The organism is Streptomyces sp. NPDC002490, assembly GCF_040296045.1.
GTDB lineage: Bacteria > Actinomycetota > Actinomycetes > Streptomycetales > Streptomycetaceae > Streptomyces.
The window spans coordinates 1-57671 of sequence record NZ_JBEOWM010000008.1; the positions used below are offsets into that span (position 1 = coordinate 1).

Below are 57671 nucleotides of genomic sequence, written 5' to 3' on the forward strand. Positions count from 1 at the left end.
CGCTCGTTCACGCCGACCTGCCTGGCCGCCACGGACTGAGGGACACCTCCGGCTCGAAGCCGCTCGTACTCGTCCCGCTGCGGATGCCGCTGGGGTCGACGTACCGAGCTCCGTCCGGCCTTCCTGGCCCATCCGAACGCGGTGTTCCGGTTCACCCCCAGCTCACGCGCCACCACAGTCACGCTCCCCACGGCATCCAGCCGCGCAAGAAAACGCTCCCGCAACCCCGCAAGATCATCGCGTCCAACAGCCACGGTCCTCGCAACTCCCACACATCGCGGGTGTTGCGAGGACCGTTAGAACCCAAGGCAGCCGTACGGGCCCTTCGTGCGGGTGCGGGATCAGCCGGCCAGAACGGCCTCGGAGTCCAGCGTGACGCCGACCGCCTGGATCACCGCGGCGATCTTGAACGCCTCCTGGATCACGTCGCGCTCGACGCCGGCCTTGCGCAGCACCTGCTCGTGCGAGTCGAGGCACTGGCCGCAGCCGTTGATCGCGGAGACCGCGAGGGACCACAGCTCGAAGTCGGTCTTCTCGACGCCGGGGTTGCCGATCACGTTCATCCGCAGCCCGGCGCGCAGCGTGCCGTACTCCGGGTCCGACAGCAGGTGCCGGGTGCGGTAGAAGACGTTGTTCATCGCCATCACCGCGGCGGCCGACTTGGCCGCCGTGTACGCCTCGGGGGACAGGTTGGCCTTCGCCTCGGGCTCCAGCTCGCGCAGCACGATCGGCGAGCGGGACGCGATCGCGCAGGCCAGCACCGTGCCCCACAGCTGCTGCTGCGGCAGGTCGCTGTTGCCGATCACCGAACCGAGGTTCAGCTTCAGGTCCTTGGCGTAGTCCGGTATCGCGGACTTCAGCTCATCGAGGGCCACGGTCACTCACCGGCCAGGAGCTGGACCGGGTCGAGGGTGTTCTCGCCCTTGTTCCAGTTGCACGGGCAGAGCTCGTCCGTCTGGAGGGCGTCGAGGACCCGCAGGACCTCCTTGGGGTTCCGGCCCACGGAACCCGCGGTCACCATGGTGAACTGGATCTCGTTGTTCGGGTCGACGATGAACACCGCGCGCTGGGCGAAGCCGTCCTCGCCCTGGACGCCGCAGTCCTTCATCAGCTCGTGCTTGGAGTCGGCCAGCATCGGGAAGGGCAGGTCACGCAGGTCGGCGTGGTCCTTGCGCCAGGCGTGGTGCACGAACTCGGAGTCGCCGGAGACGCCGAGGACCTGCGCGTCGCGGTCGGCGAACTCGTCGTTCAGCTTGCCGAACGCGGCGATCTCGGTCGGGCAGACGAAGGTGAAGTCCTTCGGCCAGAAGAACACCACGCGCCACTTGCCCTCGTAGGACTTGTGGTCGACCTGGGCGAACTCCTTGCCGCTCTCCAGCGAGACGCAGGCGGTCAGGTCGTAGGTGGGGAACTGGTCACCGACAGTGATCACGGTGCTACTCCATGGTGCCGAGAGGGTTGGACGAGTGCACCCTGTCACACGGCGCGACCCCCGGTGAAATCGATCAGTGCGGTCAATGTGATCCGGTTGCCCGATCAATGCGCTCGGGTGGTGCATCTGGGGGAACGGCCTGTTCAGGGGCGGTCCAGAAGCGTTCGAACACTGGCTGGATCGGTCAGGATCGGTCGGTGAACGAGCTGCGTGTGGCGGAAGGGGTACGGCGCGCGGCCGATAGGGCGGGCGGCGCCGGACCCGGTTGCCCGACGGCCGGTAGGGCGGGCGCCCCGGCCTCTCCGACTCCGTTCCGGGCCCCTCCGCCGCCCCCCGGGCCGGGGCTACTCCGTCTTGACGGCCGTGAGCACGTCGAGCCCGGCGGCGCTGCGGGCGGGCCACAGGGCGGCGAGGACGCCCACTGCTCCGGCCAGCAGCAGGAAGAGTCCGATCCGGTCCCAGGGGAGGGTCAACGCGTAGTCGGGGATGTTGTTCCTGAACGTCTCGCCGATGGCCCAGCCGAGGAAGGTGCCCAGCACGATTCCGACGGCCGCGCCGAACACGGAGATCACGAGGGCCTCCAGCCGGATCATCCGTTTGACCCCGCGGCGGTCCAGGCCGACGGCCCGCAGCAGGCCGATCTCCTGCTGCCGTTCGAACACGGACATCGCCAGGGTGTTGACGACGCCGAGGACCGCGATGATCAGGGCCATGCCCAGCAGTCCGTACATGATGTACAGCATGGTGTTGATCATGCCGCCGAGCTTGGTGCGGATGTCCTGCTTGTCGGAGACGGTGATGCCGGGATCGTTGCCGAGGGCGTCGATCAGGACCTGCTCGTTGACGGGGGACGCGCCGCCGTCCATCGTGACCCAGACCTCTCGGATGTCGGGCTTCTCCTCGTAGGGGGCGAGCATCTCGCGGGGCAGGACCACCCCGGAGACGAACTCGTTGTCCTGGACGACCGCTCCGACCGTCAGCTGTTTCGTGTCCTTCTGCCCCCTTCCCTCGAAGGTGACGGCGAGCGTGTCGCCCGTCTGCCAGCCGTTCTCGTCGGCGCTGGTGCGCGTGAGCGCGATCTCTCCCCGGCCGAGGGCGTCGAGGGAGCCGGAGACGACCGGCAGGTCGAGCACCCGGTGCACGTCGTCGGCGGAGACGCCGGAGACGGTGCGCACCTCGCCCTCGATCCGCACCTCCGCCGCCTGCTGCGGGGAGAGCGCGGCGACGCCCTCGGTCCGCTCCAACGCGGTCAGCACCGACTCGTCCACCGGGTTGCCGCTGGCCGTGGCCACCGCGTAGTGGCCCAGGACGTTGTCGGTCGTCGCCCGCTCGATGGACGCACCGAGGGTGGCGCCGATCACGGTCAGGCCGGTGATCAGGGTCAGGCCGATGGCGAGCGCGGAGGCGGTGGCCCCGGTGCGGCGCGGGTTGCGGACGGCGTTCCGTCCGGCGAGCTCGCCGGCCACCCCGAAACCGCCCCGGAGCAGTGGACGGACCAGTGCGACCACCGGCCGCGCCAGCTGCGGGATCAGCACGATGACGCCGATCAGGGCCAGGAACGCGCCCACCGCGATGACCGTCCGCCCGTCGTCGCCGTCCTCGAAGGAGGCGCCGGTGGCGATCGCCGCGGCGCCGACCGCGGTGAGGGCGGCACCGGCGAGCGTGCGGACCAGCAGGGACCCGCTGGTCGCCGGCGCGTGGACGCTGCTCATGGCGGCGACCGGCGGGATCTTCGCGGCGCGGCGGGCGGGGAGCCAGGCGGCGAGGACGGTGACGGCGATGCCGACGCCGAGGGCGGCGAGCACGGCGGTGGGGGAGACGACCAGGGGGCCGGCGGGGATCTTGACGCCCCAGGAGTCCATGGCGGAGCGCAGGCCGGCGGCGAGGCCGAGGCCGACGCCGAAGCCGATGGCGGAGGCCAGGGTGCCGACGAAGAGGGCCTCCAGGATGATGGACCGCTTGACCTGGCGGCGGGAGGCGCCGACGGCCCGCATCAGGGCCAGTTCCCGGGTGCGCTGGGCGACCAGCATGGTGAAGGTGTTGGCGATCAGGAAGATGCCGACGAAGAGCGCGATGCCGGCGAAGGCCAGCAGCACCGTGTTCAGACCCTCCACGCTGGACTCGATCGCTTCGGCTTCCCGGTCCGCCCATGCGCCGGCGGTCCTGGCGATCGCCTCCTCGGGCAGCAACGGCCTGACCCCCTCCAGGACCTGCTGGGCCGTGGTCGTCGGGTGGGCCGCCACGGTGACGTGGTGGTAGTGGCCGGGGCGCAGGTACTGCCGCTGGGCCACGGCGGTGTCGAACAGGACGAGGCTGCCGCCCGCGTTGACCGCGCCGTCCTCGGTGGTGAAGATCCCCGCGAGGGAGAACTCGCGCACCGGTCCATCGGTGGAGACGCGCACGGTGTCGCCGACCCGGTAGTCGCCCCGGTCCGCGGTGGCCCGGTCGAGGGCGATCCGGTCGGCCGTCAGCGGGCCGGTCCCCTCGACGAAGTCGTAGGCGGCGTCCTTGCCGTCCTTGCCGGGGGCGAAGTTGCCGCCCTTGTTGGACCAGCCCACCCCGATGAGCTTGCCGTCCTGGTCGGCGACCCCGGCGAAGCCGGAGACCCGGCCGGTGACCGCGGCGACCCCGTCCAGGCCCTCGATCCGCTTCAGTGCGGACGCCGGTATGCCGACCTCCCGACCGTCCTTGACGGGAGCCTCGACGGCGACGGCGATGTTGTCGTAGCTCTTGGCGGATTGGTTGCGGAAGGCGTTGCCGAGGGTGTCGGTGAAGACCAGGGTGCCGGAGACGAAGGCGACGCCGAGCATGACTGCGAGTACGGTCATCAGCAGCCTGGCCTTGTGCGCGAGGACGTTGCGCAAGGCGGTACGGAGCATGGGTGTGGTGTCCTGGGGTGAGGGCCGGGTGGCGGCGGTGCGGCGATGCGGCGATGCGGCGATGCGGCGGTGCGGCGGTGCGGCAGGGGGCGGCGGCCGGGCTGCGGGGCGGGTGGTGGGGTGGCCGGTGGTGTTAGCTGGTGCGGCCCTTGGCGTCGAATGCCTTCATGCGGTCGAGGACGGCGTCGGCGGTGGGGGTGTGGAGTTCGTCGACGATGCGTCCGTCGGCGAGGAAGATGACGCGGTCTGCGTAGGAGGCGGCGACGGGGTCGTGGGTGACCATGACGACGGTCTGGCCGAGTTCGCGGACGGAGTTGCGGAGGAAGCCGAGGACTTCGGCGCCGGAGCGGGAGTCGAGGTTGCCGGTGGGTTCGTCGCCGAAGATGATCTCGGGGCGGGAGGCGAGGGCGCGGGCGACGGCGACGCGTTGTTGTTGGCCGCCGGAGAGCTGGGTGGGGCGGTGGCCGAGCCGGGCCCGGAGCCCGATCATGTCGATCACGGTGTCCAGCCACTGCCGGTCCGGCTTGCGACCGGCGATGTCCATGGGGAGGGTGATGTTCTCCAGGGCGGTCAGGGTCGGCAGCAGGTTGAACGCCTGGAAGATGAAACCGATCTTGTCGCGGCGGAGCTGGGTGAGCTGCTTGTCCTTGAGGCTGCCCAACTCGGTCTCACCGATCTTGACGGAGCCGCCGGTGAAGGTGTCTAGGCCCGCGACGCAGTGCATCAGCGTCGACTTCCCCGAGCCCGAGGGGCCCATGATCGCGGTGAACCGGGCCTGGTGGAAATCGACGCTGACCCGGTCCAACGCGACCACCTCGGTCTCGTCCTGGCCGTAAACCTTGCTGAGCTCGGTGGCACGCGCGGCCACGCCCGTGGCCCGGTCGGCGATGGAGTAGGTGGTCACGGGAGGAGGCTCCTGTCGGGGTCGGCGGGGGGATGCCTCCATCGTGGTCGTCCTCGCGCCGCCCGTGGTCAGCCGCAGTTCCCGTCCTGTGGGTGCCCATCGACAGGGGTCGCACGGCCCTCCGTCATACCTGAGGCTGACACCGCCCGGCCCCGGGCGGCCCCCTCGTGGGGCCGAACGGTCGGCAAGGTGATCGGGTTGGCCGATCAATGCGCTCGGGTGGTACATCTGGGGGAACGGCCTGTTCACAGGCGGTCCAGAAGGGTGCGGACACCGGCTGGACCCGCTCTCGGGACCGGTCCGTGAACAGATCAGGCGCGGCAGGAGGAGCACGGCACGTGGCGGGCAGGACGGGCAGCACCGGACGCGGCACCCCGACGACCGGCCGGAACAGACAGCCCAGCCTCGCCCAACTCCGCGCCTTCGCCGCGGTGGCCGAGCACCTGCACTTCCGGGACGCCGCCGCGGCCATCGGCACGAGCCAGCCCGCCCTGTCCGGGGCGCTCTCCGCCCTGGAGGAGACCCTCGGCGTCCGGCTGGTCGAACGCACCACCCGCAAGGTGCTGCTCTCGCCCGCCGGGGAACGGCTCGCCGCCCGTACCCGGGCCGTGCTCGACGCGATGGGCGAGCTGCTGGAGGAGGCGGCCGCCGTCCGGGCCCCGTTCACCGGCACGCTGCGCCTCGGGGTGATCCCCACCGTCGCGCCCTACCTGCTGCCCGCCGTGCTGCGGCTCGTCCATGACGCCTACCCGGAGCTGGACCTCCAGGTGCACGAGGAGCAGACCGCCTCACTGCTCGACGGGCTCGCCGCCGGCCGGCTGGACCTGCTGCTGATCGCCGTTCCCCTGGGCGTCCCCCAGGTCACCGAACTCCCCCTCTTCGACGAGGACTTCGTCCTGGTCGCGCCGCGCGGCCACGAGCTGGGCGGTCGGGAGGGCATCCCCCGGGAGGTGCTGCGCGGGCTGGACCTGCTGCTGCTGGACGAGGGGCACTGCCTACGGGACCAGGCGCTGGACGTGTGCCGGGACGCAGGCCGCGAGGAGGGCCCGGTGTCGATGACCGCGGCCGGACTGCCCACCCTGGTGCAGCTGGTCGCCGGCGGGCTCGGGGTGACCCTGCTGCCGCGGACCGCGGTGGCGGTGGAGACCGCGCGGGACGGTCGGCTGGTCACCGGCGGCTTCGCCGCCCCCGCACCCAGCCGGCGGATCGCCCTCGCCATGCGCACCGGCGCCGCCCGCTCGGCGGAGTACGCCGCCCTGGCGCGGGCGCTGCGCACCAGCCTCGCCGAACTTCCGGTGCGGCTGCTCGACGACCCCGAGTGACGGCCGGGGGTCTACGACGATCGAGGACGGCAAAGGGGGTGGTCCGGTCTCGGTGACCGGAACACCCCCTTCCCCCCGCAGACGGGCCGTTACTCGGTGCGCAGCCCCTCCGGCCGCATCAGCCTCAGCAGTACCGGCATGGTCAGTGCCGTCACCAACAGGACCACCAGGCCCGCCACTCCGGTCATCGCCCCGACCACCGCCCAGGGCACCGCGGGCGTCGTCTGCACCACGAAGAGCAGCACGGTGCCCAACAGCAGGCCGACGCCCAGCGCCAGCACCAGGGCCAGGACCACCGGGACCGCCGTCTGCCACAGCACCGACCAGACCAGCGTGCGGCGCCGGGTGCCGAAGGCGACCAACGAGGCCAGCAGCTTCTTCCGCTCCCTGAGCCGTTCGACCTGCGAGACCAACAGGCTCGCCCCGATCAGCAGCAGCACGCAGGTCGCTCCGACGAACAGCCCCTTGCGGACGTCCGCGAACTGGTCGTTGACCGCCACGCCGTAGTGGTCCGACACCTGGTGGAACGGGCTCAGGGCGGCCACCGTGGTGCGCACCCGGTCCCGGGCGTCCAAAGCCCCCTCGTCCACTCCGACGAAGACCTGACCGCCCAGCTGCCGGGCCCGCTCCTCGGGGAAGGCGCCCGGGGTGGCGAGCAGACCGTCCCGCTCGTACCCGACGGGGTCGGGCAGCGGCCGGGCGTCCTTCACCTCGGCGGGCAACCGCCACCTGGTGTCCGCAGCCGCCGCTCCGGCGCCCCCCGCGTCGACGTACAGGGTGGCGTGGGGCTCGGCGTGCTTCCGGGGCGCGTTGCTGGCCTGTCGGTCGCTGAGCAACCGGAACACGTCCCCGTCCCGGCAGGAGGGCAGGTCGGCGACCTTGCGCAGGGTCGCGCAGTCACCCACCGCCAACTCCATCGGGTCCTCCCCGTCCGCGGCCGGGCGGGGGGTGACCAGGCCGGTGCCGATCGCGGAGGCGAACCGCACCCCGGGGAGGCCCGCCAGCGCCTCCCGCACCTCGGCGGGCGGTACCGAGCGAGGCGTGCGCACGTCCATCTCGGCGCGCCGGAGGTCCTTCTCGGCGACCTGGATGTAGTCGTTGTCGACCCCGGCGAACAGCATCTGGAGGGCGACGGCACCGGCGACGGCGACCGCGACGCCGTTCATCGCCTGGGCGGCGGCCCCTCCGCTGAGCTGGAGCCGGCGGACGGCCAGCTGCCAGGACACCGGGCCGCCGCCGAGCCGGCCCACCACGGACTCCACGACCCAGGGCAGCAGCGAGGTGACTCCGAGGAGCAGCAGCACCGCGCCGCACACCACCACATACGTGTTGAAGTAGTCGGCGGTGCCCTGCGCGATCAGCGGGGCGAGCAGTGCCACGCCTCCGATCAGGGGCAGCAGTCGCCACAGCAGTCGCCGGCGCCGGGGCCGGGCCGTGCGCACCACGCCGAGCGGTTCGATGACCACGCCGCGCAGTGCCAGCAGGGTGACCGCGACCGAGGCGAGCGGCACGGCGAGGACGACCAAGGCGGCCAGCAGCGGGCCGGGGGCGAGGTCCTCGGGGAAGACGGACACCTGCTCGATGGTCATCACGTTCGCGAGCTGTCGGCCGAGGAAGAACATGACGGCCCCGACGGCCAGTCCCAACAGGGAGCCGGCCACCGCTTCGCCGGCGGCGACCCGGCGGGTCATCCGGGCGTCCGCGCCGACCAGGCGGAGCGCGGCGAGCCTACGGTCCCGGCGCTCGCCGCCGAAGCGGACCGAGGCGGCGACGAACACCGCCACGGGCATCAGCAGCACCACCAGGATGATGAGCACCAGCAGCATCAGGACTGGGTCGAGGGGGTCCGCAGTCGCCTGCGTGCCGAACGCGTCGATGCGCATGGCGTGGCCCGCGCCCCCGTCGGTGTTGAGCCGGTCGTGGCCCGCGTAGAAGACCAGTTCGCCCGGGCCGGACAGCCCCTCCGTGCCCACGGTGGCGGTGATCTCGTAGGGGATGCGCCCGGACAGCAGCTTCGTCCCGTCGGAGTCGAGCAGCTCGCGCAGCGCGGGCGAGACGGCCATCTCGCCGTGGGCGGGGAAGGCGTCCAGACCGGGCGGCAGCGGGGCCCGGGGGCCCTCCGGCTTGAGCAGTCGGCCGCGCACCTCCATGTCGCGGAAGGTGGTGTCGGCGGCCCTCACCAGCAGGGAGCGGTCGGTGGGGCGTCCGCCGTCCACGGCGTGGTTGAACTCCGAGCGCGCTTCGTTGCGGACGTCACGGCGGTCCATGGCGCCCGGGACGGAGGAGGCCAGCAGCAGCACGCTGACGCCGAGCCCGACGCCGACCGCGGTCAGCAGGGTGCGGACCCATGCCTCCCGTCCGCCGGTGAGGGCGAACCGGACGCCCATCAGGAGGTCGCGCAGGGCGCTCCCGTTCGGGGCGGGCAGGGGGCTGTCGGTGGCGGCCCGCCGGGGTGCGGGCCGGGTGTCGGTGGCGGTCACGCTATCCGCTCCATGTCGCGGGACTTGCCGTCGCGGACGATGACCTCGCGGTCGGAGTAGGCGGCGACCCGGGCCTCGTGGGTGACCAGGACGACGGCGGCGTTGGTGGACCGGGCCGCCTCCGTCAGCAGCTCCATGACGCGCTCGCCGTTGTAGGAGTCGAGGGCGCCGGTCGGCTCGTCGGCGAAGATCACCCGCGGGCCGCTGACCAGGGAGCGGGCCACCGCGACCCGCTGGCCCTGACCGCCGGAGACCTCGCCGGGCCGCTGGTCGCGGACGTCGTCCACCTCCAGCCGGGCCAGCCACTCCAGCGCGGTGGCCTCGGCGGCCCTGCGCCCGGTGCCGGCCAGCCGCAGCGGCAGGGCCACGTTCTCCACGCAGGTCAGTTCCGGCACCAGTTGCCCGAACTGGAAGACGAAGCCGAACTCGGTGCGGCGCAGCGCGCTGCGCCCGGCGTCGGAGAGGGTGCTCAGCTCGTGGCCCCGGTACCGGATGGAGCCGGAGTCGGGGGTGACGATCCCGGCGAGGCAGTGCAGCAGGGTCGACTTGCCGGAGCCGGAGGGGCCCATCACGGCGACGACCTCGCCGGCGTGGATGGAGAAGTGGGCGCCGTCGAGGGCGGGGGTGGGACCGTACGCCTTGCGCAGGTCCGTGGCGACCAGCAGGGAGCCGGCGGGGGTCATGGACGCACCTCCTGGGCGAGCTTGTCGAGACGGGCGGCGGTGAGTTCCAGCCAGCGCAGGTCGGCTTCGAGGTGGAACAGGGCGTGGTCGCAGATGAGCTGGTCGGCGAGGTCGCCGCGCCGCTTGCGATCGGTGAGGGTGCGCATCATCCGCAGGTGTTCGGAGCGCTGGGTGTCGAGGATCTCGCTGGCGTCGCGTTCGGTGAGCAGCGCGAGGACGACCTTGGTGTAGAGGGTCGACTGGAGGTACGGCTCGGGCTTCTCGGGGGTGGCGAGCCAACGCCGGACGTCGGTGACGCCGGCGTCGGTGATCGCGTACCGCTTGCGTTCGGGGCCGTCGCCCGCCTCTATCCCGTCGACCTCGACGAGGCCGTTCTTCAGGAGGCGGGACATGGTCGAGTAGACCTGCCCGTAGTGCAGCGGACGGTCGTGCCCGAACTTCTCGTCGAAGGCCCGCTTCAGGTCGTAGCCGTGGCGGGGGCCGGACTCCAGGAGTCCCAGCAGGGTGTGGCCGATGGACATGCCGAGAACTGTACACAGTGCGTATACACGCGACGTATACCTAGGGTGTATAGCTGGCCGTGGGAGTGGTGTCCGCGCAGGTCAGAGCCGTTCATCACGGTTCAGTGACAGGGTCGGGCGGGAGGCGTGGGGTCAGTTCTCGGGCCGCTCCCCGGGCGGCTGCGGAGCCCGCGGCGGACGCCCGCGGCGGGCGATCGGCCCGGCCGATCCGGGGAGCCGGCCGGCGTCCCCGAGGGCCCGGCGCAACAGGAACTCGATCTGCGCGTTGGCGCTGCGCAGCTCCTCGCCGGCCCAGCGCGCCAGCGCGTCGTAGACCAGGGGGTCCAGCCGGAGCAGGACCTGTTTGCGGGCGGCGGCGGGCCTCCGCCGCGGGGCGGCGGGGGCGTCCGGTGCGCCCCCCGAGGGGGCGGCCCCGTGCTCGCCGCCCGCCGGGGGGCCCTGTGCGTCGGGGGTCACTGGTAGAGGGACCCCGTGTTCAGCACCGGCTGCGCGGCGCGTTCCCCGCACAGGACGACCAGCAGGTTGGACACCATGGCGGCCTTGCGCTCCTGGTCCAGTTCGACCAGGTCCTGCTCGGTGATCCGCCCGATCGCGTCCTCGACCATCCCCACCGCCCCGTCCACGATCAGCCGGCGGGCGGCGACCACCGCCCCGGCCTGCTGGCGCTGGAGCATCGCCGAGGCGATCTCCGGCGCGTAGGCGAGGTGGGTGAAGCGGGACTCGATGATCTGCACCCCCGCGGCCTCGACCCGGGCCCGCAGTTCGACGGCGAGCTTCTCGGTGATCTCCTCGGAGTTGCCGCGCAGCGAGAGCCCGTCCTCGTCGTGCGCGTCGTAGGGGTACTCGATGGCGATGTGCCGGACGGCCGCCTCGGTCTGGGTGGAGACGAACTCCAGGAAGTCGTCCACCTCGAACACGGCCTGCGCGGTGTCCTCGACCCGCCACACCACGACCGCGGCCAGTTCGACCGGGTTGCCGTAGGCGTCGTTGACCTTGAGCACCGCCGTCTCGTGGTTGCGGACCCGGGTGGAGACCTTCTCCCGGCTGGTCAACGGGTTGACCCAGCGCAGGCCGTCGGTGCGGATGGTGCCCCGGTACCGGCCGAAGAGCTGCACCACCCGGGCCTCGCCGGGGGCGACCGTGTTCAGCCCGCCCAGGGTGAACAGCGAGCCGACCACCGTCAGGACCCCGAGGGGCAGGAGCACGGCGAGGCCCGTGCCGCCGAGGAGGCCGGCCAGCACGATCAGCACCGTGCCCAGGGCGATGCCGAGCAGGCCGAGCGAGAGGGCGAGCCCGCCGCTGACGCTGTGCGCTGGGAACTCCGTCACCCGGGGTTCGGGCATCTCGGGCAGCTCGCCCGGGTCGGTCGGGCCGGTGCGGGTGTGCTCTTCGGGCATGGGTGACCCCCCGTTCGTCGATCCGGGCCGGTTCGGAGCCCGGAAGCTTCTAGCAAAGTGATATCACTTTAACGCGGGTGGCAACCATCCGACCTCCCCGGCCGTCGACTTCCTAGGGGACGGGTGCTCATTGTCACGTCAGGAAATCGCCTGATCTGCCGGAATCTGTCACGAGGTGCGGTGTTAGCTTGCAGAGCCGACCGCGGACGCGCGGCAGGAACACGAGAGACGAGAAGCGGAGCGAACGGGAACCCATGGGGCGAGCGGAGGAACGACGGGCCCGTCAGCGGGCCGCCGGGCGGCGCGCGCGGCGCGGGAACGCCGGCAAGACCCGTACCGGCATACGCCGGTTCTTCACCTGGCGGAAGCTGCTCGGGGCCGCCTTCGGCACCGTCCTGCTGGGCATGCTCGGCTTCGTGGGCCTCTACCTGTACGTGGACGTGCCCGAGGGGAACGCCGAGGCCGAGCTCCAGGGCAACGTCTTCAAGTACAGCGACGGCTCCCCGCTCGCCCGCACCGGCTTCAACCGGGAGAAGGTGGACCTGGACCAGGTGCCGCTGGACGTCCAGCGCGCCTTCGTCGCCATCGAGAACAAGTCCTTCTACTCGGACCGGGGCGTCGACCTGAAGGGCATGACCCGCGGCGTCCTCAACACCCTCGCCGGCAAGGGCAAGCAGGGCGGCTCGACGATCACCCAGCAGTACGTCAAGAACTACTACCTGACCCAGGACCAGACCGTCAGCCGCAAGCTCCAGGAACTGGTCATCTCCCTCAAGGTCGATCGTCAGAGCACCAAGGAGGAGATCCTCGCCGGGTACCTCAACACCAGCTACTTCGGACGCAACGCCTACGGCATCCAGGCCGCCGCCCAGGCGTACTACCGGGTGGACGCGAAGGACCTCACGGTCGCTCAGGGCGCCTACCTCGCCGCACTGCTCCAGGCCCCCAGCCAGTACGACTGGGCGGTGGCCGGACCCCGCGGCAAGGAACTGGTCACCGACCGCTGGAACAAGTCCCTCAACAACATGGTCGAGAAGGGCTGGCTGGAGCAGGCCGAGCGGGAGGCCACCGAGTTCCCGGTGCCCAAGGCGCCGCGCCCCGCCCCCGGGCAGAAGGGCCAGGGCGGCTACCTGGTGGAGGCCGCCAAGCGCGAGCTGGAGCAGCAGTTCCGCAGCGAGGGCATGAGCCAGGCCGAGGCCGAGGCCCTGGTGCAGGCCGGCGGCTGGACGTTCACCCTGAACATCGACAAGAAGAAGCAGGAGCTGCTGGAGAAGGCGGTCAAGGCCGAGGTCACCGACAAGCTCGATCCGAAGGAGCGCACCGTGGACGGCGACGTCCAGGTCGGTGCCGCCTCCGTCGACCCCGAGACGGGCGCCGTCCTCGCCATGTACGGCGGCGTCGACTACCTCAAGCACTACACCAACAACGCCACCCGGCGTGACTACCAGCCCGCCTCCACCTTCAAGCCGCTGATCTACGCCGCCGCCCTGGAGCGCGGCGCCACCACCCAGGACGACGAGGAGATATCCGCCGCCACGGTCTACGACGGCGACAGCAAGCGCCCCGTGGAGGGCAGCGACATCGCGTTCGCCCCGCCCAACGAGGACGACGTCGACTACGGCCCCGTCACCGTGCAGAAGGCCATGAACAAGTCCGTGAACTCGGTCTTCGCGCAGATGGGCGTCGACGTGGGCATGGACGCGGTGATGAGCACCGCCGGCTCCCTCGGCATGGACGTCGAGGGGCTCCAGTCGGTGCCCGCGCAGACCCTCGGCACCATGGGCGCGAGCCCGCTGGAGATGGCCGGGGTGTACGCCACCCTGGACAACCACGGCAAGCAGGTGCGGCCCGCCGTCCTGAAGTCGGCCACCCACAAGGACCGCACGGTCGACCTCCCGAACCCGATCGGCGGCCAGGTGGTCAAGCGCTCCACCGCCGACGCCGTCACCTCGGTGCTCACCGGAGTCGTCGACGACGGCACCGGCAGCGCCGTGCGCAACGCCGAACAGGACGTGGCCGGCAAGACCGGCACCTCCGACGAGAACCGCTCGGCCTGGTTCACCGGCTACACCCCCGACCTGGTGACCTCGGTCGGCCTGTTCGGCGAGGTCCCCAAGAACCGCACCGACGAGGACGGCAAGAAGCTCGCCAGCGGCGCGCAGACCACCCTCCAGGGCGCGGCCGGCGGCGGCCGGGTCAACGGCGGCGGCTTCCCGGCCCGGATCTGGGCGGCCTACACCTTCGCCGCCATGGGCGAGCCCTCCGAGTTCGACCTGGAGACCGACCAGGGCGCGGCCGTCTCCCCGCCCGCCGAGCCCAGCCCCTCGCCGTCCGCCCCGGAGCCGTCCGCCTCCGCCTCGCCCGCCGAGTCCGAGGAGCCGACGCAGGAGCCCACGACCGAGGAGCCCGAGGAGCCGACGCCGTCCACGAGCGCACCCGAGTCGCCGGAGCCCACCGAGGGCGAGAGCCCGCCGGCCACGAGCAGCCAGAGCCCCGACCCGGGCGACGGCGGCGAGGAGCCCGCACCGGGACCCTCCACGCCCCAGACCCCGACGCCCTCGGGCAGCCAGAGCGAGGAACCCCCCGCCCTCGGCGCCGCAGACCCGGGCTGAGCGACCGCCGGCGCCCCCCGACCCGCCACGGGTCGGGGGGCGCCGGCGTGCGTCCCGGGTCAGCCGCCGTTGACGTTGACGGCGATCCGGTCGCCGAGGTCCTTGTCGACGTTGCGCCAGTACTGCACCGCCCGGTCCAGCACCGGACGGCTCACCCCGGCCAGCAGGTGCCCGCTCACATTGGACACCAGCCGGTCGCGCGCCGCGTCGTCGAGGACCTGCCGCACCAGGGTGCCCGCCTGCCCCCAGTCGTCGTCCTCGCGGTGCAGCGAGTACGCCTCGCGCACCATCTCGCCGGCCGCCTCCCAGCCGGCGACCTCCCCGAACCGCCCGGTGTCCGCCGCCGGACCGCCGTACGAGTTCGGCGCGTACACCGCCGACACGTTCGCCGGCTCGTACCGCATCGGGCCGTCCTTCGCGTACGAACCGAGCGGGGAGTGCGGCCGGTTCGGCGGCAGCTGGGCGTAGTTCGGGCCGATCCGGTACCGGTGCGTGTCCGGGTACGAGAACAGCCGGCCGAGCAGCATCTTGTCCGGCGACGGGCCGATGCCCGGCACCAGGTTCGACGGCTCGAACGCGGCCTGCTCGATGTGGACGAAGAAGTCCTCCGGATTGCGGTCCAGCGTCATCCGGCCCACCTCGACCAGCGGGTAGTCGCCGTGCGGCCACACCTTCGTCAGGTCGAACGGGTTGAACCGGTAGTCCGGGGCGTCCGCGAACGGCATCACCTGCACGTACATCGTCCACGACGGGGCCTCGCCCGCCTCGATGGCCTCGTACAGGTCCCGGCGGTGCAGATCCGCGTCGCTGCCCGCGAGCTCGTCGGCGTCCGCCTGGGTGAGGAAGTCGATGCCCTGGTCCGTCTTCAGGTGGTACTTGATCCAGAACCGCTCGCCGCCGCCGTTCACCCACAGGTAGGTGTGCGAGCCGTACCCGTTCATGAACCGGTACGACTTGGGGATGCCCCGGTCGCCCATCAGCCAGGTCACCTGGTGCGCGGTCTCCGGGGAGAGGGTCCAGAAGTCCCACTGCATGTCGTTGTTGCGCAGCCCGGTGCGCGGATGCCGCTTCTGCGAGCGGATGAAGTCCTGGAACTTCTGCGCGTCGCGCACGAAGAAGACGGGCGTGTTGTTGCCGACCAGGTCGTAGTTGCCGTGGTCGGTGTAGAACTTCAACGCGAAGCCGCGCGGGTCGCGCCAGGTGTCGGGGGAGCCCTGCTCGCCCGCGACCGTGGAGAACCGGGCCAGCATCTCGGTGCGCCGGCCCGGCTGGAACAGGTGGGCCTTGGTGAACTGGCTGACGTCGTTGGTGACCTCGAAGAAGCCGTAGGCGCCGCTGCCCTTGGCGTGCACCACCCGCTCCGGGACCCGTTCCCGGTTGAACTGGGCCATCTTCTCGATCAGGTAGTGGTCCTGGAGCAGGACCGGTCCGTCGCGGCCGACGGTCAGGGAATGCTCGTCGCTCTCGACGGGGATGCCGGCGTTGTTCGTCGTGTACGGGGCGGGTTTCCGGGCCTCGGTCACGAGCGTCCTCCCATGCGTGAGGGTGCCGGGGGACACGGGGGGATGTCCCCCGGAGCGTGGCCCTCGGGCCACCACGCCAGTCAACTCCGCCGACGGGCGGTCGGCAACATTTGTCCGGTCGGTCGGGGCGCCACCCCGACCGACCGGCGCGCCCTACCCCGGGTGGTTGCGGTTCAGCTCGAACCACACCACCTTGCCGGTGCTCAGGCGGGTCGCACCCCAGCGCCGGGCCAGCTTGTTCACCAGGTACAGGCCCCGGCCGCCCTCGTCGGTGGCCCGCGCCTGCCGCAGCCGCGGCAACTGCGGCACGTCGTCACCGACCTCGCAGCGCAGCACGTCCGTGCGCAGCAGCCGCAGCGTCACCGGCCGCGAGGCGTAGCGCACCGCATTGGTCACGACCTCGCTGACCAGCAGCTCCACCGAGTCGGTCAACTCCTCCAGGTCCCAGCGCTTGAGCGCCACCCGGGCCAGCCGGCGGGCCCGGCTCGGCGCCTTCTCGTCCGGTTCCAGGAACCAGTACGCGACGTCGCTGGGAGCGATCCCATCGAAGCGGGCGGCCAGCAGGGCGATGTCGTCGTCCCGGTCGCCGGGGCCCAACATGTCCAGGACCTCGTCGCACAGGGCCTCCAGCGGCGGCGGGTGGTCCGGCCCGGTGAGCTGCGCGGTGGCCTCCAACCGGGTGCGCAACTGCTCGATCCCGGCGACCACGTCCCGCAGCCGCGACTCGACCAGCCCGTCCGTGTACAGCAGCAGGGTCGCCCCGGCCGGCGCGTCCAGCTCCACCGCCTCGAAGTCGACCCCGCCGACCCCGATCGGGGCGCCGGCGGGCACCCGCAGGACCTCGGCCCGGCCGCCCAGGTGCAGCAGCACCGGCGGCGGATGGCCCGCGTTGGCGATGGTGATGCGGTGCGAGACCGGGTCGTACACCGCGTAGAGGCAGGTCGCCATCCGGTCGTGGCCGAGCCGTTGCGCCTGCTCGTCCAGGTGGTGCAGCACCTCCTGCGGCGGCAGGTCCAGCCCGGCCAGCGTCTGCGCGGTGGTCCGCAGCTGCCCCATGATCGCGGCGGAGGTCATCGAGTGGCCCATCACGTCGCCGACGACCAGGGCGACCCGGCTGCCGGGCAACGGGATCGCGTCGTACCAGTCGCCGCCCACCCGCGCGGTCTCCGCCGCCGGCAGGTACCGGGAGGCGAGCCGCACCCCGGTCGCCTGCGGCAGGGTCTCCGGCAGCATGGTGCGCTGCAACTCGTCGGCGATGTACGCCTCCCGCCCGTACAGCACGGCCTTGTCGATGCCGAGCGCGCTGTGCGTGGCCAGCTGCGCCGCCACCAGCAGGTCCTCGCTGTCGAACGGCATCCGGTCGCGGTCCGGGCGGCGCAGGAAGATCGCCGCGCCGATCACCCGGCGCCGGCCGCGCAGCGGGGCGAGGATGGTGTGCCGCCCGCCCGGCACCGTCCGGCTCTGCCCGAGCAGCTCCGGCAGGGCGTCCACCGCGTCCTCGGCGAACACCGGCCGCACCCCGCGCAACACCTCCGCGAGCGCCCCGCCGGGCCGCACCGTGCACAGCTCCGTCGTCCCGGTGGCGTCCAGGTCGGCGGGGAGCGCGGCCAGCGGGCCCGCCGCCTCGACGTCCCGCTCGTCGGGGATGCGGTCGGCGCGCCGCAACCGCAGCACCACCGGCCCCATCGGACGCTCGTCGCCGACCGGCAGCGGATCGCGCAGGTACACCAGGATCGCGTCCGAGAAGGTCGGCACGGTCGCCCGGCACAGCCCCATCACGATCTCGTCCAGGTCGAGGCCGCGGGCGATCCGCCGGGTGGCCGCCCCCACGAACCGCAGTCGGTCGCCGTCCCGCCGCATGTGGGTCACCCCCGGCTGACCGGCGGCCGGCCCGGCGCCCCGGCGCTCGACACCGCCGGGCGGACCGGGAGAGCCCGGGGACGGGTCGGCCGACTCGTCCTGGCGCGTCCCGCTCCCGCCGTGTTCCGTGGGGCCCTCCGTGGTGCTGCGGGTGTCGCCGCGCGGCTCGTCCTCGCCCTCCGGCGCGTCGGTGCGGCCGTCGTGGCCTCCGGTGCCGCCGGGCGGGGCGGGCACCCCGGTCGGCGCCGGACGGGCGCGGTGACCGGGCTGGCCGGTCGCCCCGCCGGGTTCCGGCTGTGCGTGCTCGGTGCCCGGCGGGGCGTCGGAGCCGCGGGCCCCGCCGGGGCGGGGCTGGGACGGCATCGCGTTCGCCGTCCCCGGACCGCCGGCCGGAGTGGCGGCCTCCGGGGAGGTCTGGGCGCGCAGCAGCGCCCCGCGGGGATCCGCGGGGGCCGTGGGAGGGCCGGCCGTGCCGTACTGGCGGCCCTCAGGGGGGAGGGAGTGCTCCGTCACGCGTGTCGAATCCGTCCGTCCGGGGCTGCGCGCCCCGCGGTCGGTTCGGTCACCCGCAGGTGCCGGACCCGGCCGCGCGGCACACGGTGATCAGGTGCGTCGGCAGTTGAGGAACAGTTGGTGCTCGGGTGGTGCGTCGGCCCTCGCGGGCGCGTACGAGTGCAGGTCCTCGGCGAGGATCTCGAATCCGGCCTCTCTGACCACCTGCGACAACTCCTCCCGCAGATAGCCGGAGACCCGGATGAAGTGGCTCATGAACGGGATCTCCGCGTCGTCCAGGTCGGCCTCCACCATGGACAGGGCCAGGACCCCGCCCGGCTTCAGCAACTGGTGGAACTGCCGCAACGCATAGGGTATTTCGGAACGGGGCAGCATCAACAGTGTGAAGAAGCAGGTGATCCCGTCGAAGTGGCCGAGCCCCTCGGGCCCGCCCACCCGCAGCGTGGCCAGATCCCGCTGGTGGAATTCCGCTTCCGGAACGTTGACGCGGGCGAGTTCCAGCATCCCCTCGGAGAGGTCGACGCCGACCACGCGGTGTCCGGCGGCCACCAACTGACGGGCCGTGGGCACTCCGGTGCCGCAGCCCACGTCCAGCACCCGGGCCTTCGGCGGGAGCTCCGCCAACAGCCGGGTCACGGCGGTGACCTGACCCTCCTTGTGGGGGAACGCCTCGTCGTACCGCCCGCCGATGGCGTCGAACGCCTCCGCCTGACCCGTACGGTCGGAGATGCCCCCGCCGTCCGGGCCGCGGTAGGCCGCGTACGCCTCGTCCCAGTCGCTCACCCTGTGGCCACCCCTCGATGACATCCTGTCAGACCTCGCACGAGCACCAGGAGTTGCCGTGGTGCGCACTTGCGGAGGACGATCCTACGGTTGACCCATGGGGGCGTATCAAGGGCCTCATGAGGACACATGCGCGGACGTGCGGTCCCAGTCGTCCGGCAAGACCGGAATCGGCCATGCCGGATCGGGGCGCCACGCGGGCCAGCCGTCCGAGAACGGTGCCCCCCACATCCTGATGGCCTCGACCGCCGCCGCGCCCGCCTCCCGTACTCGACGCGCCTGCCGCGGGCCCATCAGCCCGGCCCGCTGGGCCTGCGCGAACTCGTCCTCGTCGTGCCACTGCCAGCTGCGGTCCGGGTGGACCGAGATGTCCAGGAAGTGGTCCTCCGAGTCCACCCCGCCGTCCCACCTGTGTCGTGGCTCCTCCAGGTTCACGTACCAGTTCTTGAAGCGCCAGTCGGGGTGCCAGAACAACCACACCGACCAGGGCTCGCCGGGGCGGGCCAGCTTCAGCACGCCCGTGCCCGTCCAGTGGTCCCGCAGGGCGGTGCGGGGCTTGGTGTAACGGGTCGCCAGCGGCTCCGCGTGCGGAGGGGTGCCGTCGGCGAGGACCGGGCGGACGCACTCGGTGCCCGGGGCCATCCAGACGGCGAGCACCTCGGGGTCGTCCCGCACCACGGTCACCGGGCGGCAGACGTGGAAGCCCGGGCCGTCCACCGCCCGGTACCGCCACAGGATCTGGTCGCCCGCCGCCCACGGCACGCGCACTCCGTTCTCGCCCGTCATGCCCAGATAGTAGGTTCCCGGGCCCGGCGACGCGCCGAATACGTCATCCCGGTGGGCTACGGGCGGCCGAGGTCACGCGTGTGAGGGACCCGGGACGGCGCGTTCCGCTCCGCCCGGGGCGCACGGAACCCGCCGGGCGCTGGGGTCAGGGCCGGGTCATCCGCAGCACGTCCAGCGCGGCGTCCAACTCCGCCAGGCTCAGCAGCCCCCGGTCCACGTACCCGGCGTCCAGGACCACCTCGCGGATGGTCCGGCGCTCGGCGAGCGCCCGCTTGGCGACCTTCGCGGCCTCCTCGTACCCCAGGTACTTGTTGAGCGGGGTCACCACCGAAGGGGAGGACTCCGCGTACTCCAGGGCGCGCTCCCGGTTGGCGGTGACGCCGTCCACCGTGCGGTCGGCGAGCAGCCGGGAGGCGTTGGCCAGCAGCCGCACCGATTCCAGCACGTTCTTGCCGATCACCGGCAGCATCACGTTCAGCTCGAAGTTGCCCGCGGCGCCCGCCACCGTGATCGTGGTGTCATTCCCGACGACCTGCGCGGCGACCATCAGCACCGCCTCCGGGACCACCGGGTTCACCTTGCCCGGCATGATCGACGAGCCGGGCTGGAGGTCGGGCAGGTTGATCTCCGCGAGCCCGGTGCGCGGCCCGCTCGCCATCCACCGCAGATCGTTGGCGATCTTCGTGAGGCCCACCGCGACCGTCTTCAGCTGCCCGCTGGTCTCGACGATCCCGTCCCGCGCGCCCTGCGCCTCGAAGTGGTCGCGCGCCTCGGTCAGCGGCAGCCCGGTGGCGGCGGCGACCTCGGCGATCACGGCCGCCGAGAACCCGGGCGGGGTGTTGATCCCGGTGCCCACCGCGGTGCCCCCCAGCGGCAGCTCGGCCAGCCGCGGCAGCGAGGCCCGCAGCCGCTCCACCCCGTACCGGACCTGCGCCGCGTACCCCGCGAACTCCTGGCCGAGGGTGACCGGGGTGGCGTCCATCAGATGGGTGCGTCCGGACTTCACCACGTCCGCGAACTCCGCCGCCTTGCGCTCCAGCGCGGCGGCCAGGTGCTCCAGCGCCGGGACCAGGTCCCGGGTGACGGCCGCGGTCGCCGCGATGTGGATGGACGAGGGGAACACGTCGTTGGACGACTGGGAGGCGTTCACGTGGTCGTTGGGGTGCACCGGCCGCCCCAGCCGCTCGCTCGCCAGGGTCGCCAGCACCTCGTTGGCGTTCATGTTGGACGAGGTGCCGGACCCGGTCTGGAACACGTCCACCGGGAAGTGCTCGTCCCAGCGGCCCGCCGCCACCTCCTCGGCCGCCGCCGCGATCGCCCCGGCCACGTCCCGCTCCACCACGCCCAGCTCGGCGTTCACCTTCGCGGCGGCGCCCTTGATCCGGGCCAGCGCCTCGATGTGGGCACGCTCCAGGCGCTGCCCCGAGACGGGGAAGTTCTCCACCGCCCGCTGGGTCTGGGCCCGCCACTTCGCGTGCGCGGGCACCCGTACCTCGCCCATCGAGTCGTGCTCCACCCGGTAGCCGCCGGCGGCGGGGTCGGGGGAGGGGGTGCCGTTCGCGGTGTCCTCGTGCGCGGTCGCCATCTCGTCGTGCCTCCAGAACGGATCGGTCAGCGGATGCGGGGGTTCTCCCGTTGGGTGAGCGGCTGCTCGTCCCCCGCTATTCCCCTCCTGGCGCGTTCCGTCCCTTTCGCCCCGGCCGTCAGGGCGTCCGCGCACCGCACCGCCCCCGGCGCGGGGTGCGTCGGGGGCGGTGCGGACGGCGGGGATCCGGCTACAGTCCGGGGCCCCGGACCGGGATGCTGGTGAAGGTGGGGGCGGGGGCGGGGTCCTTGAAGAAGTCGTTGCCCTTGTCGTCCACCACGATGAAGGCGGGGAAGTCCTCGACCTCGATGCGCCAGACCGCCTCCATGCCCAGCTCCTCGTACTCCACCACCTCGACCTTCTTGATGCAGTCCTGGGCGAGGCGGGCGGCCGGGCCGCCGATGGAGCCGAGGTAGAAGCCGCCGTGGGCGCCGCAGGCGTCGGTGACCTGCTGCGAGCGGTTGCCCTTGGCCAGCATGACCTTGGAGCCGCCCGCGGCCTGGAACTGCTCGACGTAGCTGTCCATGCGGCCGGCGGTGGTGGGGCCGAAGGAGCCGGAGGCGTAGCCCTCGGGGGTCTTGGCGGGGCCCGCGTAGTAGACGGGGTGGTCGCGCAGGTACTGCGGCACGCCCTCGCCCGCGTCCAGCCGCTCCTTGATCTTGGCGTGCGCGATGTCCCGGGCCACGACCAGCGGGCCGGAGAGCGACAGCCGGGTCTTGACCGGGTACTTGGTCAGCTCGGCGAGGATGTCGTCCATCGGCTGGTTGAGGTCGATGCGGACCACCTCACCGGACTCCGCCAGGTGCGCCTCGGTGGTGTCGGGCAGGAACCGCGCCGGGTCGGTCTCCAGCTGCTCCAGGAACACGCCCTCCGCGGTGATCTTCGCGACGGCCTGTCGGTCGGCCGAGCAGGAGACGGCGATGGCGACCGGCAGCGAGGCGCCGTGCCGCGGCAGCCGCACCACGCGCACGTCGTGGCAGAAGTACTTGCCGCCGAACTGCGCGCCGATGCCGATGCGCTGGGTCAGCTCGAAGACCTTCTCCTCCAGCTCCTCGTCCCGGAAGCCGTGGCCCAGCGGCGAGCCCTCGGAGGGCAGCTCGTCCAGGTAGTGGGCGGAGGCGTACTTGGCGGTCTTCAGCGCGAACTCGGCGGAGGTGCCGCCGACCACGATGGCCAGGTGGTACGGCGGGCAGGCGGCCGTACCGAGGGAACGGATCTTCTCCTCCAGGAACTTCATCATGGAGGTCTCGTTCAGGACGGCCTTGGTCTCCTGGTACAGGAACGACTTGTTGGCCGAGCCGCCGCCCTTCGCCATGAACAGGAACTTGTACGCCCCGCCGTCGGTCGCGTACAGCTCGATCTGCGCGGGGAGGTTGGAGCCGGTGTTCTTCTCCTCCCACATGGTCAGCGGGGCCATCTGGGAGTACCGCAGGTTCAGCTTGGTGTACGCGTCGTAGATGCCCCGGGAGAGGGCCTCCTCGTCGCGGCCCCCGGTGAGGACGTTCTGCCCGCGCTTGCCCATGACGATGGCCGTGCCGGTGTCCTGGCACATGGGGAGCACCCCGGCGGCGGCGATGTTCGCGTTCTTCAGCAGGTCCAGCGCCACGAACTTGTCGTTGGCGGAGGCGGCCGGGTCGTCGATGATCCGCCGGAGCTGGGCGAGGTGCGCGGGGCGCAGGTAGTGCTGGATGTCGTGGATCGCCTCGGCGGCCAGCTTGCGCAGCGCCTCCGGCTCCACCTTCAGGAACGTGCGCCCGTCCGCCTCGAAGGTGGACACCCCCTCGGCGGTCACCAGGCGGTACGGCGTGGTGTCCTCTCCCAGGGGGAGCAGATCGGAGTACGCAAACTCTGGCATGGCGCCCATTCCTCACTCAGCGGCTCTGAGCGCCCCCTTCCGTCGGCGGCGCACCGTTCAGCGTAATCCGCGGCCCCGGGCAACCCGTCCGGGGGTGGAGGCGTCCGTGTCCTTGCCGGTGCTCGTCCTCCGCGGTCTCCGCAGGTCCGTGCCGTTCCGGGCACGTCACCCCCCTGGTCGCGATCTATCGCGTCTGGGTAACCTGGCGTGGTGGACCTCGAAAAGCGCCCCGCCGCCCAGGAAACGACCCCGTCGACGCCCGTGGGCCTGCGCGCCTCGGACGCCGATCGCGACCGGGTCGCCGACATCCTCCGGGAGGCGCTCGCGGAGGGGCGCCTGACCGCCGAGGAGCACGCGGAGCGCGTGGAGGGGGTGTACCGGGCCAAGACGGTGGCCGAACTGGAGCCCTACGTCCGGGACCTGCCCGCGGCCCCGGGCGCACCGTTCGCCCCCGGGACGCCGGTGCACCCGGTTCCCTCCCGGCCCGCCGCGGGTTCGATCCCGCCCGCCCCGGACGAGAACCTCGTGGCGGTGTTCAGCAGCAGCAGTCGGCGCGGCCGTTGGCGGGTCTCGCCGCGGACGCACGCCTACGCGATCTTCGGGACCGTCGAGATCGATCTGAGCGAGGCGGTGTTCGAGCACCCGCACATCGCGATCAAAGCGGTCAGCATCTTCGGCAACGTCGAGATCCTCGTGCCGGAGAACGTCTCCCTGCGCGGCAACGGGGGCGGCGTGCTGGGCAACTTCGAGGTGGACACCCTCGACTCCACGGAGGCGGGCGCGCCCGTGGTCTACGTGGACGGCATCTCCGTGCTCGGCAACATCGAGGCGAAGGCCCGCAAGGGGAAGCGCCTGGTCAACGCCCTGAAGTCGGTCGGCGCTTCGGATCGGTTGCGCAAGCACCTCGGTCTCTGACGCCCCGCCCGGGCGGCGCGGACCCGGGAGCGCGACCCGGCTGGAAACGGCGGCGACCGATGGCCGGAAACAGGATGGAGGTGTCCGAGAACGGCCCTCGGCGGGGACTCAGTGCATAGGAGCACGCACAGCGGGTAGGGCTTGCTGCATCGCCGCTCCCTCGCGAAGTCGTCGTCAGGAGTAGATCGTGCTGCATCCGCCGCATCAGAACCTGCAGGTCGCCGACGTTCCACCGCAGCGGCAGCCAGCACAGGATCGGGATCAGGACTCCCCGTGGCACACGGAGGCGGTGTGCCGGCGGGACGAGGCGGGGCTCTTCTTCGCGCCGTCCAAGGAGCCCACGGCGGCCAGGCTCGCCCGGGAGGAAGCCGCGAAGCGGGTGTGCGCGCGGTGTCCGGTGATGATCGAGTGCCGTGATCACGCACTGCTCCAGCCCGAGCCGTACGGGGTGTGGGGCGGGCTGACCGCCGCCGAGCGCCGGGTGGTGCTCGCCCGCAAGCGGCGGCGCGAGATGGAGTTGCAGAAGACGGCCCGGGGCCCCGTCGCGGCGGCCGGCTGACCGTGCGGCCCCGCTCCTGACCTCGTACACGTGTACGTACGAACGACGGGGGTGCCCTTCCGCACAGCAGGGCGCCCCCGTCGTCGTACCGGGAGCCACGGCCGTAGCCGTGGTGGTACGGGGGTTACTTCGCGCGGTCGAAGTCGATGGCGCTGTACGCGCGCAGCTTCGCCAACCGGTGCACCGAGTCGATCTGACGGATGGTGCCGGACTTGGAGCGCATCACCAGGGACGAGGTCGTCGCCGTCTCGGAGCGGTAGCGCACCCCGCGCAGCAGTTCGCCGTCGGTGATGCCGGTCGCCACGAAGAACACGTTGTCGCCGGAGACCAGGTCGTCGGTGTACAGCACCCGGTCGAGGTCGTGCCCGGCGGCGATCGCCCGCTCGCGCTCCTCCTCGTCGCGCGGCCACAACTTGCCCTGGATGGTGCCGCCCAGGCACTTCATCGCACAGGCCGAGATGATGCCCTCGGGGGTGCCGCCGATGCCGAGCAGCAGGTCCACCCCGGTGCCCTCGCGGACGGCGAGCACCGAGCCCGCCACGTCACCGTCCGAGATCAGCTTGATCCGGGCGCCCGTCTCCCGGACCTCCTTGATGATGCCCTCGTGGCGCGGCCGGTCCAGGATGACCACGGTCACGTCCTCGGGGGAGGAGCGCTTGGCCTTGGCGACCCGGCGGACGTTCACGGCCACCGGGGCGTCGATGTCCACGAAGTCGGCGGCCTCGGGGCCGGTCACGAGCTTGTCCATGTAGAACACGGCGGACGGGTCGAACATCGCGCCCCGGTCCGCGGCGGCGAGCACCGCCACCGCGTTGGGCATGCCCTTGGCGGTGAGCGAGGTCCCGTCGATCGGGTCGACGGCGATGTCGCACTCGGCGCCGGTGCCGTCGCCGACCCGCTCGCCGTTGAAGAGCATCGGGGCCTCGTCCTTCTCGCCCTCCCCGATGACGACGACGCCGTCCATCGAGACGGTGGAGACGAGGGCGCGCATGGCCCGCACGGCCGCGCCGTCGGCGCCGTTCTTGTCGCCGCGCCCGACCCAGCGGCCCGCGGCCATGGCCGCGGCCTCGGTCACCCGGACGAGTTCCAGGGCCAGGTTGCGGTCCGGAGCCTCGGCGGGGACTTCGAGTTCGGTCGGAAGTTGGTGGTGTTCGGTCATCGAGGCGCACCTTTCTGATACGACGACGGCCGGATGAGGGTGGTCCGACTCTATCCGCAGGTCACCACTAATGAGCAGGGGGGTCCACGCATGAGCACCCGAGCGTCCTCGGGAGGCCCGCTCGCCACCGGTGCGGGGTCGGTGCCGTGACGGGGGAGGGCACCTGCGACGATGGGCGGGTGGCAGGAAACAGCCGGCTCGGCAAGCAGAACGTACGGAACATGATGCTGTCCCTCTCGGTGACGGTGCTCCTCGCGGGATTCGTGTGGCTGTTCCTCCCCCACGACGGGGACCGGGACCCGGTGCTCAAGCCGGTCGACTACCGCGTCGAGCTGATCACCGCCCGCCGGGCCGCGCCCTATCCGGTGGCCGCGCCGCAGGGGCTCTCCGAGGAGTGGAAGCCCACCTCCGTGCGCTACCGGGGTGCCGAGTCCGCCCACTGGCACCTCGGCTTCCGCACGCCGGACGAGAAGTACGTGGCCGTGGAGCAGTCCACCGAGAAGCCGAGCACCTTCGTGGACCGGGTCACCCGCGGCGCGAGGGGCACCGGCGCCGCCCAGGACGTCGACGGCCGGGCCTGGCAGAAGTACGAGGGCGAGCGGTACGACGCCCTGGTGCGCACCGAGGACGGGGCCACCACCGTGGTCATGGGCTCCGCCTCCTTCACCCGGCTGACGATGATGGCGCAGGCGCTCGGCACCGGCTGAGTGCCTCACCCCAGCATGCGCGAACGGGGCCCGGCGGACATCCGCCGGGCCCCGTTCGGGTGGTGCGGGGCGAGCCCCGACCCTGCTCAGACCGTGGTGACGACCTGTGTGAAGTCGAGTCGCGGGGAGCGCGGGTACCAGGCGTCCGCGCCGGGGCGGCCGATGTTGACCACCATCAGCGGGGTGTGGTCGGCGTCCAGGAACTCCTGCTGCACGCCCGCGGGGTCGAAGCCCGTCATCGGGCCGGCGGCGAGGCCGGCGGCGCGGACGCCGATGATGAAGTACGCGGCCTGGAGCGCGGCGTTGATCCCCGCGCTGCCCTCGCGGACCGGACGGTCCGCGAAGAAGTCCTTCGCCTGCGGGAAGTGGGGGAGCAGCGCCGGCAACTCCTCGTGGAACTCGTTGTCCGCGGCGAGGACCGCGACCAGCGGAGCGGTACCGGTCTTCGCGCGGTTGCCCTCCGACATGTGGGGGAGCAGCCGGGCGCGGGCCTCGGCGGAGCGGACCAGGACCACCCGCAGCGGGGACTGGTTGAAGGCGGTCGGGCCGAATTTGACCAGGTCGTAGATCGCCTGCACCTGCTCCTCGGTCACCGGGTCGTCGGTGAAGGTGTTCGCGGTGCGGGCCTCGCGGAAGAGGAGGTCCTGGGCGGTGGGGTCCAGTACGAGAGACATGTAAACCTTCGCAAACGGGGTGGAGGGTCAGCGTGGGGCGACCCTCCCGGAATCGGGGACAGCTTAGCCCGTTGAGATTGAACTTTCAACAATCATCGAACCGTGACGGCCCGCGACCCTCCGTCCCCGCGCCCGTGCACCCGCCCCCGCGCGGCGGTCAGGACCCGCCCGGGCCGTCCTCCTCGGCCAGCGCCGCGTCCAGTCGGGCCCGTGCGCCCTCCAGCCAGCGGCGGCACACCCGGGCCAGCTCCTCGCCCCGCTCCCACAGGGCGAGCGACTCCTCCAGGGGGATGCCGCCGGTCTCCAACCGGCGCACCACCTCGATCAACTCGTCCCTGGCCTGCTCGTACCCGAGCCCGCTCCCGTCCGTCCCGCTCATCGCCCCACCTCGTGCTCCCGTGTCGTCCGCATCATCCGCCCGTCCGTCCTCCCGGCCCGCGCCCGTCTCACCCGTCGGCATCCGCCGCCCCGTCCGCCGTCCCGTCGACCCCGGAGGTGACCTGCACCGACAGCTCGCCCTCGGCGACCCGGGCCCGCAGCACCGCCCCGTCCGGCGCCTCGCGCGGCGCCCGCACCACCTGGCCGTCCGCCCGCTGGAGCACCGCGTACCCCCGCTCCAGCGTTGCGGCGGGGGAGAGGGACACCACCCGTGCGTGGGTGTGCGTCACCTCCGACAGACCGCGGTCCAACAGATGCCCCAGGGTCCGCCGTGACCGGTCCAGCAGGGCCGTGACCTGCGCCTCCCGCTCCTCGACCATCCGGTGCGGATCCTCCATCACCGGGCGTCGCAGGGCATGGGCGAGCCCCCGCTCCTCCCGCTCGACGAACGCCCCGACCGCCCGCCTGGCCCGGTCCCGCAACATCCGGACCCGCTCCGCCTCCTCGCCCACGTCCGGCACCACCTTCTTCGCCGCGTCCGTGGGCGTGGACGCCCGCAGATCGGCCACCAGGTCCAACAGCGGCCGGTCCGGCTCGTGCCCGATCGCCGACACCACCGGCGTCCGGCACGCGGCCACCGCCCGGACCAGCTCCTCGTCCGAGAACGGCAACAGGTCCTCCACGCTGCCGCCGCCCCGGGCCACCACGATCACGTCGACCTCGTCCCGCGCGTCCAACTCCTGGACCGCCCGCACCACCTGGGGCACCGCGTGCACCCCCTGCACCGGGACGTTGCGCACCTCGAAGCGCACCGCCGGCCAACGGTGCCGGGCGTTCTCCAACACGTCCCGCTCGGCCGCCGACGCCCGCCCGCACACCAGCCCGATCAACTGCGGCAGGAACGGCAGCGGCCGCTTGCGGTCCGCCGCGAACAGCCCCTCCGCGGCCAGCGACTTCCGCAACCGCTCCAGCCGCACCAACAACTCGCCCGTGCCGACCGGGCGCAGCTCCGTCGCCCGCAGCGAGAGCTGACCCCGCGGCGCGTACCACTCCGGTTTGGCCAGCACCACCACCCGCGCCCCCTCCGCGACCACGTCCGCCACCGCGTCGAAGACCTGACGGAAGCAGGTGACGCCGACCGACACGTCGTGGGAGGGGTCCCGCAGGGTCAGGAACACCACCCCGGCCCCCGGCCGGCGCGAGATCTGGGTGATCTGGCCCTCCACCCAGACCGCGCCCAAGCGGTCGATCCACCCGCCGATCAGACGGGACACATCGCCGACGGGCAGCGGGTTCTCCGCGGACGTGGTGACAGCCATGCGCCGAGCGTATCGGCACCCGCCGACACCGGCCGAGCCCCGCTCCGTCCCGGGTCCGGTCCCGGGCCCAGCGCCCGGAAGCGGTCGACGGAGGCGGGAGCCCGCGCCCACCGGGGCTACCCGACGACCCCCGCACCGTCCGGGCGCCCCCGCTGCACCCACAGCACCACCAGGCCCACCGCCAACCACACCGCGCCCACCAGCTGCGCGATGCCCGAGGCCTCCACGATCACCGCGACCGTCACCGCCGCCCCCAGCACCGGCACCAGCAGGTGCCGCCACCACACCACCGGCCCGCCGTGCCGTCGCACCACGAACCAGCCGACGACACTGGCGTGCAGCAGGGTGAACGCCGCCAACGCCCCCACGTCCACCACCGACACCAGCCGGTCCAGCCCGTCGTCCCGCCGCGCCGCCCACACCGCGGCGACCAAGGTGATCACCGCCGCCACCACCAGGGCCACCCGCGGCGTCCCGCCCCCGGTGCGGGCCAAGCCCCGCGGCAGCCGACGGTCCCGGGCCATCGCGAACAGCAGCCGCCCCGCCGCCGCCTGCCCGGCCAGGGCCGCGAACGCCGCACCGATCGCCTTGCTCACCGCCACCAGATCGTGCAGCCACGTCCCCACCGACGCGTCCACCGCGTCGTAGAAGGCCGCCCCCTGACGCCCCGGCTCCGCCGCCAGCTCCGCCGAGGAGACCGGCTGGAGCAGCGCCGCCAGGTACGTCTGCGCCACGAACAGCGTCCCCGCCACCACCAGGCACACCAGCACCGCCCGCGCCACCTTCGCCGACCCCCCGGTGACCTCCTCCGCGAACGAGGCGATCGCATCGAACCCCAGGTACGACAGCACCGCCACCGACACCGCGCCCAGCACCGCCGAGAACGCGAAACCGGTGTCCCCCGCGAACGGCGACCACCACCCCCGTTGCGCCCCGTCCCGGACCAGCACCACCACCGCGGCCACCACGAACACCGCGAGGACCACGATCTCCATGGCCAGCACCGCGAACCCCACCCGGGCCGCCGCCCGCACCCCCCACAGGTTCAACAGGGTGGTCACCACCACCGCGAGCGCCGTCCACACCCACTGCGACACCTCCGGGACCAACGCGTTCATCGCGATTCCGGAGAACAGGTACGCCACCGCGGGGATCAACAGGTAGTCGAGCATCGCCATCCACCCGGCGACGAACCCGGCCCCCGGGCCGAGCCCCGCCCGTGCGTACGCGAACACCGAACCCGCCTGCGGCACCACCCGCACCATCTGCGCGTAGCTGTACGCCGTGAACGCCATGGCCACCGTCGCCACCGCGTAGACCAGCGCGACCGCCCCGTGCGACCGGGCGTCCAGGGCCCCGAACACCCCGACCGGAGCCATCGGGGCGATGAACAGCAGGCCGTACACCACCAGGTCCCGGAAGCCGAGGGTCCGCCGCAGCCCCCGCTCCGCGCCCGGCGCCTCCCGTCCTCCGCCCGCCGCACCGTCCGTGGCCATCGCACCGCCTCCGTCGCACCGAACGTCCGCAGCGGTCGACCCCCGCGCAGGCGGGGCCGTGCTCCGGCACGCCCAGTCTCCCGAAGCGGGCGCTCCGCGACCTGTCGGACGGGCCGTACGATGGTCCACATGACTGCTTCGCCAGCCCGCCGGGTCCTGCTCGCCGCCCCCCGTGGGTACTGCGCCGGTGTGGACCGGGCCGTGATCGCCGTCGAGAAGGCCCTGGAGCAGTACGGGGCCCCGATCTACGTCCGGCACGAAATCGTCCACAACAAGTACGTCGTCCAGACCCTGGAGCGGAAGGGCGCCATCTTCGTCGAGAAGACGGCCGAGGTACCTCCGGGCTCGATCGTCATGTTCTCGGCGCACGGCGTCGCCCCCGTGGTGCACGACGAGGCCGCCCAGGGCCGACTCGCCACCATCGACGCCACCTGCCCCCTGGTGACCAAGGTCCACAAGGAGGCGATCCGGTTCGCCCAGGAGGACTACGACATCCTCCTCATCGGACACGAGGGCCACGAGGAGGTCATCGGCACCTCCGGCGAGGCACCCGACCACATCACCCTGGTCGACGGCCCCGAGGACGTCGCCAAGGTCGAGGTGCGCGACCCCTCCAAGGTGGTCTGGCTCTCCCAGACCACCCTCTCGGTCGACGAGACCATGGAGACCGTCGACGCCCTGAAGGACAAGTTCCCGCAGCTCATCTCGCCGCCCAGCGACGACATCTGCTACGCCACCCAGAACCGTCAGGTCGCCGTCAAGCAGATGGGCGCCGAATCCGACCTGGTCATCGTGGTCGGCTCGCGCAACTCCTCCAACTCCAAGCGGCTCGTCGAGGTGGCCCTCCAAGCCGGCGCCCGCGCCTCGTACCTGGTCGACTTCGCCAGCGAGATCGAGGAGGCGTGGCTGGACGGCGTCACCACGGTCGGCCTCACCTCCGGCGCCTCGGTGCCCGAGGTCCTGGTCGAGGAAGTGCTCGCCTGGCTCGCGGTGCGCGGCTTCGAGGACGTGGAACTGGTCAAGACCGCTGACGAATCGATCACCTTCTCCCTGCCGAAGGAACTCCGCCGGGACCTGCGTGCGGAGGCCGCTTCCCTGGTCAACGAGGGTGCGGAGGCCCCGCGACCCACCGTGTGACGGACGAGTCGGTGGCCGGGAGCAGTCATTCGGTGAGTGGCCCGCGCCCGCGGGCCGTACCGTAGGCCGCATGGAGATCTTCGGTGTGGACATCGGCGGCTCGGGCATCAAGGGCGCGCCCGTGGACCTGGACCGTGGCGACCTCGCGACCGAGCGGCACAAGGTCCTGACCCCGCAGCCCGCGACCCCGGACGCGGTGGCGGACGGCGTACGCGAGGTGGTGCAGCAGTTCGACTGGAAGGGCCCCGTCGGCATCACCTACCCCGGGGTGATCACCGACGGAGCCACCGTCCGCACGGCCGCCAACGTCGACAAGGGCTGGATCGGCGTCGACGCGCGGGCCCTGCTCTCCGAGCGGCTCGGCCTGCCGGTGACCGTGCTGAACGACGCGGACGCCGCCGGGGTCGCCGAGATGCGCTTCGGCGCCGGCCGGGGACGGGGCGGCACCGTGCTGCTGCTCACCTTCGGCACCGGCATCGGCAGCGCCCTGTTCCACGACGGGGTCCTCATCCCCAACTCCGAGCTGGGCCACCTGGAACTGCGCGGCCAGATCGCCGAGAAGCACACCTCCACCAAGGCCAAGGACGACCACGACCTGAGCTGGGAGCACTGGGCCCGCCGGGTCCAGCGGTACCTGTCCCACCTGGAGCTGCTGTTCTCGCCGGAGCTGTTCATCATCGGCGGCGGGGTCAGCCGGAAGGCCCACAAGTTCCTGCCGCTGATCGAGGGCATCCGCGCGGAGGTCGTCCCCGCGCACCTGGAGAACAACGCGGGCATCGTCGGCGCGGCCATGCGGGCCGCCGAGGTGGAAGCCGAACGGCGCACCGGCTGATTCCGCCCCGGCCCGGCGGGCGCACCCGCCGGGCCGGCACCGCGTCGGACGCGACGCCGCGCACCCTCGAACACACCCTCAAGGTCGACTCAAGGGCGTGTCCCGCTGGCCTCTCAGCACATAACCCGACCTAAGTTGGACCAGTGGAACAACCCAGGACGCGTCCCCCGCAGAACCGCTCGCGACGCCCCGCGCCGCTCCCGCCCCAGGCGGGTCCGCACGGCCGCGGGGCCACCGCCCGCGGGCGGACCGGCGGCGGGCCGCCCCGTCGCCCCGCGCCCCTGCTCCGCCGGGTGCGCGCCCTGCCCAACCCGCGGCTGACCGGACTCGGCGGCGGCCTGTTCTGCCTCGTCTCGATGGCCCTGCTGGGCGGCCTCGCCCAGGTCCTGTTCGACGGCTCCACGACCGTGTACGGGGTGCTGTTCCTCCTGCTCAGCGCGCTCACCGCGGTGTGGGTGCGCCCGGCCGAACTGATCACCGCGCCGGTCTGCGTCCCCATCGCGTTCGCCGTGGGCGCCGTTCCCCTCGCCGAGGGCTCCGGCCCCGCGGCCCGGGCCATGGGGGTCTTCACCGTCCTCGCCCTGCACGCGGACTGGCTGTACGGGGGCACCCTGCTCGCGGGGCTGGTCGTGACCGTGCGCAAGGCCCGGCAGCTGGCCCGCCGGGCCGCGGCGGTCCGCGCCGCGCGGGCCGAACGCTCCGCCGCCCCGCCCGCCGGCAGGGCCCCGGCACCGCCGCGCTCCGCCGCTGCGCCGAGCGCCCGCCGCACCCCGGCCGGCCGGGGCGGCCGGCCCGCCCCGCAGCGCGCCCCCGGCCCCCGGCGCCGCACGGTCTGAGTCGGCGCCCGCCACCCCGTCGGCCGGGCGCGACACCCCGTAGACTGTGGGATCGGCCCGCGCACCGGGACCCCGCCGGGGACCGGGAGACCAGGCCCTCCACCCACGCCTCTCGTACGGGAAGTCGCAACGTGTCGCTCACGATCGGAATCGTCGGTCTGCCCAACGTCGGCAAGTCGACCCTGTTCAACGCCCTGACCAAGAACGACGTGCTGGCGGCCAACTACCCGTTCGCCACGATCGAGCCGAACGTCGGCGTGGTCGGCGTCCCCGACCCCCGGCTCGGCAAGCTGGCCGAGGTCTTCTCCTCGCAGCGCCAGCTCCCGGCGACCGTCGACTTCGTCGACATCGCGGGCATCGTCCGCGGCGCCAGCGAGGGCGAGGGCCTGGGCAACAAGTTCCTCGCCAACATCCGCGAGTCCGACGCGATCTGCCAGGTCATCCGGGCGTTCAAGGACGAGAACGTCGTGCACGTCGACGGCAAGGTCTCGCCGAAGGACGACATCGAGACGATCAACACCGAGCTGATCCTCGCCGACCTCCAGACCATCGAGAAGGTCCTGCCCCGGCTCCAGAAGGAGTCCCGGATCAAGAAGGACGTCCTGCCGAAGGTCAAGGCCGTCGAGGCCGCCCAGGAGATCCTGGAGTCGGGGCAGACCCTGTTCGCCGTGGGCATCCGCCAGGGCACCGAGGCCGCCGAGCCGCTGCACGACCTGCACCTGCTCACCACCAAGCCGTTCCTGTACGTCTTCAACGTGGACGAGGACGAGCTGACCGACGAGGCCTTCAAGGACGAGCAGCGCGCCCTGGTCGCCCCCGCCGAGGCGATCTTCCTGAACGCCAAGCTGGAGGCGGACCTCGCGGAGCTGGACGAGGAGGAGGCCCTCGAACTCCTCCAGTCCGTCGGCCAGGAGGAGCCCGGCCTGGCCACCCTCGCCCGGGTCGGCTTCGCCACCCTGGGCCTCCAGACCTATCTGACGGCCGGCCCCAAGGAGGCCCGCGCCTGGACCATCAAGAAGGGCGCGACCGCTCCCGAGGCCGCCGGAGTGATCCACACGGACTTCCAGAAGGGCTTCATCAAGGCCGAGGTCATCTCCTTCGAGGACCTGGTCGAGACCGGCTCGGTCGCCGAGGCCCGCGCGAAGGGCAAGGCCCGCATGGAGGGCAAGGAGTACGTGATGCAGGACGGGGACGTGGTGGAGTTCCGGTTCAACGTCTGAGCGTCGTGTTACTGCAAGCTAGGAACTTCGTCAAGCTTGCAGGTGGCAAGGGGTCGGCTTCCCGGGCAGTCGGCCCCTCGTCGCCTCCCGTGCTGGGATCGTGCTGGGATTCCTGATCTTTCGTCAGGTATCTGCCCTGTCTGGGAGTGGTGAAAGTGGTACGTTATTCGGTACCGTAATCGGGAAGGGGCAGGTCATGTCCATAACTGCGAGTGAAGCCCGCAAGGCACTCTTTCCGCTGATCAAGAAGGTCAACGACAATCACGAGGCCATCGAGATCGTCTCCAAGCACGGCAACGCGGTGCTCGTCTCGGCCGAGGACTATGCGGCGCTACGTGAAGGCTCGTACCTCCTGCGCTCTCCGGCGAACGCTCGCCGATTGCTCAAGGCGTACGAGAACGCCCTGGCCAACATCAACGTGTCCGAGCGGGGTCTGATCGACCCCGACTCGCCGGATGCGGCACGTGAGGGTGCCGCGTGAGGCTCGTCTTCGAGGATCAGGGCTGGGAGGACTACACGTCCTGGCTCAAGAACGACCGGAAGATGCTCGCTCGGATCAACAAGCTCATCGAGGACGTCAAGCGTGACCCCTTCACGGGGATCGGCAAGCCCGAGCCGCTGAAGTACCACTTGCCCGGGGCATGGTCGCGGCGGATCGACGATGAGCACCGCCTCGTTTACCTGGTCACGGACAAGGAAGTCGTCATTCTCGCGGCTCGTTATCACTACTGACGTCCGGGACGTTTTCTTGTGGGACGCGGCCCGTGCAATGCAGGCTGGCGACAGGAGGCGCTGCCAGGGCCACAGCCAGGGAATCATGTCGCCCATGGCTTGCTGCGGTCGGGCGTGGAATCTTGAGTGTGCTGGGGCACCCGGCGGAGAGTCAATCTGCCGGGTGTCGCCGGTCAGCCGGAACCAAACTTTGCCTCGACCTGGGTGACCAGGTCGCGGCACTTTGTGGTGTTCTTGAAGAGCGGCGCGAGATAGTTGTTCGAGTAGGTGCTCTCGATGGCCTCGGTCAGGTGCTCGAGAGCGATGCCGGTCACCTTGTGCACCCGCTTGGTCTCCTTGTCCCAGTCGTAGTTCGCATCGTCGACCTTGTCCAGTCTCAGTTTGGTTGAAGACCAGCTGCAGCACGAGCCGGTTCCCGTGCGCGGCCACCGCGAACTCCCTGTCGACGAGATTCCTCCGGCGATCGGTCAAGTCTGCCTCGACCGCACGCATCACTTGAACGCAACGCCACACTCGATGCGCGCTGGTCCCGTTGTTGAACAGGTTTGTATACGGTGCTCGTTCGGTGTTTTCGGACAGCCGGCCAACCGCGCTCTTCGCCAGGACTGTGTAGTACGGATTGTTGTGGGCGCAGGCAAGGGCGACGATTGCGTCTTCGACTGTGCACCCGTCACTCTCTGCGGGCACGTTTTCTCCGCGCTTGACGGAAGGGGTCGGGCTCCGTGGGAGTCCGGCCCCTTCGGCGTCTGCTCCCCTCGGGCCGGTGCGCGCCCCGGGACGCCCGCCCCGTCGGAGGGCGGGCACCCGAAGGGGGAGGTGCCGGCGCTCGTCGCCCGGTGGGTCAGCCCGGGGAGACCGAGCGCTGCGCGGGGGTGCGGGGGAGGGTGCGGGCGCGGGCGGGTCGGGGGGCGTCGAGGCCGCGTTCGGCCCGTTCGGCGGCCAGGTAGGCCACCGAGGCCAGGGTGACGTGGCGGTGCCACCCCGCGAACGAACGGCCGACGAAGTCCCGGATGCCCACGCGATCGGCGCGCGCGACGCCGTGCCGCTCCACCTGACGGCTGAGCCCGATGAGGTGCACCAGGGCGGCGTGGTCAGCCGTCGTCATATCGGAGAGCCAGAGTTCGTCCGGCCACCGGATGCCGCCGCGCCCCACCCCGAGTAAGAGCAGGTCCCGACTGTCGCGGGCCCGTTCGGCGGTGTCGAACGCGACCGGAAGGCGGACCCGTACGGCGGCGACGAGTTCGACGGCGCCCGGGTCGGAGGGGGCGCTCCGCGGCACCTGCCTGCGGTGGCTCTTGGCGAACTGGGCGATCTGCGCCGCCTGGAGCGGGTTCTCGCCCCAACCGGGCAGCGCCGGATCGTCGGGCAGCAGCCAGGTGTCACTCGCGATCCGGGTGAGGTGGGGCAGGCCCGCCGCGGTGAGTCGGCTCACCATCTTGATGCCGTCGAGTCGTTCCGCGTTCAGGATCACCGGCCGTTGCGGGAGGCGCATCCGGGCGGCGGTCTCCCGGTAGGCGCTCACCATCGAGTCCTCCGGGGCCGGGTCCGGTGCGGCCGCGCGGACGGAGGACGGCAGGGCGTCCGGGCGACCGGTGCGGTGCAGTCGCGAGGGCAGGTGCAGCCACCAGTTCAGCGGACTCGCAAAGTGCGGGGACACCCCCCAGACCCCGATCGCCTGCTGTGCGGTGACGGCCTGGCCGTGCTCCCAGGAGAACGTGCGGGTCACGCCGACGGAGTGGGTCCCCGACTTGGGGATGACCATGGGGTGCAGGACACAGGCCAGGGGCGGCTGCCGGCGGACCAGGTGACGGCCCAGCGCCTCCCGCATCGGGTTCCACTCCCAGGTGGAGTCGTTGATGAAGTGGTGCAGCCCCTGGTCGTTGACCTCGTCGCCGAGGTAGGCGGCGATGTTCCGCACCGACTTCCGGCCGGAGGCGCCCAGGAGCCCGCGCAGGTACATCAGGCACTTGCGCCGTTGGTCCGCTCGGGGGAGTGCGCTGAACACCACCGGTGACAACTCCGCCAGGGCCCGGTCGATGGCGACCTGACGCGCCGGGTCGGGAACGGACCGGTGCACGGTGCCGTGCTGCGCGCGGAGTTGCGTGGACTCTTCCTTCGTCAGATGCATACCACTCCTCCTGTCATGCGGTGCACTGAATTCCGGGGGCGGTCGGCCGCGGGTTTCCGCGGCGGGCCGTGCGGACGCGGCCCGTTGGTGAAGGGCTTGGGTGAAGGGCTGGGGATTCCGGGGGCGTGCGGGGGTGGGAATTGCGGCACTCGGAAAGGGGAATCGGGCGACTTCCCCGCAGGGGGATTCCGGGCGGGGAACGGGTGGGCGCCCGAGGCGGCGCCGCAGGGCGTAGTGGCGCGCAGCGGGCCCGTACGGACGGGAGGGCGTCGCTCGGCGGCGCGCCCCCGGTCGGGGGACGGCGGTCGGGGAGCGGGCCGTCCCCCCGACCGCGGGCGCGGGAACCTGCCGGACCGGCGGGTGGGGGTGGTGGTCGGGTCACCCCGGCAGGGGATTCCTAGGGGGTGGGGGGTGATCCTCGCCGGGTGGCCGGGGCGCGGGCCGGAAGGGGGGCGGCGTCCCTCGACGGCCGGGGACAGGAGGGACTCCGGGCCTCGCCCGGGAAGGTCGCCACGAGCTCTCGGGTGAAACGTTTCCGCTCGGTCCGTTCCCGTCGCGTGCCGTGCTCCTGCATGAATCCCCCAGTGTTCCGATCCCGCACGGAGTGGTCGAAGTGCGGGGTGCGGGATCGGTGCCCGTCGCGGGAAATGCGCGGGTGGCTTCGATTTCGGTCGGGTAGATGTATGACTTCTTGAAGTCAAACGCACGGGCCATATGCGGCGCAAGTGGGGTCGCCGGTCAGCTGGTCATGAGCAAGGTCAGACCTGTCATCTGCGCAGCATTTTTTGCGGAACCGGTAATGAGCTCGGAGAACGACGAGGTGGGGCGCCCTTTCCGCGGCGCCGGTTCCCGTACCGGCACGGCGCGGACGTGGGCGGACGGGGCGGCGGGGGCGGTGCGGTGCGTCCGGCGCTCCCAGGGCCGCTCCGGGGGAGGGCGGGGCCGGCCGAGCACCACGGAACGGCCGTAGGCGCGTCCCCCCGCAGGGGGCGGCGTCTACGGCCGCTGACCTCATCAGTCAGCTTCGGTCATCACCGGTCATCTCCGGTTGGCGAGATGACCGGAGCAGAGCCCGGAACATCTGGACCTGACCCGGGGCGGGGCGGACGGGAGGAATTCCGACGGGGCGGCAGGGACGCCCCCCACGCCCCCGCTCCGTGGGCGGTGCCGGCGGGGCCGGGTGGTGCTGACGACCGACGGCGTGCCGCGGCCCGTCCGGTCAGGCCCGGGCGGGTCGCGGCACGCCGGTGAGGACGTCGGCCAACAGGGTGCCGAGGATCCGTACGCCGCCGCGGGTGAGCACCGACTCGGGATGGAACTGCACTCCGGCGAAGTGCGCTCCCCGCAGGGCGTGCACCTCGCCGGTGTCCGGGTCCCGGCCCATCTCGACCGGACCGATGCCGGGGGCCTTCCACCAGTCCTCGGGGGCGTAGGCCGCGAAGCTGTTGTAGAAGCCGACCCGCTCCCGCCGGCCGAAGAGGTCCACCGACTTCTGCACGCCCTGGTGCGGGACGCCGCGGGGACGCACGTCCAGGCCGAGCCGGTGGCTGAGGACCTGGTGGCTCAGACAGACCGCGAGGAACGGCTGCTGCTCCCCGAGCAGCCGCTCGATCCCGCGGTGCAGCCCGTCGATCCTGGGCTCGTCCCGCAACAGCGGGTCGCCGGGTCCCGGCCCCATCACCACGAGGTCGTGGTGCTCGAAGGCGTACGGCTCGTCGAAGCGGCGCACGCTCACCCGTGCGCCCAGCGAGCGGAGTTGGTGCGCGATCATCGAGGTGAAGGTGTCCTCGGCGTCCACGATGAGCACCCGCCGGCCGTCCAGCGCCGGTGCGGCGGGCGGGGCCGGTGCGGGGCCGTCCAGCCAGAAGCGTGCGAGGTCCTCGTTGCGGGCCCGCAAGGCCGTGCGCACCGAGGGGTGACCGGCCAGCGAGCCGCGGGGTCCCGACCGGAGGGCGGCGAGCAGTCCCGTCGCCTTCGCCCGCGTCTCCGCGACCTCGGCCGCGGGGTCGGAGTCGCGCACCAGGGTGGCGCCCACCGCGAGCGTCATCCGGCCGGTCGGGGCGATGTCGGCGGTGCGGATGAGGATCGAGGAGTCCAGCGTGCGCCGGCCCTCGCCGTCCCGGCCGACGAGGGCGGCCACCCCGCTGTAGTAGCCGCGGCCACGGGGTTCGTAGCGGCTGATCACCCGACTGGCGCTCTCCAGCGGGCTGCCCGTGACGGTGGGGGCGAACAGGGTGGCGTGCAGGATCTCCCGCACATCGCGTTCGGTGCGCCCCTCGATGACGTACTCGGTGTGCGCGAGCCGTGCCATCTCCTTGAGGAACGGGCCGATCACGCGCACCCCGTCCTCGCAGATCCGGGACATCATCTTGAGTTCCTCGTCCACGACCATGAAGAGCTCGTTGGTCTCCTTGGGGTCGGCGAGGAAGTCCATCACGCCGGTGAGGGTGGGCCCCGACGCCGGGTACCGGTACGTCCCGCTGATCGGGTTCATCACCGCGGTGCCCCCGAGCAGGCTCAGGTGGCGCTCCGGCGTGGCGCCGACCAGGGTGCGCTCGCCGGTGTGGACCAGGAACGTCCAGTAGGCGCCGGACTCCTGGACCAGCAGACGCCGGAAGAAGGCGGTCGCGGCGGCCGGGGTGTAGTCGGTGATGTCCGCGACGAAATCGCGCTTGAGGACGAAGTTGGCCCCGGCGCCGGTGCCGATCTCGTCGACCAGGACGGTGCGCACCAGTTCGGCGTACGCCTCGTCGGGGATGTCGAAGTGTTCGCCCGTCAGCCGGATCGAGACGTCGGGCACCCGGGCCAGCAACTCAGCGTGGCCGACCGTCGTCTGCTCGGCCACCGTCATCGCCACCAACGGGCAGCCGTCGTCCGGCGCGGGGAAACCGCGTTCGGCGAGTTGGCGGTAGGGCAGCAGCGCGAGCACGTCGGCCCGGGCGGGGCCGTGCGGGACGTCGGGCAGCGGGAGGTCGGCGATCCGCGCCAGGTGCTGCACGGGGCCGCTGAGGACCTCCACCCGGTCGCCGGCGCCGGTGTGCGCCGGGCGGTGCAGCAGGGCGAAGGGGGGCGGGTCCGGGGACAGGACGCGGGCGAGGAGGTCTCCGTCCGCGGGGTGCGCGGGGGGCGACTGCGGGGCGTCCCCTGCTGCTTGCCGCGGCATCAGGCGACTGCTTCCCCGGTCGGTGCCGCCGTCCGGTCGAGCAGGGGGCCCGAAGCGGTCGGCAGCCCGTGGACGGTGGTGACCACGGCGCACCGGCGGGCCGCGTAGTCGAGTGCGAGCCGGTGGTCCTCGGCGCAGAAGTCCGCCACCGCGTCCGCCACGAGGAAGGTCTCCAGGTCGTGCGTGAACGCCTCCAGCGCGGTGGCCAGCACGCCGACGTGGGCGTACACCCCGCAGACGACAAGCTGGTCCCGGCCCCGGTGGCGCAGCCAGGGGAGCAGCCCCGACCGGTGGAACGCGCTGTAGCGCCACTTGGTGAACACCTGCTCCCCGCCGCGCGGGGCGAGGGCGGCGGTCACCGCCCGGTCGTCCGGGTCCAGCCGCATGCCCGGCCCCCAGAAGTCGTTCAGCAGACCCCGCTGCTGCGGGGTCATGCTGCCGGGCTGGGCGGTGAACGCGACGGGCATGCCGAGGCGTGCGCAGCCGTCCCGGAGCAGGGCGACGTTCTCCACCAGCTCCCGGCGCTGGGCGGGGGCGAAGGGCCGCAGGAAGTACTCCTGCATGTCGTGCACGAGGAGCGCCGCACGGTCCGGACGCACCGTCCACCGGGCGGTGTTGGGGGGCAGGTCGGCTTCGCCGGGCATCGGGTAGCCGGCGATCCGGGGAATCCCGGGCATGGTTGGTCCTCTCAGGTCGGGCTCAGGCGCCCAGGGCGGCGCCGCCGTCCACGGTCAGGTGGTGCAGGGTGATGTGCCCGGCCCGTTCGGAGAGCAGGAACAGCACCGCGTCCGCGACGTCCTCGGGCTGTGCCGTCTTGCCGAGCGGGACCCCCACCCGGAAGGCGTCGGGGTCGCCGCGCAGGGTGCGGGTGCGCCCCTCCTCGTCCCGCCACATCGACCAGAGCATCGGGGTCTCGGTCGATCCCGGTGCCACCACGTTGCACCGGATGCCGTACCGGGCGACCTCCAGGCCGAGCGACTTGGTGAACATGGCCGCCGCCGCCTTGGACGCGGCGTAGCCGGCCATCTCCGCCCGCGGGGTCGTCGCCGCGTTCGAGGCGATGGTGACCAGCGCGCCCCGGCGGCGCTCCACCATCCGGTCCACCACGGCCCGGGACACGTGGAACACCCCGCCCGCGTTCACCGCGAACATGTCCGCCCAGTCGCGGGCGCTCGTCTCGCGCACCGGCCCCGTCCGCAGCAGCCCGGCGGAGTTGACCAGGTACCCGATCGGCCCCACCCGCTCCTCCACCGCCGCCACGACCGTCGCCACCGAGGCGGGGTCCGTGACGTCGGCCGGGTGGGCCGTCACCGGAAGCCCGGCGCGGCGCAGCCCGTCGACGCGTGCGTGCAGCACGTCGGCCCCGCGGTCCACGGCGGCGACCCGGGTGCCCCGCCCGGCGAGGGCCCGGACCACGGCGAGTCCGATGCCGCCGGCGGCCCCGGTCACCAGGGCCACCTCCCCGCCCCTCGGGTCGGTGCCCGATCCCCGCGGTGTCATCGCGGTCGTCCTTCCGTCGCGCGGCGGGGTGCGGACGGGTCGCCCTCGCCCCAGACGCCCAGCACCTCGACCGCCTGCGCAACGGTGAGCCGGGGGTCGCACAGGCTCGTGTAGTCCTTCTCGACCAGGTCGACCTCCCGCTCGTCGCGCACGCACTCGGTGACCCGGTCCGGGGTCGTCTCCAGGTGGACTCCGCCGGGGAAGGCCCCGGCGGCGAGCAGCACCGCACGGAACGCGCGCACTTCGCTCTGGAGGGTCCGCACGTAACGGGTCTTGCGCCCGCTGGGCGTGACGACGGTGTTGCCGTGCATGGGGTCGGTCATCCACACCACCGGGTGTCCCGCCGAGCGCACCGCGGCCACCAGCCCGGGGAGCCTCTGCGACACCGTCCCGGCGCCCATCCGGACGATCAGCGTCAGCCGGCCCGGGCGGCGGTCGGGGTCGAGGACGGCGCACAGCCGCAGGAGTTCGGCGGCCTCGATGCGCGGGCCGATCTTGACGGCCACCGGGTTGACCACCTGGGCCAGCAACCGCACGTGGGGGCCGTCCGGCTGCCGGGTGCGCTCCCCGATCCACGGCCAGTGGGTGGAGGCGAGCAGCAGTTCGCCGTCGCCGGTGGCGCGGACCAGCGGGAGTTCGTAGTCCAGCACCAGGGCCTCGTGGCTCGTCCACACCGGGCGTTCCACGCGGGCGGGGCGCCCCCAGCCGAGCCCGGCCAGGATGTCGCCGGCGGCCCGGTACCCGCTCATCAGGCGCAGCGGGTCCGGGGCCCGTTCCTCCGGGCCCGGGCCGTTGACCAGGTGGCCGCGGAAGACCGCGAGTTCCGTGCCGTTGCGGGTCTCCGTCGGCCGGGAGCGGGGCTTGGCGAACTGGCCCGCGATCCGCCCCACCCGCACCACCGGGCGGCGTCCCCCCAGCTTGAGGGTGCCGGCGAGGACGTCCAGCACCGCGGCCTTCCGGGCCACCGCCGCGGTGCCGCACTCCGCCGGGTCCTCGGCGCAGTCCCCGGCCTGCACGACCTCGGCGGCCCCGGCGCTGACCAGGGCCAACTGCGCGTGCAGGACGCGCACGTCGGCGGCGTGGACGAGGCCGGGGCGGGCGGCCAGGAGACCCCGCACCCGCCGCACCTGTTCCCGGTCCTCCCAGGCCGGCTGTTGTCGTGCTTCTTCCATCGGGACCGATAGCAATTCCCTGGTCAATTCCTGCTCCAGTTTTTTCGCATGGCGATCCACGGGCGGTGGTGACGCTGTTTCGCCCCACCGGATTCGGGCGATCGAGGTGCCCGGGTGACGTGGAAACGAGCGGACGACGACAGCCCAACCCTGACGCGGGGAAGCGGGGTCGACCAAGGTGCGGCGGTCCGGTTCGTCAGGTCAGCGGATATCTGTCAGTTCCACGCGGTCGGCCGAAAGCGGCCGGCGGCGAAAGGCGGTGGACCGCGGCGAAGGGAATTCCGCGGCACGGTCCTGACGCCGACGGAACGATTCGCCGCCGCCCCCGGCTCAGACGTCCAGGCCGAAGGTGCGCAGCCGTTCGTCGCTCACCATGGCGATCTTCGGTTCGGGGCGCAGGCCCCGGACCAGCGCGCCGGCCACCTGGAGCGTGCGCAGGGTCTGGTACTCGATCGCGTCCAGGTTGTCCTCGGTGACGCTGTTCGCCTCGTGCCGGGAGATGGTGCCGGTGCCGTACGGCGCACCGTTCCCCGGCTGGTGCAGCACGGCGGCGGCCGAGCCGTTCGGCACGATCACCGCGCCCCAGTGGCAGAAGGCGTTGTGCAGGGCGAGGATCGCGGCCTGTTGGCCCGCGTGCGGCATCGAACCGGAGGCGAAGGCCGACACCGCCTTGTTCATCAGCCGGCCCGGGATGGCCACCGGCCCGGTGTGGTCGATGAAGTTCATGATCTGCGGGGCGGGCAGGCCGTAGTGGACCGGCGTCCCGACCATGATGGCGTCGGCCCACACCAGGTCCTCCAGCGCGGCCTGCGGGACGTCGGCCGTGTCCGCGTTCAGCGCGTCGTAGGCCGGGCGGTCGAGGACCATCGGGTCGGGCAGTTCGGCGACCTTGCGCACCCGGACCTCGGCGCCCGCCTCCAACGCCGTCTTCGCGGCCTTCTCCACGAGTTGGTAGGTGTTTCCGCTACGGGAATGGAAGAGCAGCGTGAGATGGGTCAAGGGAAACACTCCTTGTCGACCTGTGCGGACGGGACGGCGTGCCACGAGCAACAGCAGCATGCAGGTTCCGGAATGGTGCAAACAGTTCCGTTCCGATGATCTGTCAGGTCCGTTCGGCCGCGCCCGCACCCCATCGGCGGAAACACGTCGGGGAATCCGGTCGAGGAAATTCGGAAGAAGGGCGGGGGTGCGCCGAGCGCCTTCCGGGCCGGCTCCGACCACGGCCGCGGAAGCTGACAGACATTCCTTCTCCGGGATGTGGGGACGCCCTTTCCGGTGCTCTACTCTCCCCATGTCCGACATGCGAAAGAGCCATGGCCTCCCGGTCGATCCGGCCGACCTCCCCTACGCGTTCGCCGACGCCTTCAACGCACGGGACGTCGCCCTGCTCGACCAACTCTTCGTCCCCGAGGGGATGCACGTGCGGCAGCCGGGCAGCACCTCGTCCGGGGCGGAACGGCGCGCCGCGCTCCCGGTGGTGGTCCGCGACCGGGTGCCCATCAGCGTGGAGCTGCGCCACGTCTACGTGGTGGGCGACACGGCCCTGTTGATCAACGACTACGTCCACGACGGCCCCGGGGCCGACGGCCACCACGTGCACGTCGAGGGCACCGCCACGGACATCGCCCGCCGGGGCGGCGACGGGGTCTGGCGCTACGTGATCTCCAACCCCTCCGGCACCTCCTGACCTTCACCCGTGCACGGGAGCGGGCCGGCCCCGCGGCCGGGGCCGGCCCTGGCTCACTCGAACGACATCCGGACGGTGCCGTTGCCGACGTCCGTCGCGGGGAGCCGTTCCAGCGTGATGCCGAACCGCTTCCCGTAGACCTCGCGCACCTCCGCCTCGTCGAGGAGGCGGCGGGTGTACCGCTCGTCGCCCACCACCTCGGTGAACCGGTCGCCCTTCAGCGTGACGCGTCCGCCGTCCGTGGGCAGCGAGCAGAACAGGTTCTGGAGGAACGGGGAGTCCGGTGCCGTCCGGTACCACCACAGCGTGGGGCCGAAGTCCGCCACGGAGCACGGCACGTCGTACACCCGGTACTGGAGCGCGCCGTTCGCGCTCACGTCCGAGCCTCCGTCCCGGGCCGGCACGATCCGGTACTCGCCGTGCGGGTCCGTCTGCGGGTCCCGCGTCCCCAGGTCCAGCGGGAAGCGGCTGTTGCGTCCGAAGCCGACGTCCACCAGCCAAGCGCGCCCCTCCAGCCGCACCTTCAGCGCCAGGTGGCACAGCGGGGCCGTCAACTCGCCCTTGATCCACACCCGGCCGGGCATCAGGGAGACCTCGTAGCCGAGCGCCGTCAGCAAGTGGGAGAGCGCCGGGTTGAGCTCGTAGCACCCCCCTCCGCGGCGCTCGATCACGACCTTGTCGACGGAGCGTTCGTCCATGTGGATCTCTTCGCCGAGGTGGTACCCGAGGTTCTCGAAGGGCACCGAGTACAGGTGGCGCGACTGGATTCCGCGCAGCCCCTCCAGGTCGGCGGTGGCGGGGCGCTGCGCGGCGATGCGGTCGAGATAGGCCGTGACCATGGAGTCGGCGAGCATGTGGACGGTCCTCCTACGGGTGAGTGGCGAATCGGGGGAAGAGCGCGGCGGCGTTGCCGAACTCGATGCGCTCCCGTTCCCGCGCGGTGAACCCGCCGCGGTCGACGACGTGCCGACTGCCCGCGGCGGAGAACGACTCGGGCATGAACGGGAAGTCCGAGCCGACGAGCAGCCGCTCGACCCCGGCGAAGGCGCGCACCGAGGGGAAGGCGTGCGGATCGCCGATCATGGCCGTGTCGCCGTAGAGGCGCCGCAGGTAGCCGACGGGGTCCTCGGGCAGCCGCTCGGCGAGGTCGGCGCGGATCAACGGACCGCAGGCCAGCCGGGCCGCGTAGTAAGCGATGCCGCCGCCTCCGTGGGAGAGGATGACGCGCAGCCTGGGATGGCGGTCCAGGGTGCGGTGGTAGAGGAGCTGCGCGGCCAGCCGCACCGTCTCGAACGGGAACTCGCAGAGCGACAGGGGCAGGTCGAACGAGGGCTGTGCGACGGGGGGCGCCGTCGGGTGGACGAAGAGCGGCGTGCCGCGCCGGGCGGCCTCCGCGTGGAAGGCGTCCAGCGCGGGGTCACCGACGTACACCCCGCCGTAGTTGGTCACCAGTGCGGCGCCGTCCAGCCCCAACACGTCCGCGCTGTAGGCGAGTTCCGCGATCGATTCGTCCACGTGCGGCAGCGGCAGCACGGCGAAGGCCCCCAGCCGACCGGGGTGCGCGGCGACCAGTTCGGCGAGGAACTCGTTGACCCGCCGGGCGAACCGGGCGCCGGTGGCCGGGTCCACGGCGGGCACTCCGGGCCAGACGTTGACCACCGCGGCCCGGATGCCCTGGCGGTCCATCATGTCGAGGCTGGTCCCGATGTGCCACGCGGGCCGGTCGACGCCCGGCAGCGTGGACGCGAACCCGAGTCTCCTCAGCTCCGAGACGTAGAATTCCGGAAGGACGTGGTGGTGCACGTCGATGGCCCGCGCCCAGGCCGGACCCGGGTCCGTCGAATCCCCGGAAACCGCCGTGTCGTTCGTCTCCATGACATCCCCTGAAAGGCATTGCCCGGTCGACCGGGCACTTCGGCGCAACGCTACGCATTCCGTCGAACGGCGTCACAGGGCGAGCGGTGAGTTTGTCACCTCGTTCTCCCCCGAGCCGCATTTCCGATTGCCGGTGCCACGGAGTTGACACTTGTTCCGGAGACATGTGGATGTCCTCCTTCGGGCCTCCTACCTTTCGATCGGAGCTGTCGTATCCGAACGCCGTGCGCCGCTCCGTCCGGAACGTTCGCGCGGCGAGGACCTGAAATGAGTCACCATGGACAGTCGTGCAGTCGCAGCAGTCCGTGCCGGTGGCGCGGTCGGAATCCTCGGCACCGGTTCCTGCGTGCCCGGCAACGTCGTGACCAACGACGAGGTCGGAGCCCGGGCCGGAGTGACGGACGCATGGATACGGGAGCGGACCGCCATCCGCGAACGCCGGTGGGCCAAGGCGGACGAGGCCACCTCCGACCTGGCGGTGGTGGCCGGCCGCAGGGCGCTGGACCGGGCTGGGGTGACCGCCGCCGAGGTCTGCCTGGTGCTCGTCGCGACCTCCACGCCGGACTCGCCGCAGCCCCCGACCGCCGTGGCGGTGGCCGCCGAACTGGGCGTGCCGGCCGGTGTCCCCGCCTTCGACCTGAACGCGGTGTGCAGCGGCTTCGTCTTCGCCCTGACCACGGCCGAACGACTGATCAGGACCACCGGGGGCCACGCCCTCGTCATCGGCGCCGACATCTACTCCCGCACGCTCGACCCCACCGACCGGCGCACCGTGGTGCTCTTCGGAGACGGCGCCGGAGCGGTGGTCCTCGGGCCGGTCCGGGGCGGCGGGGTCCTCGCGACCCAGCTCGCCAGCTTCCCCGAGCAACGGGACCTGATCCGGGTGCCCGCCGGCGGCTCCCGGACGCCCGCCACCACGGCCACCCTCGAACAGGGGCTCCACTACTTCGCGATGGACGGGCGGGCGGTGCGCCGCTTCGTCGAGACACGGGTCGGTCCCCTGCTGCGGACCTTCCTGGACACCCACCTCGGGACCTCCGGCGCGGCGCCCGTGCACTTCGTGCCGCACCAGGCCAACGGCAGGCTCACGGCGGCGCTGGCCGCGGAACTCGGCTTCCCGCCCGAGCGGACCCACTCCACGGTCGAGCAGTACGGCAACACCGGCGCGGCCTCCGTGGCGGTCACCCTGGACCGCGCCGCCGCCCGCCTGCGCCCGGGGGACCGGGTCGTCCTCGCGGGATTCGGCGGCGGCATGTCCGCCGCATTCGCCCTCGTCGAATGGTGAGCCCACGGACACCGGAACGCACCGCCGCACCACGCGACCTGACGAATCCACCGGCCGTTTCCTTGTGGGCCCGAAGCGCCCCGGAGAGGATTTCGCCATGACTCCAGGAAAAGGAAAGGCCCCCCTCTTCGAAGCGAGCGTCACCTCCCGCGTCGCCCGGCCGGCCGATTTCGCCTATTCCGTGGTGAGCGATCTCCCGCGCTGCCACGAATGGAGCGCGGAATGCACCGGCGGCACCTGGATCCGCGGTGAACCCGGGGCCCTCGGCTCGGTATTCCTCGGCCACAACTTCCGGAACGCCGACGTGGTTTCCTGGGCTCCGGTGGTCCGGGGGACGTGGACCACGACGGCCCACGTGGTGGCGGCCGAGCCGGCCCGCCGCTTCGCCTGGGCGATGTGCGCCCGGGACGGCCGCGTCCAGGACAGCGTCTGGAGCTACGCCCTCCGCCCCGTCGAGGGCGGGACCGCGCTCACCCACCACTTCCGGATGGGCGAACCGACCGAGGGCATCCGGGGCATCACCGCCGGCATGACCGATGACGAGCGCACCAGGTTCTTCGCGGAGTGGCACGAGAAGCTCCGCGCCGACATGACCGCCACGCTCGACCGCCTCACCACGGTGATCGAAGGCGCCTGACGCACCGCCCGAACCGTCCACCCGCCACCGGCAGATCGAGGTCGACGCATGTTCCTCCAGCGCATGGGAAACCGCGGCATCAGGCTGGGAACGCTCTTCGAGCGCGCAGCCTCCCGGCACCCGGCGAACGTCCTGCTCCTCGACCGGGAACTGGACATCGCCCCGGACCGCGGGCGCATCATGACCGTGACCGAGGTCGCCGACCTCGTGGACGACTTCGGCTCCCGGTTGTGGCGGGCGGGCGCGCGGCCGGGCGACCACGTCGTGGTCCACAAGCGCAACGCGTTCGACATCACCCTCCTCGCGATCGCCGCCGCGCGGATCGGCGCCGTGCCCGTCCTGCTCTCCCCGCACCTCGACGGCGGGACCGTCACCGCGCTGCTGCGCCGGGTCGAGCGCCCGTTCCTGATCACCGACGCGGAGAAGCTGACCGGGGAACTCCCCCCGGAGGTGCACGCGCTCAGCCGCCGGGTGCTGCTGGCCTCCGGCACCGCCGAACACGCCACCCCGCTCGCCGAACTGGCCGGTGCTCCGCGGATACCTGCCATGGCGATGCCGCCCGAGCACCCGACCCTGGTCACCCACACCTCGGGCACCACCGGACTGCCTAAGCTCGCCGTGCACACCTCCTTCGGCCTGGAGGCCCGCTACCGGCCGCAGTCCCTGGCCACCGCCTTCCTGCGCCGGCGCGAACCCGTGGCCATCCACGTGTCGTTCGTGCACTCGCGGCTGTTCACCGCGCTCGCCATCGCCCTGCTCAGGGGCTTCCCCGTGCTGCTGCTGGCCGACGCCGAACCCCGCCGCACCGCCGCGCTGTTCGCCACGCTGCGGCCCGCCGTCCTGGAGGCCCATCCCAACACGTACCTGAGCTGGGAGGAGTTGGCGGACGACCCGCGGCAACCCCTGGCCAACGTCAAGCTCTTCAGCAGCACCTTCGACGCGCTGCACCCGCGCACGGTGCGGACCCTGATCGGAGCCTCCCGCCGGCGCTCGGCCCGCTTCGGCCAGATCTACGGGCAGAGCGAGATCGGCCCGAGCGTCGCCCGGTCCTACGGCAGGCACCGCTCGCCCGACGCCGACGGGCGCTGCGTCGGCATGCCCTTCCCGGGCATGACCAGGGTGCGGGTGGTCAGCCGCGACGGCCGGCGGCCCACCGCCGCTTCCCCGGGGCACATCGAGATCAGCAGCGACGGACGCATCCGCACCTACCTGGGCGAGCAACAGCGCTTCGACGGACAGGCCGCCGAGGAGTGGTGGCGGATGGGCGACCTGGGCTACCGCACCCGCTGGGGCTGTCTGCACCTCACGGACCGCGAAGTGGACGAGATCCCGGGCTTCGGCAGCACCCTCACGGTGGAGGACCGGCTGCTGACCCGGCTCCCGGAGCTGTCCGAGGTGGTGATCGTCCCCGTCGACGGGGGTCCGCCCCGCCCGGTCGTGTGCACCGCGGACGACCGGCCGCTGGACGGGGCCGCCTGGCGCGCCGCCGTCGTGGACCTGCCGCGGATGACCGCTCCGGTGCACTGGCGACGGGCGGACCTCCCCAAGACCGGCACGACCAAGGTCAGGCGGCTGGAACTGGCCCGCCTCCTCGCCGACCCCGGCCCCGGGCAGGACCCGCGATGACGGAGATCGTGGTCGCGGGCGCCGGCATCGGCGGCCTCGCCGCGGCCCTCGGCCTCGCCGCCGCGGGGCACCGGGTGGTCGTCTGCGAGCGCAACGCGGACTTCACCGAACTCGGCGCCGGCATCCAGCTCGCCCCCAACGGACTGCACGCCCTCGCCGCCCTGGGGCTCTCCGACGAGGTCCGCCGGATCGCCGTGCCCGTCGGGGAACTCCGCTTCATGGACGGGGTGTCCGGCGCGCACGTCGTCAGCATGCCCCTGGACGAGCGCTACCGCGCCCGCTTCGGCAACCCCTACGTCGTGGTGCACCGGGGGGAGCTCTACCGGCTGTTGTTGGACGCCTGCCGGGGCGAGCGCCGGATCGCGCTGCGGCCGGCGAGCCCGGTGCACGGCTACGCAGCGGAGGGCGACCGGGTACGGGTGCGGCTGGGGACGGGGCGGGAACTGGTGGCGGACGCGCTCATCGGCGCCGACGGACTGCACTCGACGGTGCGCGCACAACTCGTCGGTGACGGGGAACCGCGCACCGCCGGCATCACGGTCTACCGCTCGATCGTGCCCGTGGAGCGCGTGCCCGGGGAGCTGCGCAGCCGCTCCGTCACCTGGTGGGCGGGGCCGGGCCGGCACTTCGTGCACTATCCGATCGCCGGCGGGCGCTACCTCAACCTGGCCCCCAGCGCGGAGAACCGGCCGACCGGGACCTTCTCCGGACGCCCGGTGGCGGCCTCCGAGGTCCAGGAGGAGTTCGCCGCCCTGTGCCCCGGGGCCCGCCGGTTGCTCCGCCTCGGGACCGAGTGGCGGGCCTGGGTCCTGGTCGACCGGGAACCCGTGACGGTCTGGACCGACGGCCGGGTGGCCCTGCTCGGCGACGCGGCGCACCCGATGCTGCACTACGCGGCGCAGGGGGCCTGTCTGGCCCTGGAGGACGCCGTGGTCCTCGCCGGGCTGTTGCGCTGCGCGCCCGAGCGGATCGGCGCCCGGCTGCTCCGGTACAACGCGGTGCGCCGGGGGCGCACCGCGCGGGTGCACCGGCTGGCACGTGCCAGCATCGGGCTCTGGCACGCACGGGACGAGGCGGCAAGGGCCCGCAACGCGGTGCTGGGCGCGATGTCGGCGGGCGACCTCCACGCGTACGTGGCCTGGTTGCACGGGGAACGGGACTTCGGCGACGGGCAAGGAGGCGACCCGGAACAGGGGGGAGCGGCGCGCCCCGCGGTCGCGGCCGCTGACGCCGAGTGACCGGCCCGCCGGGCCGCACCCCGGCGGGCCGGTGGGGACCGCGCGCCGGACCGCCGTCCGACGCGCGGAAGCCACTACGGGCCCGGAACGTGCGGTGCGCCCCGCTCAGGCCGTCCGTCCGCGCCCCTGCCCCACCGGCTCGGGACGCACGGGGGACGGGTGTTCGCCCTCGCTCCGGTCCCCCCGGGAGGGAGCGCCGCCGCGGCGCACCCCGCCGGCCGCCTTGAGGGTCGGGAACTGTCTGCGCAACTGCTCGTTGAGGCCGTGCAGTCGGGTCGCGTCGCAGCTGGGCGGCGAGTGGAGGACCCGGGGCGCCCCGTCGTCCGTGCCGAAGTCCACGAGCTTGAGGAGCCGCAGGGCCTCCCGCTCGTTGCCGTACTTGGCCAGGTGGTAGCCGAGGCAGGACAGGACGCGCCCGCCCAGACAGCGGTCGTCCGCGAGGGCGGAGGCGCGCAGGGCGCCCAGCAGGTAGCGCTGGGCACGGGCGTACTGGTCCTGCTCCTCCGCCAACCACCCGGCGAGCTGGGCGAGTTCGGCGATGGCCCGGTACAGGCGGCGTCCGGACGGCACGTCGTAGGCGGTCTTCGCGGCGAGTTGGAGCGCCCACCGCAGTTCGTGCACCACGAGGTTCAGCGCCAGGGAGCGGTTCCGCGTGACGCCCAGGGTCGGCAACCGGCCGATGCGGTCCGTGAACACGTCGAGGATCTCGGCCGTGAGCTCGACCCCTTCGGCCCGGGCGGAGCCGGGATGGACCTCCGCGGTCAGCCATCCCACGGCGAGGGAGACCAGGACGGAACCGGGCACCGGTTCACCGGGCGAGGGGGCGGTGCCGTCGGGGATGCCCACGTCCTGTTCGACCAGCGGCGCGAGGATGCGGTCCACGTGCTCCCCCCGCCACGGCGGCCCCAGGCCGGGATCGTCGAACCCGACGGGCACCGGGGATTCGTGCTCCGGCCATATCTGGCTGACAACGACCACCCTGCCCAGGTGTTCCGACAGCACTATGGCGACGAACTCGGACACCTGGCCCCGGGGAAACGCCCCCTTGGTCCAGCCGTAGGGCGCCTTGAGACTGACGGTCCCCCTGCCGTAGCGCCGGTTGATTTCACGTGCCAGACGCTCGGGCGACCAATGCAGGCTCTTGAGGAGAACCGCGAGCTCGGATCTTTGCACACTGATTCCTCTTTCCCTGTGAATTCCTGCCGAACACCTGTGCCAATGCCGCTGCCCTTCGACATCGCTGTACACGACCAGTATTGCTGTTGGGCTTCGACGACAGGTTCGGATCAAGCCGTTCACCGAGCGGGCGACCGCGGGGTGGGGGGGAAGTGCGCCCACAGCGATACCACCCTCCGAGGAGGGTGGTATCGCCCTTCATGGCCGGGAGCCTACTTGTGACCCCAGGAACCCATGTGCAGCACTTCCTTCTTCCAGACGTCCTTGAAGTTCGGCACTCCCTCGGTGGTGAAAACCGAGATGACGGAGCGCTGATAGCTGTTCTCCGTCACTGCCCGCAGCAGTGAGTGCGCGAGGTCGATGCGCGCGGTGTAGAGGCCGGGGGACTCGGGGGGCGCGAAGCGGTAATTGCTGACCGTGTCGGTGTTGTAGAGCGCGGACGGCCGGATGACGGTCCACTCCAGGTCCGTCGCCGCGACGATCCGCTCCATGCGGACCATGTCCTCGTACAGGGTCCGCCCCAGGGTGGTCAGGATCGGGAAGACCAGCCTGCGGTAGGCGAACCGCTCGTACAGCGGCTTCTCGCCGCCCGCCCGACCGGAGTAGGCGCCCAGCATGCGCGAGGTCACGCAGACCAGTCGCTTGACCCCGTGCTCGGCCATCCCGTCCGTGATGTGGGTGATGCCCTGGGACATGACCGTCACCGGGCGCTGGGTGTACGCCACGCCGAGGATCGAGGCCACCGCGTCCTGGCCGGCCACCGCCGCCCGTACGGCGTCCCGGTCGTAGGCGTCCGCCTCCACGACGCGCAACTGGGGGTCCGCCAGGGGGAAGGCGTCCGGGCGCCGCACGGCGGCGGTCACCGTGTGGCCTGCGTCGAGCGCCATCTGCACGAGGTGGCGTCCGGTCGAGCTGTTCGCTCCGAATACAGCGAGCTTCACGTGGTTCTCCGACTTGGATGAGGTGCTGGCTGGGCGTGCGGGGGCCGTCGGGTCAGGGCTTGACGGCGGTGTAGAGGGCGAACGGCGGGTTGGCGACGAAGGGGGCCCAGTACCCCTTCTCGGACATGCCGGCCAGGTGGCCGGGGGCGCGGTTGGGCAGCCGCTGCACGTCCACGAAGCCCGCCTTCTCCAGCGCCGTCTCGGTGGTTCCGGCGGGCCAGAAGAAGCCGTCGAAGCCCACGTGGGGCTCGACGTCCATCTCGATGTGGACCACCTGGCGGTCGCCGTGCTTCTCCTTGGGGGTGAGGGAGAGGCCGTAGCGCGGGTAGACGGACATGCCCTCCAGGTCGATGTCCGGGTTGGCGCACAGGGCCACCAGGGTCCCGCCGGAGACCAGGTTCTGGGCGCAGCGGGCGGCCATCTCCCGGTACTCGTCGGCGTCCTTGGCGTGGACGAAGGCCCAGATGGGCGCGACCACGTCGAACTCGCCGAGGACCGGCAACTCGGCCGCGTCGACCGCCTGGTAGGTGATCCCGAGGGGCTGCTCCTCCTCGATCGTCCGGGCCACGTCGACCATGCTCTGCTCCAGGTCGACCCCGACGACCCGGGAGGCCCCCAGGCGCTTGAATATGCGCGAGTAGTAGCCGGTGCCGCAGGCCACGTCCAGCACCCGCTTGCCGGTCAGGTCGGGCAGGCCGGACAGCAGGGTCTCCCGCTCGGCGAAGGCGTAGGGGAGGTTCTTGACGTTGTCGTACTGACTGCTCGACGCCTGGTACTGCTCGCTGATCCGGTCGTGGTGGGCGCTCTTCTGCATGGGGACTGCCTTCCTGGGTAGCGGACGTCGTCCGGTGTGCCGGAAACGGAACGGACGGGGGCTCAGCTGAGGATCTTCCGGACCTTGCGCGACACCCAGTCGCCGACGGTCACGGTGTCGAACCGCTCGATCGAGGACGAGTCGGTGAACGGCCGCATGGGTTGGATGGTGGCGTCGTGGTTGGGGAGGTAGAAGAAGGGGATGGTGAGGCGGGAGGTGGTGTCGTGGGTGGGTGGGTTGGTGACGCGGTGCATGGTGGAGACCCAGCGTCCGCCGGTCCAGAGGGCCATGAGGTCGCCGATGTTGACGACGAGGCTGTGGGGGACGGCGGGGATGTCGCGCCAGGTGTTGGTTCCTTGGCGGACTTGGAGTCCGGTGCGGTCGTGTTGTTGGTGGAGGATGGTGAGGCTGCCGAAGTCGGTGTGGGGGCCTCGGCGGAGTTGGCCGGGGAGGGGCGGTTGGTGTTGTGGGGGGTAGTAGTTGGCGGCGATGGATGAGCCGTGGTGGTCGAACTTGTCTTCGAAGTGGTTTTCGGGGAGGTCGAGGGCGCGGGCGAACAGGCGCATGAGGTCGGCGGCGAGTTCGGTCATGGCGGCGAGGTAGGCGTGCCAGGTCTCGCGGAACCCCTCCGGCCGCCGCGGCCAGGTGTTCCGGTGCGTCCAACTGGCCCACTCGCCGCCGAGTCGGCTGCGTTGTTCCTCGTCGAGTTCGCCGGTGACGTGGGCGGCGAAGGTCTCGCACAGGTCCGGCGGAGTCTCCTGGTCCAGGCTGCGGGCCAGGGTCCCGCCCGCCCGGCGGTAGCCGGACACGCCCGGCCGGGCGGCGACCGCGTCCTTTTCCTCGTCGGGCAGCTCGAAGAAGTCGTTGGTCGAGGTGAACATGCGGTCGACGAGTTCCTGCTCCACGCCGTGGTCGACGACGACGAAGAACCCGGACGTGCGCAGTGCGTTGCCGATGGCCTCGGCGAGCGACGCGCGCCCGCGGGGGGTGCCCTTGGAGGAAAGGTCGATGACCGGAACGAATCCATCGGTCACGGTGACGGTCGATCGGTCACTGCTCACGATTTCCCTTTCTGTCGGGCGACCCATTTCGACACTAGGTCGTCCATGGGTCGCTCGCCACGCTCCGTTGCTGAATCTGTCAACTCATGTGGTGGGAGGGTGAATTAATCTCTTGATTTCTTGATGCTTTTGACCGGCGGCGGCATCGGGAATTCGTTCCGGCGGGCCGCCGCGGCACGGGCTGCGAATTGCAGGGGCGGGCGGGTGGTGCCGGTCTTCTTTTGTCAGGAGGCCCCGGAGAACAGCTTCCGCAGCTTGCGGGACATCCACTCGCCGGCGATGACCCCGCCGCCGCCCTCCGCTCCGAGGAGGTCGCCCGCCACGGACGTGTACATGGGTTGGATGGTGGCGTCGTGGTTGGGGAGGTAGAAGAAGGGGATGGTGAGGCGGGAGGTGGTGTCGTGGGTGGGTGGGTTGGTGACGCGGTGCATGGTGGAGACCCAGCGTCCGCCGGTCCAGAGGGCCATGAGGTCGCCGATGTTGACGACGAGGCTGTGGGGGACGGCGGGGATGTCGCGCCAGGTGTTGGTTCCTTGGCGGACTTGGAGTCCGGTGCGGTCGTGTTGTTGGTGGAGGATGGTGAGGCTGCCGAAGTCGGTGTGGGGGCCTCGGCGGAGTTGGCCGGGGAGGGGCGGTTGGTGTTGTGGGGGGTAGTAGTTGGCGGCGATGGATGAGCCGTGGTGGTCGAACTTGTCTTCGAAGTGGTTTTCGGGGAGGTCGAGGGCGCGGGCGAACAGGCGCATGAGGTCGGCGGCGAGTTCGGTCATGGCGGCGAGGTAGGCGTGCCAGGTCTCGCGGAACCCCTCCGGCCGCCGCGGCCAGACGTTCGCCAGGGTCCAGGTGGCCCACTCGCCGCCGAGTCGGCTGCGTTGTTCCTCGTCGAGTTCGCCGGTGACGTGGGCGGCGAAGGTCTCGCACAGGTCCGGCGGGGCCTGCTGGTCCAGGCTGCGCGCGGTGCTGTCGGCCTGCCGACGGAAGCCGGAGACGCCCGGCCGGTGCGCCGACCGGTCCTTCTCCTGCGCGGGCAGTTCGAAGAACTCGTGGGTCACCGCGAACATGCGGTCGACGAGTTCCTGCTCCACGCCGTGGCCGACGACCACGAAGAACCCGGAACCGACGCACGCCCGGTCGATCGCCGCGGCGATCGCGCGCCGTCCCGGTTCGGTCCGCCTGGTGGACAGGTCGATGACGGGGACGAAGCCGTCGGAGACCTCGGTGGTCACCCCGGTGCCGGACATTCCCGTGCTCCTCTCCTCGTTGCCGGGTGCGGCTAGTTCGACGTCTGGGCGGCCGGAGTGGACCGGGGTGTGCGTCCGCCGTTGCGGGAGAGCAGTCCGACCAGGACCGCGCCGCCGACCAGGATGCCGAAGGCGACCCAGAGGGCCACCGCGTATCCGTGCACGGTGGCGGCGTGGACGTCCTCGGTCCGGTTCCCCCGGTCGGCGAGGTAGGCGGTCGTGACGGTGGTGGCGATGGAGTTGAGCAGGGCGGTGCCGAAGGCGGCGCCCACCTGCTGCACCGTGTTGTAGGCCGCGGAGGCGACCCCCGCCTCGTCGCGGTCCAGCTCCGCGGTCGCCCGGTTGGTGGCCACCGCGAGCAGGCAGCCCAGGCCGATCCCCGTCAGGACCATGGCGGGGATCAGGTACAGCGGGAGCACCCCGGTGCTGTCCACCTCCAGTTGGGTGAGCACCAGCATGCCGAGGGCGGAGGAGAGCAGGCTCCCCGAGATCAGCGTGCTCGGGGCGAGTCGGCGCTGGAGCGCCGCGGCGATCACCATCGCGCCCACGGTGGTGCTGACGGCGTTGACGAGCAGCGTCAGGCTCGCCTTCACCGGCGAGTAGCCGAGGACGGTCTGGGTGTAGTAGCTGACGAAGAGGTAGAAGCCGAACATCGCCAGGTACATCACGAAGACGGAGAGGAAGGCCACCGCCCGCGTCCGGTGCAGGACGATGTGGAGCGGCAGCAGTGCGCGGGGCGACCTGGCCTCCGTCAGCACGAACAGGACGAGCAGCACGGTGCCGACCGCGAGCAGGGCCAGCACCCGGGGGTCGCCCCAACCGTGCGGCTCGGCCTGGGAGAAGCCGTAGACGAGGGCGACCAGGCCGGACGCGCTCAGCAGCACCCCCGGGATGTCCAGGTGGCGCAGGTCCCCGGTGGGCCGGTCGCGCATCAGGAACGGCACCCCGGCCAGGGCGAGCAGGGCCAGGGGGACGTTGATGTAGAGGCACCAGCGCCAGTCGGCGTACTCGGTGAGCAGCCCGCCGGCGAA

51 protein-coding genes (1 of these 51 running past the window's edge) are annotated in these 57671 nt (G+C 72.1%); 16 read left to right on the forward strand and 35 right to left on the reverse strand.

From position 1 onward, the window contains the following. Positions 1–341 precede the first annotated feature (341 nt). From ABT092_RS07065 to ABT092_RS07080, 4 genes are all read right to left on the reverse strand, one after another. On the reverse strand, positions 342–875 hold the full coding sequence (locus ABT092_RS07065) for an alkyl hydroperoxide reductase (RefSeq protein WP_351240675.1): 534 nt from the start codon (positions 873–875) through the stop codon (positions 342–344). A 2-nt stretch (positions 876–877) separates the two neighbouring features. Then, positions 878–1432 carry a peroxiredoxin gene (locus tag ABT092_RS07070; RefSeq protein WP_351240677.1) on the reverse strand — a complete coding sequence of 185 codons (555 nt, stop codon included), beginning with the start codon at positions 1430–1432 and terminating at the stop codon, positions 878–880. Positions 1433–1776: 344 nt separating this feature from the next. After that, positions 1777–4311: an ABC transporter permease gene (locus ABT092_RS07075; RefSeq protein ID WP_351240679.1), complete on the reverse strand. Its 2535-nt coding sequence runs from the start codon at positions 4309–4311 to the stop codon at positions 1777–1779. 133 nt (positions 4312–4444) lie between these two features. Continuing rightward, positions 4445–5215 carry an ABC transporter ATP-binding protein gene (locus ABT092_RS07080; RefSeq protein WP_351240681.1) on the reverse strand — a complete coding sequence of 257 codons (771 nt, stop codon included), beginning with the start codon at positions 5213–5215 and terminating at the stop codon, positions 4445–4447. 338 nt (positions 5216–5553) lie between these two features. Here ABT092_RS07080 and ABT092_RS07085 point away from each other — a divergent pair, with 338 nt between their 5' ends. After that, positions 5554–6537, forward strand: coding sequence for a hydrogen peroxide-inducible genes activator (locus ABT092_RS07085; protein WP_351240683.1), 984 nt, complete (start codon positions 5554–5556; stop codon positions 6535–6537). Between the two features lie 89 nt (positions 6538–6626). Here the strand turns inward: ABT092_RS07085 and ABT092_RS07090 are convergent, their stop codons facing one another. The 5 genes from ABT092_RS07090 to ABT092_RS07110 all read right to left on the reverse strand — a co-directional run bounded on the left by ABT092_RS07090 (position 6627) and on the right by ABT092_RS07110 (position 11618). Next, positions 6627–9017 carry an FtsX-like permease family protein gene (locus ABT092_RS07090; RefSeq protein ID WP_351240685.1) on the reverse strand — a complete coding sequence of 797 codons (2391 nt, stop codon included), beginning with the start codon at positions 9015–9017 and terminating at the stop codon, positions 6627–6629. After that, positions 9014–9700 (reverse strand): ABC transporter ATP-binding protein, encoded by a 687-nt coding sequence (locus ABT092_RS07095; RefSeq protein WP_351240687.1) that lies wholly within the window; start codon positions 9698–9700, stop codon positions 9014–9016. Before ABT092_RS07095 ends, ABT092_RS07090 begins: the two co-directional genes overlap by 4 nt. Further along, positions 9697–10221, reverse strand: a complete 525-nt coding sequence (locus tag ABT092_RS07100) for a PadR family transcriptional regulator (protein ID WP_351240689.1) — start codon at positions 10219–10221, stop codon at positions 9697–9699. The genes ABT092_RS07095 and ABT092_RS07100 overlap by 4 nt, the downstream gene beginning before the upstream one ends. Positions 10222–10353: 132 nt before the next feature. Continuing rightward, on the reverse strand, positions 10354–10677 hold the full coding sequence (locus tag ABT092_RS07105; protein ID WP_351240691.1) for a type II toxin-antitoxin system antitoxin: 324 nt from the start codon (positions 10675–10677) through the stop codon (positions 10354–10356). After that, complete coding sequence (locus ABT092_RS07110; RefSeq protein ID WP_351240693.1) at positions 10674–11618, reverse strand: SPFH domain-containing protein; 945 nt, start codon at positions 11616–11618, stop codon at positions 10674–10676. Before ABT092_RS07110 ends, ABT092_RS07105 begins: the two co-directional genes overlap by 4 nt. 254 nt (positions 11619–11872) lie before the next feature. On the opposite strand from ABT092_RS07110, the gene ABT092_RS07115 reads away from it, so the two are divergent. After that, complete coding sequence (locus tag ABT092_RS07115) at positions 11873–14230, forward strand: transglycosylase domain-containing protein (protein ID WP_351240695.1); 2358 nt, start codon at positions 11873–11875, stop codon at positions 14228–14230. Positions 14231–14289: 59 nt separating this feature from the next. Here the strand turns inward: ABT092_RS07115 and ABT092_RS07120 are convergent, their stop codons facing one another. From ABT092_RS07120 to ABT092_RS07145, 6 genes are all read right to left on the reverse strand, one after another. Next, entirely contained in the window at positions 14290–15753 is a 1464-nt protein-coding gene (locus ABT092_RS07120) for a catalase (protein ID WP_351240697.1), read from the reverse strand. A gap of 153 nt (positions 15754–15906) precedes the next feature. After that, positions 15907–17976 carry a SpoIIE family protein phosphatase gene (locus ABT092_RS07125; protein ID WP_351240965.1) on the reverse strand — a complete coding sequence of 690 codons (2070 nt, stop codon included), beginning with the start codon at positions 17974–17976 and terminating at the stop codon, positions 15907–15909. Between the two features lie 240 nt (positions 17977–18216). Beyond that, the gene (locus ABT092_RS07130) at positions 18217–18909 is read right to left on the reverse strand and encodes a class I SAM-dependent DNA methyltransferase (protein WP_351240699.1); all 693 of its coding nucleotides are present in this window, start codon (positions 18907–18909) and stop codon (positions 18217–18219) included. Positions 18910–19026: 117 nt separating this feature from the next. Continuing rightward, a complete protein-coding gene (gene fomD / locus ABT092_RS07135) occupies positions 19027–19695 on the reverse strand; it encodes a cytidylyl-2-hydroxypropylphosphonate hydrolase (RefSeq protein ID WP_351240701.1) in 669 nt (222 codons plus the stop codon). 145 nt (positions 19696–19840) lie between these two features. After that, positions 19841–21280, reverse strand: coding sequence for a class II fumarate hydratase (locus ABT092_RS07140; protein WP_351240703.1), 1440 nt, complete (start codon positions 21278–21280; stop codon positions 19841–19843). 190 nt (positions 21281–21470) lie between these two features. Further along, complete coding sequence (locus tag ABT092_RS07145; RefSeq protein WP_351240705.1) at positions 21471–23135, reverse strand: fumarate hydratase; 1665 nt, start codon at positions 23133–23135, stop codon at positions 21471–21473. A gap of 210 nt (positions 23136–23345) precedes the next feature. Here ABT092_RS07145 and ABT092_RS07150 point away from each other — a divergent pair, with 210 nt between their 5' ends. Both ABT092_RS07150 and ABT092_RS07155 read left to right on the forward strand, forming a co-directional pair. Then, the gene (locus ABT092_RS07150; RefSeq protein WP_351240707.1) at positions 23346–24050 is read left to right on the forward strand and encodes a DUF1707 SHOCT-like domain-containing protein; all 705 of its coding nucleotides are present in this window, start codon (positions 23346–23348) and stop codon (positions 24048–24050) included. A gap of 187 nt (positions 24051–24237) precedes the next feature. Beyond that, a complete protein-coding gene (locus ABT092_RS07155) occupies positions 24238–24609 on the forward strand; it encodes a WhiB family transcriptional regulator (RefSeq protein WP_351240709.1) in 372 nt (123 codons plus the stop codon). 124 nt (positions 24610–24733) lie between these two features. On the opposite strand, the gene glpX is transcribed toward ABT092_RS07155, so the two are convergent. Then, the gene (gene glpX / locus ABT092_RS07160) at positions 24734–25768 is read right to left on the reverse strand and encodes a class II fructose-bisphosphatase (protein ID WP_351240711.1); all 1035 of its coding nucleotides are present in this window, start codon (positions 25766–25768) and stop codon (positions 24734–24736) included. A gap of 179 nt (positions 25769–25947) precedes the next feature. Here glpX and ABT092_RS07165 point away from each other — a divergent pair, with 179 nt between their 5' ends. Then, positions 25948–26475, forward strand: a complete 528-nt coding sequence (locus tag ABT092_RS07165) for a DUF4245 domain-containing protein (protein WP_351240713.1) — start codon at positions 25948–25950, stop codon at positions 26473–26475. An 86-nt stretch (positions 26476–26561) separates the two neighbouring features. On the opposite strand, the gene ABT092_RS07170 is transcribed toward ABT092_RS07165, so the two are convergent. The 4 genes from ABT092_RS07170 to ABT092_RS07185 all read right to left on the reverse strand — a co-directional run bounded on the left by ABT092_RS07170 (position 26562) and on the right by ABT092_RS07185 (position 30342). Continuing rightward, positions 26562–27149 (reverse strand): malonic semialdehyde reductase, encoded by a 588-nt coding sequence (locus ABT092_RS07170; RefSeq protein WP_351240715.1) that lies wholly within the window; start codon positions 27147–27149, stop codon positions 26562–26564. Between the two features lie 157 nt (positions 27150–27306). Beyond that, positions 27307–27528, reverse strand: a complete 222-nt coding sequence (locus ABT092_RS07175) for an exodeoxyribonuclease VII small subunit (protein WP_351240717.1) — start codon at positions 27526–27528, stop codon at positions 27307–27309. 67 nt (positions 27529–27595) lie between these two features. After that, positions 27596–28846, reverse strand: a complete 1251-nt coding sequence (xseA, locus tag ABT092_RS07180) for an exodeoxyribonuclease VII large subunit (RefSeq protein WP_351240719.1) — start codon at positions 28844–28846, stop codon at positions 27596–27598. A 116-nt stretch (positions 28847–28962) separates the two neighbouring features. Then, positions 28963–30342, reverse strand: coding sequence for an APC family permease (locus tag ABT092_RS07185; RefSeq protein ID WP_351240721.1), 1380 nt, complete (start codon positions 30340–30342; stop codon positions 28963–28965). A 120-nt stretch (positions 30343–30462) separates the two neighbouring features. Between ABT092_RS07185 and ABT092_RS07190 the strand changes: the two genes are divergently transcribed. The 6 genes from ABT092_RS07190 to ABT092_RS07215 all read left to right on the forward strand — a co-directional run bounded on the left by ABT092_RS07190 (position 30463) and on the right by ABT092_RS07215 (position 35099). Next, on the forward strand, positions 30463–31479 hold the full coding sequence (locus tag ABT092_RS07190; protein ID WP_351240723.1) for a 4-hydroxy-3-methylbut-2-enyl diphosphate reductase: 1017 nt from the start codon (positions 30463–30465) through the stop codon (positions 31477–31479). Between the two features lie 70 nt (positions 31480–31549). Further along, positions 31550–32311 (forward strand): polyphosphate--glucose phosphotransferase, encoded by a 762-nt coding sequence (gene ppgK, locus ABT092_RS07195; protein ID WP_351240725.1) that lies wholly within the window; start codon positions 31550–31552, stop codon positions 32309–32311. Between the two features lie 143 nt (positions 32312–32454). After that, entirely contained in the window at positions 32455–33147 is a 693-nt protein-coding gene (locus ABT092_RS07200; RefSeq protein WP_351240727.1) for a DUF6542 domain-containing protein, read from the forward strand. A gap of 131 nt (positions 33148–33278) precedes the next feature. Beyond that, complete coding sequence (gene ychF, locus ABT092_RS07205; RefSeq protein WP_351240729.1) at positions 33279–34367, forward strand: redox-regulated ATPase YchF; 1089 nt, start codon at positions 33279–33281, stop codon at positions 34365–34367. A 196-nt stretch (positions 34368–34563) separates the two neighbouring features. After that, on the forward strand, positions 34564–34848 hold the full coding sequence (locus ABT092_RS07210; protein WP_351240731.1) for a type II toxin-antitoxin system Phd/YefM family antitoxin: 285 nt from the start codon (positions 34564–34566) through the stop codon (positions 34846–34848). Then, positions 34845–35099 (forward strand): Txe/YoeB family addiction module toxin, encoded by a 255-nt coding sequence (locus ABT092_RS07215; protein WP_192234823.1) that lies wholly within the window; start codon positions 34845–34847, stop codon positions 35097–35099. The genes ABT092_RS07210 and ABT092_RS07215 overlap by 4 nt, the downstream gene beginning before the upstream one ends. A gap of 173 nt (positions 35100–35272) precedes the next feature. Here ABT092_RS07215 and ABT092_RS07220 read toward each other — a convergent pair whose 3' ends face one another. The 7 genes from ABT092_RS07220 to ABT092_RS07250 form a co-directional block, all read right to left on the reverse strand. Further along, on the reverse strand, positions 35273–35422 hold the full coding sequence (locus tag ABT092_RS07220) for a hypothetical protein (protein ID WP_351240733.1): 150 nt from the start codon (positions 35420–35422) through the stop codon (positions 35273–35275). Positions 35423–35940: 518 nt separating this feature from the next. Further along, on the reverse strand, positions 35941–37227 hold the full coding sequence (locus ABT092_RS07225) for an IS701 family transposase (protein WP_351240735.1): 1287 nt from the start codon (positions 37225–37227) through the stop codon (positions 35941–35943). Between the two features lie 1219 nt (positions 37228–38446). Next, on the reverse strand, positions 38447–40390 hold the full coding sequence (locus tag ABT092_RS07230) for an anthranilate synthase family protein (RefSeq protein ID WP_351240737.1): 1944 nt from the start codon (positions 40388–40390) through the stop codon (positions 38447–38449). Then, complete coding sequence (locus ABT092_RS07235) at positions 40390–41067, reverse strand: isochorismatase family protein (protein WP_351240739.1); 678 nt, start codon at positions 41065–41067, stop codon at positions 40390–40392. The genes ABT092_RS07230 and ABT092_RS07235 overlap by 1 nt, the downstream gene beginning before the upstream one ends. 22 nt (positions 41068–41089) lie before the next feature. Then, a complete protein-coding gene (locus ABT092_RS07240) occupies positions 41090–41890 on the reverse strand; it encodes a 2,3-dihydro-2,3-dihydroxybenzoate dehydrogenase (RefSeq protein WP_351240741.1) in 801 nt (266 codons plus the stop codon). Continuing rightward, on the reverse strand, positions 41887–43062 hold the full coding sequence (locus ABT092_RS07245; protein WP_351240743.1) for a 3-deoxy-7-phosphoheptulonate synthase: 1176 nt from the start codon (positions 43060–43062) through the stop codon (positions 41887–41889). Before ABT092_RS07245 ends, ABT092_RS07240 begins: the two co-directional genes overlap by 4 nt. A gap of 330 nt (positions 43063–43392) precedes the next feature. Then, on the reverse strand, positions 43393–44061 hold the full coding sequence (locus ABT092_RS07250; RefSeq protein WP_351240745.1) for a flavodoxin family protein: 669 nt from the start codon (positions 44059–44061) through the stop codon (positions 43393–43395). Between the two features lie 292 nt (positions 44062–44353). On the opposite strand from ABT092_RS07250, the gene ABT092_RS07255 reads away from it, so the two are divergent. After that, positions 44354–44749 carry a YybH family protein gene (locus ABT092_RS07255; protein WP_351240747.1) on the forward strand — a complete coding sequence of 132 codons (396 nt, stop codon included), beginning with the start codon at positions 44354–44356 and terminating at the stop codon, positions 44747–44749. 53 nt (positions 44750–44802) lie between these two features. Here ABT092_RS07255 and ABT092_RS07260 read toward each other — a convergent pair whose 3' ends face one another. Then, a complete protein-coding gene (locus ABT092_RS07260) occupies positions 44803–45603 on the reverse strand; it encodes an arylamine N-acetyltransferase family protein (protein ID WP_351240749.1) in 801 nt (266 codons plus the stop codon). Positions 45604–45616: 13 nt separating this feature from the next. Further along, a complete protein-coding gene (locus ABT092_RS07265; RefSeq protein WP_351240751.1) occupies positions 45617–46624 on the reverse strand; it encodes an amidohydrolase family protein in 1008 nt (335 codons plus the stop codon). Positions 46625–46901: 277 nt separating this feature from the next. Here ABT092_RS07265 and ABT092_RS07270 point away from each other — a divergent pair, with 277 nt between their 5' ends. From ABT092_RS07270 to ABT092_RS07285, 4 genes are all read left to right on the forward strand, one after another. After that, entirely contained in the window at positions 46902–47909 is a 1008-nt protein-coding gene (locus tag ABT092_RS07270) for a 3-oxoacyl-ACP synthase III family protein (RefSeq protein ID WP_351240753.1), read from the forward strand. Positions 47910–48006: 97 nt separating this feature from the next. Further along, complete coding sequence (locus ABT092_RS07275) at positions 48007–48546, forward strand: SRPBCC family protein (RefSeq protein ID WP_351240755.1); 540 nt, start codon at positions 48007–48009, stop codon at positions 48544–48546. Between the two features lie 48 nt (positions 48547–48594). Further along, entirely contained in the window at positions 48595–50172 is a 1578-nt protein-coding gene (locus tag ABT092_RS07280; RefSeq protein WP_351240757.1) for a class I adenylate-forming enzyme family protein, read from the forward strand. Beyond that, on the forward strand, positions 50169–51410 hold the full coding sequence (locus ABT092_RS07285) for an FAD-dependent monooxygenase (protein ID WP_351240759.1): 1242 nt from the start codon (positions 50169–50171) through the stop codon (positions 51408–51410). The genes ABT092_RS07280 and ABT092_RS07285 overlap by 4 nt, the downstream gene beginning before the upstream one ends. Before the next feature lie 105 nt (positions 51411–51515). Here ABT092_RS07285 and ABT092_RS07290 read toward each other — a convergent pair whose 3' ends face one another. From ABT092_RS07290 to ABT092_RS07315, 6 genes are all read right to left on the reverse strand, one after another. Further along, entirely contained in the window at positions 51516–52583 is a 1068-nt protein-coding gene (locus tag ABT092_RS07290) for an NsdA family TPR-like regulatory protein (RefSeq protein ID WP_351240761.1), read from the reverse strand. A gap of 215 nt (positions 52584–52798) precedes the next feature. Continuing rightward, positions 52799–53527, reverse strand: a complete 729-nt coding sequence (locus ABT092_RS07295; RefSeq protein WP_351240763.1) for an NAD(P)-dependent oxidoreductase — start codon at positions 53525–53527, stop codon at positions 52799–52801. A 52-nt stretch (positions 53528–53579) separates the two neighbouring features. After that, the gene (locus tag ABT092_RS07300; protein ID WP_351240765.1) at positions 53580–54341 is read right to left on the reverse strand and encodes a class I SAM-dependent methyltransferase; all 762 of its coding nucleotides are present in this window, start codon (positions 54339–54341) and stop codon (positions 53580–53582) included. Between the two features lie 62 nt (positions 54342–54403). Next, a complete protein-coding gene (locus ABT092_RS07305) occupies positions 54404–55402 on the reverse strand; it encodes an isopenicillin N synthase family dioxygenase (protein ID WP_351240767.1) in 999 nt (332 codons plus the stop codon). Between the two features lie 224 nt (positions 55403–55626). After that, entirely contained in the window at positions 55627–56640 is a 1014-nt protein-coding gene (locus ABT092_RS07310) for an isopenicillin N synthase family dioxygenase (RefSeq protein WP_351240769.1), read from the reverse strand. A gap of 32 nt (positions 56641–56672) precedes the next feature. Next, on the reverse strand, positions 56673–57671 hold the 3' portion of the coding sequence (locus ABT092_RS07315; RefSeq protein WP_351240771.1) for an MFS transporter. Its footprint extends 492 nt past the window's final position; only the last 999 of its 1491 coding nucleotides appear in the window; its start codon lies beyond the right edge, outside the window; the stop codon is at positions 56673–56675.

What these genes read in the sequence shown, in the direction of transcription:
- ABT092_RS07075 (WP_351240679.1), bottom strand. Translation starts at nt 4,311, where the DNA reads ATGCTCCGTACCGCCTTGCGCAACGTCCTCGCGCACAAGGCCAGGCTG.
- ABT092_RS07095 (WP_351240687.1), bottom strand. Translation starts at nt 9,700, where the DNA reads ATGACCCCCGCCGGCTCCCTGCTGGTCGCCACGGACCTGCGCAAGGCG.
- ABT092_RS07100 (WP_351240689.1), bottom strand. Translation starts at nt 10,221, where the DNA reads ATGTCCATCGGCCACACCCTGCTGGGACTCCTGGAGTCCGGCCCCCGC.
- ABT092_RS07110 (WP_351240693.1), bottom strand. Translation starts at nt 11,618, where the DNA reads ATGCCCGAAGAGCACACCCGCACCGGCCCGACCGACCCGGGCGAGCTG.
- ABT092_RS07115 (WP_351240695.1), top strand. Translation starts at nt 11,873, where the DNA reads ATGGGGCGAGCGGAGGAACGACGGGCCCGTCAGCGGGCCGCCGGGCGG.
- ABT092_RS07125 (WP_351240965.1), bottom strand. Translation starts at nt 17,976, where the DNA reads ATGCCGTCCCAGCCCCGCCCCGGCGGGGCCCGCGGCTCCGACGCCCCG.
- fomD (WP_351240701.1), bottom strand. Translation starts at nt 19,695, where the DNA reads ATGACGGGCGAGAACGGAGTGCGCGTGCCGTGGGCGGCGGGCGACCAG.
- ABT092_RS07140 (WP_351240703.1), bottom strand. Translation starts at nt 21,280, where the DNA reads ATGGCGACCGCGCACGAGGACACCGCGAACGGCACCCCCTCCCCCGAC.
- ABT092_RS07145 (WP_351240705.1), bottom strand. Translation starts at nt 23,135, where the DNA reads ATGCCAGAGTTTGCGTACTCCGATCTGCTCCCCCTGGGAGAGGACACC.
- glpX (WP_351240711.1), bottom strand. Translation starts at nt 25,768, where the DNA reads ATGACCGAACACCACCAACTTCCGACCGAACTCGAAGTCCCCGCCGAG.
- ABT092_RS07170 (WP_351240715.1), bottom strand. Translation starts at nt 27,149, where the DNA reads ATGTCTCTCGTACTGGACCCCACCGCCCAGGACCTCCTCTTCCGCGAG.
- ABT092_RS07175 (WP_351240717.1), bottom strand. Translation starts at nt 27,528, where the DNA reads ATGAGCGGGACGGACGGGAGCGGGCTCGGGTACGAGCAGGCCAGGGAC.
- xseA (WP_351240719.1), bottom strand. Translation starts at nt 28,846, where the DNA reads ATGGCTGTCACCACGTCCGCGGAGAACCCGCTGCCCGTCGGCGATGTG.
- ABT092_RS07185 (WP_351240721.1), bottom strand. Translation starts at nt 30,342, where the DNA reads ATGGCCACGGACGGTGCGGCGGGCGGAGGACGGGAGGCGCCGGGCGCG.
- ABT092_RS07190 (WP_351240723.1), top strand. Translation starts at nt 30,463, where the DNA reads ATGGTCCACATGACTGCTTCGCCAGCCCGCCGGGTCCTGCTCGCCGCC.
- ppgK (WP_351240725.1), top strand. Translation starts at nt 31,550, where the DNA reads ATGGAGATCTTCGGTGTGGACATCGGCGGCTCGGGCATCAAGGGCGCG.
- ABT092_RS07210 (WP_351240731.1), top strand. Translation starts at nt 34,564, where the DNA reads ATGTCCATAACTGCGAGTGAAGCCCGCAAGGCACTCTTTCCGCTGATC.
- ABT092_RS07225 (WP_351240735.1), bottom strand. Translation starts at nt 37,227, where the DNA reads ATGCATCTGACGAAGGAAGAGTCCACGCAACTCCGCGCGCAGCACGGC.
- ABT092_RS07230 (WP_351240737.1), bottom strand. Translation starts at nt 40,390, where the DNA reads ATGCCGCGGCAAGCAGCAGGGGACGCCCCGCAGTCGCCCCCCGCGCAC.
- ABT092_RS07235 (WP_351240739.1), bottom strand. Translation starts at nt 41,067, where the DNA reads ATGCCCGGGATTCCCCGGATCGCCGGCTACCCGATGCCCGGCGAAGCC.
- ABT092_RS07240 (WP_351240741.1), bottom strand. Translation starts at nt 41,890, where the DNA reads ATGACACCGCGGGGATCGGGCACCGACCCGAGGGGCGGGGAGGTGGCC.
- ABT092_RS07245 (WP_351240743.1), bottom strand. Translation starts at nt 43,062, where the DNA reads ATGGAAGAAGCACGACAACAGCCGGCCTGGGAGGACCGGGAACAGGTG.
- ABT092_RS07255 (WP_351240747.1), top strand. Translation starts at nt 44,354, where the DNA reads ATGTCCGACATGCGAAAGAGCCATGGCCTCCCGGTCGATCCGGCCGAC.
- ABT092_RS07260 (WP_351240749.1), bottom strand. Translation starts at nt 45,603, where the DNA reads ATGCTCGCCGACTCCATGGTCACGGCCTATCTCGACCGCATCGCCGCG.
- ABT092_RS07265 (WP_351240751.1), bottom strand. Translation starts at nt 46,624, where the DNA reads ATGGAGACGAACGACACGGCGGTTTCCGGGGATTCGACGGACCCGGGT.
- ABT092_RS07270 (WP_351240753.1), top strand. Translation starts at nt 46,902, where the DNA reads ATGGACAGTCGTGCAGTCGCAGCAGTCCGTGCCGGTGGCGCGGTCGGA.
- ABT092_RS07275 (WP_351240755.1), top strand. Translation starts at nt 48,007, where the DNA reads ATGACTCCAGGAAAAGGAAAGGCCCCCCTCTTCGAAGCGAGCGTCACC.
- ABT092_RS07280 (WP_351240757.1), top strand. Translation starts at nt 48,595, where the DNA reads ATGTTCCTCCAGCGCATGGGAAACCGCGGCATCAGGCTGGGAACGCTC.
- ABT092_RS07285 (WP_351240759.1), top strand. Translation starts at nt 50,169, where the DNA reads ATGACGGAGATCGTGGTCGCGGGCGCCGGCATCGGCGGCCTCGCCGCG.
- ABT092_RS07300 (WP_351240765.1), bottom strand. Translation starts at nt 54,341, where the DNA reads ATGCAGAAGAGCGCCCACCACGACCGGATCAGCGAGCAGTACCAGGCG.
- ABT092_RS07310 (WP_351240769.1), bottom strand. Translation starts at nt 56,640, where the DNA reads ATGTCCGGCACCGGGGTGACCACCGAGGTCTCCGACGGCTTCGTCCCC.